This window comes from Paenibacillus sp. ALJ109b (assembly GCF_010747435.1).
Classification (GTDB): Bacteria; Bacillota; Bacilli; order Paenibacillales; family Paenibacillaceae; genus Paenibacillus; species Paenibacillus taichungensis.
The window spans coordinates 403,701-461,371 of sequence record NZ_JAAIFP010000007.1; the positions used below are offsets into that span (position 1 = coordinate 403,701).

At 46.0% G+C, this 57,671-nt stretch carries 53 protein-coding genes and 1 tRNA gene (1 of these 54 only partly in view); 6 read left to right on the forward strand and 48 right to left on the reverse strand.

Annotation, left to right across the window (positions count from 1 at the left end; genetic code table 11):
- The 5 genes from G3352_RS09435 to G3352_RS09455 all read right to left on the reverse strand — a co-directional run.
- Nucleotides 1-1,019, reverse strand: the 5' portion of a protein-coding gene (locus G3352_RS09435; RefSeq protein WP_163755957.1) for an ABC-three component system protein. It extends 271 nt beyond the left edge of the window; the window shows 1,019 of its 1,290 coding nt (coding positions 1-1,019); it begins with the start codon at nucleotides 1,017-1,019; its stop codon lies beyond the left edge, outside the window.
- A gap of 126 nt (nucleotides 1,020-1,145) precedes the next feature.
- Entirely contained in the window at nucleotides 1,146-1,625 is a 480-nt protein-coding gene (rlmH, locus tag G3352_RS09440) for a 23S rRNA (pseudouridine(1915)-N(3))-methyltransferase RlmH (protein ID WP_163755959.1), read from the reverse strand.
- Nucleotides 1,626-1,919: 294 nt separating this feature from the next.
- A complete protein-coding gene (locus G3352_RS09445) occupies nucleotides 1,920-2,087 on the reverse strand; it encodes a CxxH/CxxC protein (protein WP_063870633.1) in 168 nt (55 codons plus the stop codon).
- Between the two features lie 325 nt (nucleotides 2,088-2,412).
- The gene (locus tag G3352_RS31145; RefSeq protein ID WP_240342994.1) at nucleotides 2,413-2,934 is read right to left on the reverse strand and encodes a hypothetical protein; all 522 of its coding nucleotides are present in this window, start codon (nucleotides 2,932-2,934) and stop codon (nucleotides 2,413-2,415) included.
- A gap of 298 nt (nucleotides 2,935-3,232) precedes the next feature.
- Entirely contained in the window at nucleotides 3,233-4,510 is a 1,278-nt protein-coding gene (locus G3352_RS09455; RefSeq protein ID WP_163755960.1) for a S1C family serine protease, read from the reverse strand.
- 738 nt (nucleotides 4,511-5,248) lie between these two features.
- On the opposite strand from G3352_RS09455, the gene G3352_RS09460 reads away from it, so the two are divergent.
- On the forward strand, nucleotides 5,249-5,461 hold the full coding sequence (locus tag G3352_RS09460) for a hypothetical protein (RefSeq protein WP_053781978.1): 213 nt from the start codon (nucleotides 5,249-5,251) through the stop codon (nucleotides 5,459-5,461).
- Here G3352_RS09460 and G3352_RS09465 read toward each other — a convergent pair.
- From G3352_RS09465 to rpsF, 27 genes are all read right to left on the reverse strand, one after another.
- Nucleotides 5,430-6,236, reverse strand: coding sequence for an MBL fold metallo-hydrolase (locus G3352_RS09465; protein ID WP_062327768.1), 807 nt, complete (start codon nucleotides 6,234-6,236; stop codon nucleotides 5,430-5,432). The two genes, G3352_RS09460 and G3352_RS09465, sit on opposite strands and share 32 nt — an antisense overlap.
- 6 nt (nucleotides 6,237-6,242) lie before the next feature.
- The gene (gene yycI / locus G3352_RS09470; RefSeq protein ID WP_091001357.1) at nucleotides 6,243-6,986 is read right to left on the reverse strand and encodes a two-component system regulatory protein YycI; all 744 of its coding nucleotides are present in this window, start codon (nucleotides 6,984-6,986) and stop codon (nucleotides 6,243-6,245) included.
- A 274-nt stretch (nucleotides 6,987-7,260) separates the two neighbouring features.
- The gene (locus G3352_RS09475; RefSeq protein WP_090809392.1) at nucleotides 7,261-8,541 is read right to left on the reverse strand and encodes a YycH family regulatory protein; all 1,281 of its coding nucleotides are present in this window, start codon (nucleotides 8,539-8,541) and stop codon (nucleotides 7,261-7,263) included.
- A complete protein-coding gene (walK, locus tag G3352_RS09480) occupies nucleotides 8,525-10,375 on the reverse strand; it encodes a cell wall metabolism sensor histidine kinase WalK (protein WP_163755962.1) in 1,851 nt (616 codons plus the stop codon). Before walK ends, G3352_RS09475 begins: the two co-directional genes overlap by 17 nt.
- Nucleotides 10,375-11,097, reverse strand: coding sequence for a response regulator YycF (gene yycF / locus G3352_RS09485; RefSeq protein WP_062327757.1), 723 nt, complete (start codon nucleotides 11,095-11,097; stop codon nucleotides 10,375-10,377). The genes walK and yycF overlap by 1 nt, the downstream gene beginning before the upstream one ends.
- A 262-nt stretch (nucleotides 11,098-11,359) precedes the next feature.
- Nucleotides 11,360-12,892 carry a peptidoglycan DD-metalloendopeptidase family protein gene (locus G3352_RS09490; protein ID WP_163755964.1) on the reverse strand — a complete coding sequence of 511 codons (1,533 nt, stop codon included), beginning with the start codon at nucleotides 12,890-12,892 and terminating at the stop codon, nucleotides 11,360-11,362.
- A 611-nt stretch (nucleotides 12,893-13,503) separates the two neighbouring features.
- Nucleotides 13,504-14,289 carry a hypothetical protein gene (locus G3352_RS09495; protein ID WP_163755966.1) on the reverse strand — a complete coding sequence of 262 codons (786 nt, stop codon included), beginning with the start codon at nucleotides 14,287-14,289 and terminating at the stop codon, nucleotides 13,504-13,506.
- Nucleotides 14,290-14,514: 225 nt separating this feature from the next.
- A complete protein-coding gene (locus G3352_RS09500) occupies nucleotides 14,515-15,801 on the reverse strand; it encodes an adenylosuccinate synthase (RefSeq protein WP_076287194.1) in 1,287 nt (428 codons plus the stop codon).
- A gap of 444 nt (nucleotides 15,802-16,245) precedes the next feature.
- Nucleotides 16,246-17,607, reverse strand: a complete 1,362-nt coding sequence (gene dnaB / locus G3352_RS09505) for a replicative DNA helicase (protein ID WP_062327745.1) — start codon at nucleotides 17,605-17,607, stop codon at nucleotides 16,246-16,248.
- 1 nt (nucleotide 17,608) lies between these two features.
- On the reverse strand, nucleotides 17,609-18,052 hold the full coding sequence (rplI, locus tag G3352_RS09510) for a 50S ribosomal protein L9 (protein ID WP_163755968.1): 444 nt from the start codon (nucleotides 18,050-18,052) through the stop codon (nucleotides 17,609-17,611).
- Nucleotides 18,049-20,037, reverse strand: coding sequence for a DHH family phosphoesterase (locus G3352_RS09515; protein WP_163755971.1), 1,989 nt, complete (start codon nucleotides 20,035-20,037; stop codon nucleotides 18,049-18,051). The genes rplI and G3352_RS09515 overlap by 4 nt, the downstream gene beginning before the upstream one ends.
- An 11-nt stretch (nucleotides 20,038-20,048) precedes the next feature.
- The gene (locus G3352_RS09520) at nucleotides 20,049-20,960 is read right to left on the reverse strand and encodes a DUF2232 domain-containing protein (RefSeq protein WP_163755973.1); all 912 of its coding nucleotides are present in this window, start codon (nucleotides 20,958-20,960) and stop codon (nucleotides 20,049-20,051) included.
- A gap of 5 nt (nucleotides 20,961-20,965) precedes the next feature.
- Complete coding sequence (locus tag G3352_RS09525) at nucleotides 20,966-21,268, reverse strand: MazG-like family protein (RefSeq protein ID WP_076287192.1); 303 nt, start codon at nucleotides 21,266-21,268, stop codon at nucleotides 20,966-20,968.
- 264 nt (nucleotides 21,269-21,532) lie between these two features.
- The gene (locus G3352_RS09530; protein ID WP_063567369.1) at nucleotides 21,533-21,958 is read right to left on the reverse strand and encodes a CBS domain-containing protein; all 426 of its coding nucleotides are present in this window, start codon (nucleotides 21,956-21,958) and stop codon (nucleotides 21,533-21,535) included.
- Nucleotides 21,959-22,142: 184 nt separating this feature from the next.
- Nucleotides 22,143-23,177 (reverse strand): LCP family protein, encoded by a 1,035-nt coding sequence (locus G3352_RS09535; RefSeq protein WP_053781967.1) that lies wholly within the window; start codon nucleotides 23,175-23,177, stop codon nucleotides 22,143-22,145.
- A gap of 320 nt (nucleotides 23,178-23,497) precedes the next feature.
- Nucleotides 23,498-25,090: an MFS transporter gene (locus G3352_RS09540; protein ID WP_163755975.1), complete on the reverse strand. Its 1,593-nt coding sequence runs from the start codon at nucleotides 25,088-25,090 to the stop codon at nucleotides 23,498-23,500.
- 237 nt (nucleotides 25,091-25,327) lie between these two features.
- Nucleotides 25,328-27,748: a S9 family peptidase gene (locus G3352_RS09545; RefSeq protein WP_240343007.1), complete on the reverse strand. Its 2,421-nt coding sequence runs from the start codon at nucleotides 27,746-27,748 to the stop codon at nucleotides 25,328-25,330.
- 120 nt (nucleotides 27,749-27,868) lie between these two features.
- Entirely contained in the window at nucleotides 27,869-28,759 is an 891-nt protein-coding gene (locus tag G3352_RS09550) for a serine hydrolase (RefSeq protein WP_163755979.1), read from the reverse strand.
- 248 nt (nucleotides 28,760-29,007) lie between these two features.
- Nucleotides 29,008-30,834, reverse strand: a complete 1,827-nt coding sequence (locus tag G3352_RS09555) for an oligopeptide ABC transporter substrate-binding protein (protein WP_163755981.1) — start codon at nucleotides 30,832-30,834, stop codon at nucleotides 29,008-29,010.
- Nucleotides 30,835-30,853: 19 nt separating this feature from the next.
- Complete coding sequence (locus G3352_RS09560; RefSeq protein ID WP_163755983.1) at nucleotides 30,854-31,759, reverse strand: ABC transporter permease; 906 nt, start codon at nucleotides 31,757-31,759, stop codon at nucleotides 30,854-30,856.
- 29 nt (nucleotides 31,760-31,788) lie between these two features.
- On the reverse strand, nucleotides 31,789-32,751 hold the full coding sequence (opp4B, locus tag G3352_RS09565; RefSeq protein ID WP_163755985.1) for an oligopeptide ABC transporter permease: 963 nt from the start codon (nucleotides 32,749-32,751) through the stop codon (nucleotides 31,789-31,791).
- Between the two features lie 7 nt (nucleotides 32,752-32,758).
- Entirely contained in the window at nucleotides 32,759-33,691 is a 933-nt protein-coding gene (locus G3352_RS09570) for an ABC transporter ATP-binding protein (protein ID WP_163755987.1), read from the reverse strand.
- 4 nt (nucleotides 33,692-33,695) lie between these two features.
- The gene (locus G3352_RS09575; protein WP_163755988.1) at nucleotides 33,696-34,694 is read right to left on the reverse strand and encodes an ABC transporter ATP-binding protein; all 999 of its coding nucleotides are present in this window, start codon (nucleotides 34,692-34,694) and stop codon (nucleotides 33,696-33,698) included.
- A gap of 732 nt (nucleotides 34,695-35,426) precedes the next feature.
- Nucleotides 35,427-36,020, reverse strand: coding sequence for a M15 family metallopeptidase (locus G3352_RS09580; RefSeq protein ID WP_163755990.1), 594 nt, complete (start codon nucleotides 36,018-36,020; stop codon nucleotides 35,427-35,429).
- Nucleotides 36,021-36,237: 217 nt separating this feature from the next.
- Nucleotides 36,238-36,510, reverse strand: a complete 273-nt coding sequence (gene rpsR, locus G3352_RS09585) for a 30S ribosomal protein S18 (protein WP_062327715.1) — start codon at nucleotides 36,508-36,510, stop codon at nucleotides 36,238-36,240.
- Nucleotides 36,511-36,565: 55 nt separating this feature from the next.
- On the reverse strand, nucleotides 36,566-37,051 hold the full coding sequence (ssb, locus tag G3352_RS09590) for a single-stranded DNA-binding protein (RefSeq protein WP_163755993.1): 486 nt from the start codon (nucleotides 37,049-37,051) through the stop codon (nucleotides 36,566-36,568).
- 48 nt (nucleotides 37,052-37,099) lie between these two features.
- Entirely contained in the window at nucleotides 37,100-37,393 is a 294-nt protein-coding gene (gene rpsF / locus G3352_RS09595) for a 30S ribosomal protein S6 (RefSeq protein WP_024629534.1), read from the reverse strand.
- Nucleotides 37,394-37,594: 201 nt separating this feature from the next.
- Here rpsF and G3352_RS09600 point away from each other — a divergent pair, with 201 nt between their 5' ends.
- Nucleotides 37,595-37,789, forward strand: coding sequence for a YjzC family protein (locus G3352_RS09600; protein ID WP_053781958.1), 195 nt, complete (start codon nucleotides 37,595-37,597; stop codon nucleotides 37,787-37,789).
- 404 nt (nucleotides 37,790-38,193) lie between these two features.
- Here the strand turns inward: G3352_RS09600 and G3352_RS09605 are convergent.
- The 4 genes from G3352_RS09605 to G3352_RS09620 form a co-directional block, all read right to left on the reverse strand.
- Nucleotides 38,194-38,284, reverse strand: a tRNA-Ser gene (locus tag G3352_RS09605).
- A gap of 112 nt (nucleotides 38,285-38,396) precedes the next feature.
- Complete coding sequence (locus G3352_RS09610) at nucleotides 38,397-38,606, reverse strand: DUF951 family protein (protein WP_163755995.1); 210 nt, start codon at nucleotides 38,604-38,606, stop codon at nucleotides 38,397-38,399.
- Nucleotides 38,596-39,531 (reverse strand): mechanosensitive ion channel family protein, encoded by a 936-nt coding sequence (locus tag G3352_RS09615; protein ID WP_163755997.1) that lies wholly within the window; start codon nucleotides 39,529-39,531, stop codon nucleotides 38,596-38,598. The genes G3352_RS09610 and G3352_RS09615 overlap by 11 nt, the downstream gene beginning before the upstream one ends.
- 14 nt (nucleotides 39,532-39,545) lie before the next feature.
- Nucleotides 39,546-39,809: a putative Se/S carrier protein gene (locus tag G3352_RS09620; RefSeq protein ID WP_175380713.1), complete on the reverse strand. Its 264-nt coding sequence runs from the start codon at nucleotides 39,807-39,809 to the stop codon at nucleotides 39,546-39,548.
- A gap of 116 nt (nucleotides 39,810-39,925) precedes the next feature.
- Here G3352_RS09620 and yyaC point away from each other — a divergent pair, with 116 nt between their 5' ends.
- Complete coding sequence (gene yyaC, locus G3352_RS09625; protein ID WP_099857731.1) at nucleotides 39,926-40,531, forward strand: spore protease YyaC; 606 nt, start codon at nucleotides 39,926-39,928, stop codon at nucleotides 40,529-40,531.
- Here the strand turns inward: yyaC and G3352_RS09630 are convergent.
- The 12 genes from G3352_RS09630 to rpmH form a co-directional block, all read right to left on the reverse strand.
- The gene (locus G3352_RS09630; protein ID WP_076287182.1) at nucleotides 40,506-41,006 is read right to left on the reverse strand and encodes a DUF4446 family protein; all 501 of its coding nucleotides are present in this window, start codon (nucleotides 41,004-41,006) and stop codon (nucleotides 40,506-40,508) included. The genes yyaC and G3352_RS09630 overlap by 26 nt on opposite strands.
- 241 nt (nucleotides 41,007-41,247) lie before the next feature.
- On the reverse strand, nucleotides 41,248-42,408 hold the full coding sequence (locus tag G3352_RS09635) for an aminotransferase class V-fold PLP-dependent enzyme (RefSeq protein WP_163755999.1): 1,161 nt from the start codon (nucleotides 42,406-42,408) through the stop codon (nucleotides 41,248-41,250).
- 153 nt (nucleotides 42,409-42,561) lie between these two features.
- Entirely contained in the window at nucleotides 42,562-43,407 is an 846-nt protein-coding gene (locus G3352_RS09640; protein ID WP_024629526.1) for a ParB/RepB/Spo0J family partition protein, read from the reverse strand.
- Nucleotides 43,400-44,161, reverse strand: coding sequence for a ParA family protein (locus G3352_RS09645; protein WP_024629525.1), 762 nt, complete (start codon nucleotides 44,159-44,161; stop codon nucleotides 43,400-43,402). Before G3352_RS09645 ends, G3352_RS09640 begins: the two co-directional genes overlap by 8 nt.
- 185 nt (nucleotides 44,162-44,346) lie before the next feature.
- Nucleotides 44,347-45,165 carry a nucleoid occlusion protein gene (gene noc, locus G3352_RS09650; protein ID WP_076287180.1) on the reverse strand — a complete coding sequence of 273 codons (819 nt, stop codon included), beginning with the start codon at nucleotides 45,163-45,165 and terminating at the stop codon, nucleotides 44,347-44,349.
- A 761-nt stretch (nucleotides 45,166-45,926) separates the two neighbouring features.
- Nucleotides 45,927-46,649, reverse strand: a complete 723-nt coding sequence (rsmG, locus tag G3352_RS09655) for a 16S rRNA (guanine(527)-N(7))-methyltransferase RsmG (RefSeq protein WP_076287179.1) — start codon at nucleotides 46,647-46,649, stop codon at nucleotides 45,927-45,929.
- Complete coding sequence (gene mnmG / locus G3352_RS09660; protein WP_163756001.1) at nucleotides 46,649-48,538, reverse strand: tRNA uridine-5-carboxymethylaminomethyl(34) synthesis enzyme MnmG; 1,890 nt, start codon at nucleotides 48,536-48,538, stop codon at nucleotides 46,649-46,651. The genes rsmG and mnmG overlap by 1 nt, the downstream gene beginning before the upstream one ends.
- A 221-nt stretch (nucleotides 48,539-48,759) precedes the next feature.
- Entirely contained in the window at nucleotides 48,760-50,136 is a 1,377-nt protein-coding gene (mnmE, locus tag G3352_RS09665; RefSeq protein ID WP_076287177.1) for a tRNA uridine-5-carboxymethylaminomethyl(34) synthesis GTPase MnmE, read from the reverse strand.
- A 222-nt stretch (nucleotides 50,137-50,358) separates the two neighbouring features.
- Nucleotides 50,359-51,060 (reverse strand): RNA-binding cell elongation regulator Jag/EloR, encoded by a 702-nt coding sequence (gene jag / locus G3352_RS09670; protein WP_163756003.1) that lies wholly within the window; start codon nucleotides 51,058-51,060, stop codon nucleotides 50,359-50,361.
- A complete protein-coding gene (locus tag G3352_RS09675) occupies nucleotides 51,057-51,941 on the reverse strand; it encodes a YidC/Oxa1 family membrane protein insertase (RefSeq protein ID WP_079696980.1) in 885 nt (294 codons plus the stop codon). The genes jag and G3352_RS09675 overlap by 4 nt, the downstream gene beginning before the upstream one ends.
- 74 nt (nucleotides 51,942-52,015) lie before the next feature.
- Complete coding sequence (gene rnpA, locus G3352_RS09680; RefSeq protein ID WP_024629518.1) at nucleotides 52,016-52,366, reverse strand: ribonuclease P protein component; 351 nt, start codon at nucleotides 52,364-52,366, stop codon at nucleotides 52,016-52,018.
- Between the two features lie 316 nt (nucleotides 52,367-52,682).
- Nucleotides 52,683-52,817 carry a 50S ribosomal protein L34 gene (rpmH, locus tag G3352_RS09685; RefSeq protein ID WP_024629517.1) on the reverse strand — a complete coding sequence of 45 codons (135 nt, stop codon included), beginning with the start codon at nucleotides 52,815-52,817 and terminating at the stop codon, nucleotides 52,683-52,685.
- Nucleotides 52,818-53,600: 783 nt separating this feature from the next.
- Between rpmH and G3352_RS09690 the strand changes: the two genes are divergently transcribed.
- The 3 genes from G3352_RS09690 to gntK all read left to right on the forward strand — a co-directional run bounded on the left by G3352_RS09690 (nucleotide 53,601) and on the right by gntK (nucleotide 57,520).
- Nucleotides 53,601-54,275 (forward strand): GntR family transcriptional regulator, encoded by a 675-nt coding sequence (locus G3352_RS09690; RefSeq protein WP_163756005.1) that lies wholly within the window; start codon nucleotides 53,601-53,603, stop codon nucleotides 54,273-54,275.
- A 249-nt stretch (nucleotides 54,276-54,524) separates the two neighbouring features.
- Nucleotides 54,525-55,886, forward strand: a complete 1,362-nt coding sequence (locus tag G3352_RS09695) for a GntP family permease (protein WP_090902648.1) — start codon at nucleotides 54,525-54,527, stop codon at nucleotides 55,884-55,886.
- Between the two features lie 98 nt (nucleotides 55,887-55,984).
- Nucleotides 55,985-57,520, forward strand: a complete 1,536-nt coding sequence (gene gntK, locus G3352_RS09700; RefSeq protein ID WP_163756051.1) for a gluconokinase — start codon at nucleotides 55,985-55,987, stop codon at nucleotides 57,518-57,520.
- Nucleotides 57,521-57,671: the final 151 nt, after the last annotated feature.

The window sequence follows — 57,671 nt, forward strand, 5'->3', positions numbered from 1 at the left end:
TTTAATTCTCTGATGTATTCTTCAGAAGCAATATAAAACACAGAACTAAGTTCGATTAAAGATTGATCAATCTGTTCTATCTTTAATTTTTTATAAAAGAGATTATTAGCCGTATCTTTTTGAAGATCGTCAATACCCGCACCTACTACAATTGTGTGATTAAGAGTACTTGTATTTTCACCTTCGTTTTTCACCATTGAACTTAAACCACTCATTGCCTGTAGAATCGCTCTTATACCCTCTGCATGTGAAGATCCTTTTGTACTATAAGGTATAGCAAGCAACCCAAACTCCTCCCTAAGTTGTCTCACTTTTTCAGGAGTAGGGTCGGCTAATAAAATGTAATGCTTTGTCCTGAAGAACTCTTTATGTTCTTTTATAAGTGTTCGAATAAATTGGTCATCAAATGAGAAACCCATAAAAAGTAGTTTTTTAGTGCCTGTAACTAATTTTAAAATATTCTCATATTTCTTATCGTTATATAGATTTCTGTAACTTTCCTTACTGATAACAATTGTTCCGTAGTTAGAAGTTGTACCGTGTAGTTGGCAGACTCTTTTTTGATCAAACAAACCTTGAGTATTAAACTGTACATCTTTTAATAAAATTGGAGTTAAATCGCATTGCAAATAGTTGTGTAATAAGTTTTCATAATTTGTAGTTAAGAAAAGCTTAAAGTCCATTTCTTTTAAATCCGAGTAATTATGAAGCAAATCATTTTCAACTTTTTTAATTTTTTTCTGAATGGTTACTGCTATATATTCTTGTATGTCCTCTTCTTGGACTGTTGTATAATTTTTTAAAGCATCTATTGCCTGCCAGTAATTGTACCTCTGTAAATCTTGTTCCACAGCAGACTTTACAAAAGACATATCACCTACGGCATATTTTTCAGCTATCTCACTTATTAAATCACCCCAATCTGGCACATTAAAAGGTATAGATAACCCTGCACCAATAAAAGGAACAACTCTACCCTCATGGTAATCTTTACATAAATCATCTAAATGTACACTCATATATGCTCCTCTTTCAGTTGGAATGGTCTACCCTCATTGTTTAATAGTACCAAAATATACGGGTTCTTCATAGTTCAATTGAACTTCAAGCATTTTTCTAATCCTCAGAAAAATAGGTGTTTCGCCCTACTTATGATACGGTTCACCTCGATTAATCTTCACTGCGCGATAAATCTGCTCCACCAGCACCAGCCGCATCAACTGGTGCGGCAGAGTCATGCGCCCGAAGCTCAAGCGCTGCTTCGCGCGGCGCAGCACCTCATCAGAGAGCCCATGGCTTCCTCCGATGACAAACACGACATGGCTCGTCCCATACGTGCCGAGCTTGTCGATCTCCATAGCCAGCTCCTCGGAACTCCAGAGGTGGCCATCCAATGCGAGCGCAACGACATGCGCCTCGCTCTTCACGTGCGCGAGGATGCGTTCACCTTCGCGCTCCTTCACCGCCCGCACCTCAGCTTCGCTCAGGGTCTCGGGCGCCTTTTCGTCTGCGACCTCGATCATCTGAAACTTGATGTACGGGGCGAGCCGCTTGGCATATTCCTGAATGCCCAGCGTCAAATATTTTTCCTTCAGTTTGCCTACGCCAATAATCTGAATCAACATGAAGATTCATTCCTCCTAATTGTCCTGCAAGATAATCTATAAGTAAGATGCTTCAACACATCGTTTGTTCCAATAATTTAAGCTAACGAACTCCACACACCTTATCTGGCCCCATTTCGGCTCCTTTAAAATCTAAAGAACCCGAGACACGCTAACAGGCAAAACACGCCAAAAACACAAAAAGAGCGCTCCGACACGCTCTCTTTGCTCCTTACCTGTGATGTTCATACCGGATGGCAGGCGAGCGAGTGCATCCATGACAGACGCACCAACTGCGGATGCCTACACAGTACGCTAGACGACCAGATACTCGGCCTTTTGTTCGCACTCGGCGCACTTCGCAGGCGGGTCCCAATCGGCAAATTCCGTCTCCTTCAGATCAACGATATCCGGAGCGTCCTCATACTCATCAACAAACATGTCGATGGCGATGTCCACGTGTTCTTTGCATACAACGTACATCCGTTCAAGCATCCTTTCTGTATCCAGCTATGCTCCCGATTCACAACCGCTTATCCATACAGGATAGCCACTTCTCTGTTCTATCACACCTGCCGCGGAAAAGAAACCCCTAGCCCCCATTTATCGTGTCCAACTTCCGTCAATCCTCTCATTTCAGCACAAAAAAAACCAAAAAAGCGTCACTTCTCGACACCCCGTTGGCATCCCAAAGTAACACTTCTCCAAATTCCGAATCTATCCCACTCACTCGTTACTATTCATATTACCGTGCATATGAAAGCCATCGTCCTATTGTATTCGAATCCATACTCAATGGATATCGATCTTACTCCAGCCCCGACTGTGCCTTCGTCAGCAGCTTGCCGCCTTGGAATGCGATTACTGCATTGGCTCCCGAACCCCCGGTGCCCTTATAGTTATAAACCACCATATTCTCCGCTTCACTCAATGCCTCGCCTTCGCCTCCAAGGATATCGATAACTTCCTCTACCGCCATGCCGACCTCAAGCTTTTCATACTGGGCAAACGTAATCAGCACCCCATCGCCCTTTCCAGCCGAACCGTTATTTCCCGAGCCAACAGGTGCTTTACCGCCAGGCTCATTCACCGCAATCACGGTGGTGCTCAGCTCCTCCAGCTTTTTCTCCAGATCCGCAATCTTTTTGTTCTGCTCACTATTCTTCTCGCTCTGGTCCGCAAGCTTCTTCTCCAAACCTGTAATCTTCTCCTGTAAACCACTAACATCAGCAGTCCCTGACGGGGACACCTCAGAAGTACATGCGGACAAAACAAACAGCGCAGATACCAGGCCTGTTCCCCCCAACATGGTTTTCGTCAAACGTTTCATTGAATTAACCCCTTCCAATCCAGATTGAGAATACAGATCGACAAACAGATGTTACTCGCACAGCCGTCCATCACCAACACATTCCCAACAGTTTACCATAACTGAAACCCTCTATAACAGAGACTTTGGCTCTGGTCCTAACCTATTATTGGGAAACGACAAAATTCCCCCTGTAACCTCATGAATTTGGTTTATATATAAATCAAGATTAGTGCAATAAAAAAGAGCGGATCAACGAGTTGATCGACTCTCTTTTATTACCCTATTTCTGTGTGCCATGCACACGAGAGCAATTCTCTTACTCCGGTTTATCCGTGAGCTTCACCGACACCTTCTCAGCGTTGCCATCCCGGTAAAATGTGATTTCAATCGTATCGCCGATCTTCTTCTTATCGTACAGATATTTCCGCAAATCAAGCGTAGAGGTAATTTTTTGCCCATCAAATTCCGTAATGACATCATTCAGCTTCATGCCCGCTTCGGATGCCGGACCGGACGCCTCCAGCACAACCACACCGCTGTCCACGTGGGAGGGCAGCTTCAGGTCTTTACGCTGCTCGTCATCCAGTGGGGCGTACGGATTGCTCAGATCGACGGTATACACACCCAGATATGGACGAGATACTTTGCCATTTAGCAGCAAGGAATCGACTGTCTTCATCACTTCGTTCATCGGAATCGCAAAGCCGAGGCCTTCAACGCCTGTATCCGAGATCTTCATCGTGTTGATGCCGACCAATTTGCCGTTCAGATCGGCCAACGCTCCGCCACTGTTGCCTTCGTTAATCGCCGCATCCGTCTGGATCACGTTTTGTTCCCAGTCATACACACCGTCTTGATTAATGGATACCGGCAAGATCCGATCTGTGTAACTCACAATACCGGATGTCAGCGTACCGCCCAGACCGAGCGGATTACCGATCGCCAGCACCGTTTGACCGCGCTGAAGTTTGCTGGAATCACCAAGCTCTGCGGCTGGACCGATGCCCTTATCATCTTGCACAGACAATACCGCAATGTCACTCACCCGGTCTTTGCCCACCAGCTTCGCCTTATGCGTTTCCCCATCCACCGTTACAATCTCCAGATCACTCGCGCCTTCCACGACGTGATGGTTGGTCATGATGTAGGCTTTGCCATCTTCCTTCTTGAAAATGACCCCTGATCCCAACGCTGAATCTTCCATCGACAGGCTGCTGCCCGTCTTATGGTTCACGATGCTCACCACGGAAGGGCGAACCTTCGCTGCTGCCTGGATAATCCGGTCGTACGGATCAGCCGCCTGCGCTGTCTGTGTACCGCCTCCGCCGTTCCCTGCAGCGTTCGCCAGAGGTAATGATGCAGGCTGCATGATAAAGCTGAACAGCGTAACGGTCACGATGGAGCTGATTACCGAACTGATCACGGCTACCTTGACTGTGGAGCTAAAACCCGAGCGTGACTTGCGTGGATTCTGCCAGCGGTCCCGTCCCCTACCCTTGCCTCCAGGGCGAATGATCTGAAGTTTACCTTTCTGTTCAGGTTCGGCGCGTCTTGATACTTTGGTTGAATAAAAATCGTCTCCAAACAATCCCATCGTGATCCTCTCCCCTTCGTTGTCACGCATCAAGACCCTGACTGCCGCCCGATCGTTGTCGCATGGCCAACGACTGTGTCCTTACGTTACCCCACTCCGGCCACAGCCGAGCTTCCGATCGCTGTTACTCACAAATTTTATTGATTACCCTCTAAATAAGGTGAAAATTTGTTCATAAAGGCGACCGCTTCGCTTCTCCAGCTTCGTTCTGTGTCCTCCGTTACGCGGTTACCGTAAATACCAACTCATTCTTCCATGCGTTACTGCAATAAAAAATCGTTTTGCATATCGCTGCCATCCCCATTAACTCGAAATGAAGCGTCTATGTACAACAGAACGGACATCCCATTCTGCCTGTGACTCTATCAGAAATGCTCTCGCATTCTACGACATGCCTTTTTGCGCGCAAAACAGCCTCTACTATAAAAGCTCCTTATATACTAAACACGCCAAATCTTAAAAAGTTGCATAATTACGAAGATTAACGGAAATTTCCGCTATAACGCGCTTAACAATAAAGGTCCATAGTATCTATCACCACAAAATCCAGTTCGCTAAGCGCAATTTTGCCTATTCCCGTGAACTTTTTCATCTTCTTAAGCAAAATGCGGCCCCTGGTTCAGCATACACGTCCCTTACGTGTAATTATAGCGGCAAAAAGAGGAATGTTTTCCATCAAGCCTGACTACAATAATAGTAAAAGACAATTCGAAGCTTCATAGAAGGAGGATTCACATTATGGATCGCACGCGTACACTCACAGCCATGGATGAAGTTCATATGGCGGCCAAGCTGGCCGATCTCAAGGAAGAGCATTACCGCAATACCCTTGCCCTAAGCACAATTATTGAACTGCTCGTCGACAAAGGCATTCTGACCCGCGAGGAAGTGGAGCGCAAAGCTACCGAACTCGACAGCTTTATGGCTCACCCACCCTATCCCATGGCGTAGGCCGATCATAATACGTATCACAGAGCTTGAACTCATGATCCCGATAAAAGCAACCACGGCTCTCCATCGCATCACGCACGGTCATTTTCGCCAAGTCCATCATATTATGATCCCGGCTCAAATGTGCCAGATACGTACGCTTGATGCGTCCGTTCATCAGTTCACTAAGCGCAGCTCCCGCCGCTTCGTTCGACAAATGCCCAATGTCGCTCAGAATGCGGCGCTTGGTGTTCCATGGATACCGCCCCATGCGCAGCAATTCGACATCATGATTCGCCTCCAGCACAAGTACATCCGAATCCGAGATCGCATCGCGAACCTTGTCGCTCATATATCCGAGATCTGTCGCGACGGACAACTTCTCACTGCCATCATCGAATGTGTATCCTACCGGTTCCGCTGCATCATGGGAGATGCCGAAAGATTCCACACGCAGGGAGCCAAAATCATGCTTTTCACCGGTCTCAAACACCCTCCGGTTTTCCTCTGGAATCGCCCCCACGGACTTCTCCAGTGCCGCCCACGTATTCGTATTTGCATAGATTGGTAAATTATATTTCCGAGACATCGCGCCTAGTCCTTTAATGTGATCGGAATGTTCATGTGTAACCAGAATCCCGTCCAGCTCTGTTCCCGAAATCTCCCGTTCCAGAAACAATGCCTCCAGCCGCTTCGCACTAAGACCTGCATCAATCATGAGGGACGTGCCCCCATGCTGTATAACCGTGGCATTCCCTGTCGAACCGCTGGATAACACGGTAAAATAAATCCCCATAACGCATTACTCCCCTGGTTTGTCTGTCTTGGGACTGAATACATCCCCACTGATGCCCTGCACGTACAACACTTCGCCACTTTCCAGCACGAACCGCCATGCCGGCATCGCCACCTGCATATCTGAATTGAACAACTGGCCGTAATAGCCCAACTGAATATCTTTCACAATCGCATCATTTGGCAAAAAGTTCTCGATCAGCGTACCCAGCGCCTTCGACGCCGGAAGCACCTGCTGATCGCTTTCCTCCGCTGTCGTAATCCGCACCGGAGTCTGACGGTAACCCGTAATTTTCTGATCGCTGTAGAATAGCTCCAGACTTACATTGAAGAGCGGCCATTTGCCATCCACCAACGGATGAAGCACAAATGCCCCATCCTCCGCCATCAGCTGATCCCATCGATATGTACCGATCTGGGGAATTTCGTCCTGTAATGCATCCTCCAGCTCGCTTTGCGAGAAGATCAGCTTGCTGTCCACGGTATTTTCCAATTCAACATCAATGCCTGTCTTGTTATCTTCAATGAACTCATACGACAGCTTCGGCAGCTTCGGCGTCTCATTTGGAATAGGAGCCAGCACCTGAATGCCCTTCTCCTCCATCGCCTGCTGTGTATTATCCGCCAGTGAGGTGAAGTCCAGATTGGCTCCGGCCGTCTCCCGCGCATCCATCCAGATCTGGTATCCCAGCACCAGATTGAGCAGCAGGAAGGCATAGATCAACACATTTTTCGCCCGTCCCCAATCCAAAACATCCACCTCCTTCTTTAGACTTCTTGCAATACTTTTTTAAGTTGCCTACCCTGCCACCGCTACTTTAGTTTTTTATAGACTTTGAACATAAAGCTTCACGAGAACGAAGAGGGCAGAAAAAACCTGAAGAAACGTAGTGCTCGCCTTTATTCTCAGATTTCTCCCTTTACTAAAGGGAATCAATGAAATCTGGGAATAACAGCGATCGGAAGGTTGTTCTGACCGCGGAGTGGATAGTGCAGCCCACCTTATGTTTAATGACTATAACCCATCAAGAAACGGTGGTCTCCTCCCCGTTTCCGAAACGGATCACCCACACCGGGATCAGCTTCAGCCCGTCCTCAATGCTGGATGGACGGTACGCCGGATACACGTCTACAACCTTACGATTGGTTCCCGCCACCTTCTGGATGAGGGCCTTCAGCTTGTCCCCACCGGGCAGGGTGACCGATTTCTTCGTCTCCGCGCCTTCGTTCAGATATTCGAGCGAACGCTCATAGCTGGATACCGTCTCCTGCTGCATCTCCATGCTGATTGTGCCGAACCTGAACTGCATCGAGTCCATAATCGGGAAGCTGCTGTAATATTGCTGGAACTGAAGTTTCGTCTTCGTATCGGTTGTATCCAGCATCATGCGCGAACGACCTTTCCAGCCGCCATGCTGATTCACAAAATCAACCGCGGACAGCGCATCCTTCGCTGCATCAATCTGTCCCGCAGGCGGTGCCGCCGGATCGGTGTAGCTAATCCAGCGCTGTTCTTGCTTCACTTGCAGACTGCGCTTGCTGTCTGTATAGATCTCCGATCCATCCTTTTCCCGAATGTTTCGGGTCATACTTGGATCAAAAAATAAGCTGCGCTGCATTTGTTCGACAGTGAACTGGCCTGTAGGCACGTCAGCCTCAATCGTTTCCAGTGCTTCTGCCGGGATATAATACCCGCCGTCCATCAGCGTATAAGGTGTCCAGCTGCTGCCGAAGTCGACATGCTGCTGCACGTCTTGTACTGTAAGATCCGCCTGCGTCGCCTCGTAGACCACATCGCCTTTGGCGCTGAAGAACAGTGCGTGAGCCTTTGTTTCATTTTTGGCCGTATAGATCGAGATCCGGTTAATCGTTTCTCCCTGGAAGAGAGAGTCTGTCCCGAGCCGCATCACACGCTGTAACAACGCTACAGGGATGCCTTCCTTGAACGACAGCTCAAAGCCAGGATTCTCCTTACGAATCTGATCCCAATGGACAGATTGCACGCTCCGACGCTGAAAATCATCAAACGTTCGTCCCTGCAACCGTGAATAAATCAACTGATAGAACGTATTGCCCGGATAAAACACCGTATGTTTGTCCTCCCCCAGATGAATAACCATCTGATCAGGGAAAATTAAATCTTCAATATTGCGCTCCTGGCCCATATTCTCGGTTTTCACATAGTTCGTCTCTGATGTCACAATCGAATCGCCCCCACCGGGCAAACGATAGATCAAGAAGTAACTTTGTACCAAACTGGCAACGACGAGGGAAGCAAGCACCAGAGATTTAATCCGCTCTTTCAAGGTGCTCACCTCCTTCCTCACGCAGGGGCAGTGTGAACGTTACCGTTGTCCCCACGTCCACTTCGGACTCCAGTGAGATATTGCCATCATGGGCCTTCACAATTTCCCGGGCAATGGACAATCCAAGCCCTGTGCCGCCCATACTGCGGGAACGAGCCTTATCTACCCGGTAAAACCGTTCAAAAATGCGATCCAGATCCCGCTGTGGAATACCCATCCCCGTATCGGTCACCGATATGGCGAGAGTATGATCATCATTGCGTCTGGCAGCAATTGTAATCGTGCCACCTTCGAGCGTGTATTTCAGCGCGTTGGACACAACATTATCAAGCACCTGATCAATTTGGTCGCGATCCAGCGGAACCGCTGAAATCCCGTTCTCCACAGAAAGCACAGGTTGAATATCCTTCTGATGCATCTGGAACGAAAAACGATCCGACACTTCTTCCAACATCTCCATGATGTCGGTTGGCTGTTTGCGCAGCATCGCTTCCTTGGAATCGAGCCTGGACAGATGCAGCAAATCCGTAACCAAGCGAATCATACGCTCCGTCTCATTCTGGATTACCCCAACGAATCGTCCAGCGAGCTGCGGATCTTCCAGAGCTCCATCATCCAGCGCTTCTGCGTAGCTCTTAATGGTAGTCAGCGGTGTACGCAGCTCATGAGAGACATTCGCCACGAATTCACGTCGTGATGCTTCCAGTTCTTCCTGCTCCGTAACGTCCTGAAGCACAGCGATCGTACCTGTAATGCCTAGCTCACGACGATGGACCGGTGTAAACGTCATACGGATGACAACGGGATCTTCTTGTCCCGCAGGCGCAATCTGGAGCAGTGTCGAGCCTGTAAAACCGCTGGCTAGCGCTTCTGCATCTTCCGGATCAATGCCCAGCAATACGGCAAAGTGCCTTCCTTCAATGTCCGCCGGACGCATGCCCAGAATGCTGCTGGCACGGCGGTTCACCAGAATGACTTTGCCATATTCGTCCGTTGCGACCACGCCATCGCTCATATTGGTCAAAATGGACGTGAGCTTCTCCTTCTCCTCTTCGTTCTGGGAGAGTGCATCTCGCAATCTGCTAGTCATATAGTTAAACGCCCGACTGAGCTGGCCAATCTCATCCGTTCCGAATACAGGGGTCTGCTGATCAAAGTTGCCTTCCGCGACCGCCGTCGCCCTTCGGGTGACTTCCTTGATCGGCTGCGTAATCGTATGTGACAGAATGACACCGAGCACTGCGGTTAATACCAAGGCAATCAAAATACCGGAGATAAAAATCTTGTTAATGCCCTCCATTGTGGCATATAACTCATTCATCGAGGCGGCGATGTAGACCGCGCCGATAATCTTGCCGCCGGACAGCACCGGCTTGGCAACGACCTTTTTGCGAACATTATCCTCGTCCACGATATATTCCTCATTGTCCCGAATGCCTTGTAGCGCACGGCTGACAACAGTTTGGGTGTTTTTGCGTCCAACATAGTCCGAATGGGAACTTAGCGAGGTGGTCAGCACTTTGCCGCTGGCATCCAGCACTTGAATCTCGGCGCCGTTAATGTTGAACAGGTTGTTTACCAACACACGCAGGTTTTCCGTTTTGTCCTCTCCAGCCTCGGCTTCTCCACCAGCCATCGTCTCTCCCACAAGCACAGACAGCATCTCAGCCCGTGCCTGCAAATCCTCAGTGAAGTTGCTGGTTAACGAGTTCTTCATCGCACTAACAAAATAAACGCCGATCAATTGCATCGCAATCAGAATCAGCAGTACATAGATAATAATCAGTTTCGCCTGAATCGTTCGAAAGAACGAAAATCGCGAGAAACGTCCCATTATATCCCCACGCTTTTGGGACTGCGCACGAGATAACCCAGCCCGCGGCGAGTCAGAATCGTTTCCGGTTTGCTCGGGTTCTCCTCAATCTTCTCACGCAGACGACGAATCGTAACATCCACGGTACGCACATCCCCGAAATATTCATATCCCCATACCGCCTGCAGCAGATGTTCGCGTGTCATGACCTTGCCGGAATGCTTCGCCATATAATAGAGAAGTTCGTACTCACGGTGGGTCAGATCCAGCGGTTCGCCGCCTTTGTAAGCTGTATACATGTCCATATCAAACGCCAGATCAAATAAACGCATGACCTGTTTCTCTTCGTCTTCCGGCGCTTCAGCCGTGATGGCAGGCTTCTGCCGTCTGCGCATCTGTGCTTTCACCCGGGCGAGCAGCTCTCGCGTACTGAAAGGCTTCGTAACATAATCATCCGCACCTAGCTCCAAACCGAGCACCTTATCAATCTCGCCATCCTTTGCAGTCAACATAATGATCGGCATCTCCAGATGGGCACGCACCTCGCGGCACACATCCATACCGTCCTTACCTGGCAGCATCAGGTCCAGCAGCATCAGATCCGGCTTCTCGGATAACGCCAATTCAACCGCACGAATGCCATCAAAAGCGCAGATGACCTCGTACCCCTCTTTTTCCAAATTAAACTTCAGAATGTCCGCAATGGGCTGTTCATCGTCCACCACCAAAATCTTCCCCTGCATCGGCTGTCTTCACCCCTATATCCTGCTTGATCCGCCTGAGCGGTCTATCTCTCTTATTCAACTTATATAAATTGTGTTTCTACGATTTCATTGAATATAGTCTATATCATATGGCTTGTTGCCTATAGTCTATAGTTTAACATACCTGAAGCACCGTCACATCCCGATCAGGGCCAATGTGCAGCGCAAACTGAAAAATTTTTACAGCAGCAAAAAACAAGGCCAGCATCTTGTGCCAACCTTGCCCTGGATTGCGATATATCTAGTTCAAGTATGTCAACGGATTTTCCACCGTTCCGTTCTTGATAATCTCGAAATGCAGATGCGTCCCGGTCGAACGGCCCGTATTGCCCATGACGCCGATGCTCTCACCTTTTTCGACGACTTGACCAACCTTAACACCAATGCTGTTCAAGTGCCCATAAAGTGTTTCGTATCCATTACGATGGTTAATAATAATAACATTGCCATAACCACTCTTCTGTCCTGCAAAAGTAATCACGCCCTCATCAGACGCCTTCACGTCCCGGTTACCGACAAGATCGACACCTTTGTGCTGGCGACCCCAGCGTTGTCCAAAGCTGCTACTCATCGTAGCGTTCGATACCGGCCAAGCAAATTCACCTGTACCTTCACCGACCACTTTGGTTCCACTAAGGACCACTTCAGTAACTGCTGCCTTGATGACTTCCTGACCAAGCCATTCCTCCTGAACGACTTCACCATTTTCCTTCGTTATCCGATATTGCATGCTTTTCAGACCGCTTTGACCTGGACGCACCACTTTGGTTGTGCCTGCTTTGAGCTCAGCACTTTTGCGTACTTCCACCTGTGGCTTGATCTCAATCTGTTCAACCACCTGCTCTACCGATTTAACAGTAACGGCTGGTTTTGGCACTGTCAGTGTAAGCTCGTCCCCAATTTGTAGCGACGTTTCTTTGATGCCCGGGTTATGTTTGCGAATCTCGCTTTGCGTAATTTCGTATTTGGCAGCAATGGAAGAGATCGTATCTCCTTCACGCACGACATAAGTTACAGGCGCGTCTTTACCAACGGTTAAAGCTTCAATCGCCTCGGACACATCCCATATTTTGTTTGGGTCAGCCTTCACCACATCTGTCGCTACATCTTCCTTGATGCCCACCGACTTCAGCGTAGTACTTGGCCCCTCGGCTTTCTTCGATGAGTTTGCCGATACCGACTTCGTCTTGAGCGAACTGCGCACAGCCGATGCCGATATGTACTTGTTCTGCACTTGTTCCAGAATCGCATCTGCTGTAGCCTGATCCTTCACAATGCCGATTACTTCACCGTCTACCTTGAGCTCTACACCCTTGGCATAGGCTGTAAGCAAGTCGCCGAGCTTGTCCAGCGTCTCATCGCTGTTCACTACGGGTTTGTATGCTTTAATGGTTTCGGTCGTGATGCCGTCTGTGTTCAGCACCATTTCCGCTTCTGGATATTTATTTTGGAATTCCTCGGTTTTGTCTGCAAATAATTTCTGTAATTGCGTCTCATCCGTGATGGTGCCAATCTCATTTCCTTTTACCATCACTTTATAATATGGGACTGTGTTTGCAGCAACGTATTGTTTGCCTGCGAATCCGATCGATGCAGCGATGAATAAACCGCATGCTGCTGTTATGATCCATTTGCGCGAGGCCAGAACGCGCTTTTTGTTACTACTGAAGTTGGACATGCTCATGTTGTTTTTGTCTTCGGCCGTCCGGTGTTCCCCGGATTGTTCGTGTTCCCGGTTCTTGCCCGGTTGGCGTATGCCTCTGAAACCTTTCATGATTCTCTCCTTTTCAGCACTTCTCAGTTCGCATTTCTGTCAAGACATCACCCAATGTGTCTGTCCCATGCTTGTCGATATTTGTATTCGGGTGTCCGCAAATCAGGACTTTAGCTGCGCTCGTAAAAGTGTCAAAATTTTAACCTTTTATCACACCCGTATACTTTAACACAGGTTTTACACTCATTTCAACTGTACACGTCATAGCGCAAAGCCGCGCCACGCTTGGTTTTCCTGTATTATCCATAAGATGGCATGACGAAATTCTTCCCCATAACACCTCTTCTTCAGGTATACTATGTACTTTCGACCATTTTTTAAGACTAGGTTCTAAGACCCACTGAAATGTGTTTTCTTTTTCATAAAAATACAAACTGAAATCCCTCGCCAGATCAACTCTGGTGAGGGATTTCGTTAAACTCTTGCTATAGAGTGCCTCATATGGGCTGGATTATATGCTAACCAAATTCTGCTTTTATTTCATTTCCCGAATGGCTTGAATGAATAAATCGATTCTAAATTTAACTTTCAGAATTCGATCTCTCGATCCCCTTTTTGAATATTCAGCAAATGGTCGTAGATTTACGTATTCCCCTCTATATGAACTTGGTCTATTCCGCCTGAAGGACTTCCATCAGATTATCGTATTCTTCGCTCGTCAGATACTTGGAGATCACCTGCTCAATATCACGCAACTCCTGTTCCGTTAAGCCGCCTTCCATGGCGCCTGAGATTTGCTGCATCTCTTTCTGGGGCAGCTTATTCATCAGCAGGCTGAAAATCTTTTCTTTTTCCTCCAACGGCAGCTTGTCTTTCTTGCCTGTGATGTCATCCGGAGATACTACAATCTCATCATTCCCTGAAGAAGCCGTACCAGTGGAGTTCGTACCTGTTCCGTTGCCGGATGCTGTATTGTTGCCAGTTGTTGTCCCAGAATCGGTACCGGCATTTGTACCAGCATCTGCGTCTGTTCCCGCGGCTGAGCTGCCCCCTGGATTTGATCCCGTATCGGAGGAGTCCGTTCCTGAGCCTGCTCCTTGACCCTCGTCTGATCCCGTACCCTGTCCTGAGCTGTTGCCTGTATTCGCGCCTGTTTCTCCGCTTTCTGTTCCATTGCCCATGACAGATATCGCATCTTCTGGAACGTGTTCCTCCTCCGCACCTGCTGGCTGATCTGTCGTGCCCGTTCCCGGCTTCTTCTCTTCACCAGACTTACCACCTAATGCACCCTGAAACATGGCCGTTAACCCCATAGGCTGCCCTTCCCACTGAATATTGAAACTCGCCAGTAGCGATTTTACATATGACTGAACGATTAATCCGGTTGTCAGCAGGGTCAATGAACTGACCAGCATCACGGTGAGCAATATTTTAATGAACCATTGAAGCAACTTCATTCCCGTTCTCTCCCTCCGTTTTCCGACCCCATATCACATTCGATGTTTCAGGATCTATGAGTCTACTGTTAACCAGTATTGACGGAAATCCGGGGATTATATCAGGAAGGCGTGCGAAAAACCCCAGCTATCGCTATTTAAGCGATAACTGGGGCTCTATGATGCCTATATATGCATATCATTTGGATGAACGTTCAACTTCGTATAGCAAGTTAACCTAGCTACTTATTCGTAGATAGGAAGAACCTGATTCGTTTGCTCACGGTTACGACCTACAGAGAAGATGGCGATTGGAATGCCTGTCAGTTCGGACACACGCTTCACATAGTTCTGTGTGTTCACAGGTAGGTCTTCCAGCTTCTTCGCTGCTGTGATATCTTCGCTCCAGCCTGGAAGCTCTTCGTATACCGCTTCACATTCTGCCAGCATTTTCAGGCTTGCCGGATAGTGAGTGATAACCTCGCCGCGGAATTTGTATCCTGTGCAGATTTTCACCGTTTCCAGACCTGTCATTACATCCAGGGAATTCAGGGACAGACCCGTAATTCCGCTGACACGACGAGCGTGACGAACAACTACACTGTCGAACCAGCCGACACGACGCGGACGTCCAGTTACAGTACCGTACTCATGTCCAGTCTCACGAATTTGGTCACCAACTGCATCATGCAGCTCTGTCGGGAAAGGACCATCTCCTACACGTGTTGTATAGGCTTTAGCCACACCGATAACCTGTTGAATACGAGCTGGGCCTACGCCAGAACCGATACATACGCCGCCTGCAGACGGATTGGATGAAGTAACGAATGGATAAGTACCTTGGTCAAGATCCAACATAACGCCTTGTGCACCTTCGAACAATACTTTTTTATCCTCATCGATGTATTCGTTGAGCACCACTGATGTATCACGCACATAAGGACGCAGAATTTCTGCATATCCCAGATAATCTTTCAGAATTTCTTCTACATCTACAGGTTCGCCGCCATAGACCTGCTCGATTACACGGTTTTTTTCTTTTACCAAATGACGCAGCTTCAGTTCGAACTCTTCCGCATCCAGCAGATCAACCATACGAATACCGATACGGGCTGATTTGTCCATGTAACATGGGCCAATTCCCTTGCCTGTTGTACCGATTTTGTTCGGGCCTTTGCTCTCTTCTTCCAATGCATCCAATACCATGTGATATGGCAGGATGATGTGTGCGCGTTCGCTGATGGACAGGTTTTTGGTCGTAAAGTCATTGTCATGAATATAGTTAATTTCTTCGATGAGTGCCTTCGGGTTGATAACCATACCGTTACCAATTACACATGCTTTATCTGTGTAGAAGATACCCGATGGGATCATCGTCAATTTATATTTTTTGTTATCGATCAGTATCGTGTGTCCTGCATTGTTACCACCTTGGTAACGAGCAACCACATCTGCGGATTCCGCCAAATAATCCGTAATCTTGCCTTTACCTTCGTCTCCCCATTGCGTTCCCACTACAACTACCGTTGACATAGTACATACCTCCGTGGGTGCCTTGCGCACCTTTGTATTGGTCTGTCCGTCCTCTATCTCGGCAGGAATTTGAAGTGAAATTACCAGCGGAGAAGCGTGCTAACGGACAGTGAAAATCCCCCTCGGTTTACATCCAAGGGAAGGTTTTCGCTGCTTTAACGCAGCAGTACTAGTGTACCAGTCCCTTTTTTCAAAGTCAAATCAAATGGCGAACAATTAGATATAGTCCAACTCTAATGTTCGGAATTGACTCTATATTGCGACGCAAAAAACCGGCGTAGCCAGTCAAATCTTGCTTGACGGCTAACCCCGGTTATACGCTACGCGTTTAAATCCAACGCTATATGTCGTATTCACAACGTATTTATGAGTTCATATGATCTAATGATTGATGTCGGGGACAGACGATTTCACTTCCCTACCGAAGCAGTCTGTGCCTGTCCCCTACATGGCAAAGGCATCATTATGTGCCCGCTCGTAGTTAACGAATTTATTAAAGTTTTTCAGGAAGACCAGTTCCACCGTGCCTACCGGACCATTACGCTGTTTGGCGATAATAATCTCGATAATGTTTTTCTTCTCGGTCTCCTGGTTATAGTAATCATCCCGGTACAGGAACGCAACGATGTCGGCATCTTGCTCGATCGAACCCGATTCCCGCAAGTCACTCATCATCGGACGTTTATCCTGACGCTGCTCTACACCCCGGCTCAGCTGAGACAAGGCAATAACCGGAACTTCTAGTTCCCGGCCAATCTGTTTCAGGGTACGTGAGATCTCGGATACCTCTTGTTGACGGTTCTCGCCGGCTTTACCACGTCCACTAATCAGTTGAAGGTAGTCGATCAGAATCATGCCAAGGCCTTTCTCTTTCTTGAGACGACGGCATTTAGCACGAATATCAGCCACGGTGATCCCTGGTGTATCGTCAATGTAGATATTGGCTTCATTCAAGGCTGCAATACCCATCGTCAGCTTCTGCCAATCTTCGTCACCCTTGAAGTCACCCATACGCATGACACCCGCATCCAGATTGGCCTCTGCACAGATCATACGCTGTACGAGCTGTGCGGCTGACATCTCCAGACTGAATATCGCAACCGTCTCCTGCGCTCGAATGGCTACATTCTGAGCGATATTCAGGGCAAAGGCGGTCTTACCTACAGATGGACGTGCAGCTACAATAATCAAGTCACTACGCTGGAATCCGGCGGTCATCTTGTCCAGATCGATGAAACCTGACGGAATACCCGTCGTCGTTCCCCGGTTCTGATGCAGCGTCTCCACGCGGTCGAATACTTCCATCAGTACATCCTGAATGGCTATAAAACCGCTACTGGAACGTCGGTTGGAAATCTCCAGAATGCGCCGCTCTGCTTCTCCAAGCATAGCCGCGACATCCTCACCACCCGTGTATCCTTCACTCACGATCTGCGTAGCCGTACGAATCAGGCGACGCAGCATGGATTTCTCTTCGATAATCTGAGCGTAATAATCCACGTTCGCGGCAGTCGGAACACCATGAGCCAGCTTCGCCAGATAACTGACGCCGCCGATGTCCTCAAGCTCGCCTTTATCCTTCAGCAGCGAAGTCAGTGTCACGAGGTCAATCGGTTGGTTTCCCTCGCCAAGCTGGATCATCGCTTCAAAAATTAATTGATGGGGTTTATCATAGAAATCCTCGGTTTGCACCCGTTCCATCGCTGTAATCAGGGCTTCGCCCTGCAACAGGATTGCACCCAGCACGGCCTGTTCGGCTTCCAGGTTCTGTGGGGGAATCCGGTCGAATAACATTTCGCCGCCCATCTTACTCTTCCGTTACCTGTACCTTCAAGGTAGCCTTCACTTCAGGGTGAACCTTGACGGTGACTTGTGTTACGCCGAGTGTGCGAATAGGCTCGTCCAGCTCAATTTTGCGTTTGTCGACTTTCAGACCTTTCGCTGCCAGAGCTTCTGCGATTTGTTTGCTCGTGATTGCCCCGAACAGACGGCCGCCTTCGCCGGATTTTGCTTTCAGTTCAGTCACTTCAGCTTCAAGCTTTTTAGCCAGAGTTTCCGCTTCTGCTTTCTCTTCCTGCTTACGTCTGTCTTCCGCTGCCTTCTGGTTGTCCAATGTTTTCATGTTACCATCTGTTGCTGGACGTGCGATTCCCCGTGGGAGAAGGAAGTTCTGTGCGTATCCCTCGGACACTTCCTTCACTTGTCCTTTTTTGCCTTGACCCTTCATATCTTTTATAAAAATGACTTTCATTCGAACAAACCCTCTTCCTTTTCGATTTCAGCCAGTACGTTCGTCAGCCGTTTTTCCGCCTCTCCAAGCGTTCCTTCAAGCTGCACGGCAGCATTCGTCAAATGTCCGCCACCGCCCAGTCGTTCCATGACCACCTGAACATTCATGCGCCCCAGCGATCTCGCGCTGATGCCAATCAGTCCATCCGGACGTTCACTAATGACAAATGAAGCGACCACGTCGGTCATATTAAGCAATGTGTCCGCCACTTGGGCGATCATCATCTGTGGAATCTTGTTGCCAGGGTCCGTGACCGCCAGCGCAATGTTCCCGTATACCATTTTAGCATGCTTTATGATTTCTGCCTTAGCAATATATTCTGACAAATCTTCTTTCATCAGCCGCTGGATCATAATGGTGTCTGCACCACTACGACGCAGGAAGCCTGCCGCTTCAAACGTTCTCGATCCCGTGTGGAGAGCAAAATGCTTCGTATCCACCGTAATCCCGGCTAATAACGCCGTCGCTTCCAGTGGAGTGAATTGTACCTTGTCATGAATATATTGGAGAAGCTCAGTCACCAGTTCTGCTGCCGAGGAGGCATATGGTTCCAGATAGATCAACACTGCATCGTTAATGAATTCTTCACCCCGACGGTGGTGATCCACAACCACGACACGCGTAGCGGATTGAACCAGCTTCGGCTCCATTGTCATGGATGCCTTATGTGTATCGACAACAACGAGCAGCGTATGCTCCGTCATCATCTGGGTTGCCTGTTCCGGCGACACAAAGGCTTTGGACAGCTTTTCATCCTTATTCACCTGTTCCATCATGCGTTCAATGGAGGGATTAGGCCCATCCAGCACAATTCGTGCTTCCACATTGTACAGACTTGCCGCTTTCCATACCCCAATAGACGCGCCAATCGCATCCATATCAGGCATTTTGTGACCCATAATAATCACCCGGTCGCTCTCCTGCATCAGATCACGCAATGCATGCGCGATAACCCGGGCTCTTACCCGTGTACGTTTCTCAACCGCGTTGGACTTCCCACCGTAAAAGGACAACCGTTGTCCAGATTTGACTGCAGCCTGGTCACCACCACGGCCAAGTGCCATATCCAGACTGGACTGAGCCAGTTCTCCCATCTCACTGATGGAATCCGAACCAAATGCCAGTCCAACACTCAGTGTCATTGGCACCTTAAGATCAGCGGTCATCTCCCGCACTTCATCCAGAATGACAAACCGGCTCTGCTCCAGTTCCTGCAAAGACCTATAGTTCAGCATCATGAGATAACGATCAGAGGAGAGACGACGCAGATACACCTCATACCGTTTCGCCCAGGAAGTGATCTCACTTGTTACACGGGCAATCAGCGCAGTCCGCTGCTGATCGTCCATGCCTTGGGCTGCTTCGTCCAGATTATCGAGAACCAGAATGCCCAGTGCAATGCGTTCATTCTCATATTTATCACGAAGAATGGCTAGCTCCGTAATCTCGTAGACATATACATACCGTTCCTGCGGATTATGGATAACTCCATAATATCGATCATCCAGTTGGAATTCGTCATGAAGTTCCTTGGACGGCTCCTTGGTCCCATCCTTCTTCTCCTTAGGTTGAGGAAGTTTGGGAAATAAATTTTGCAGCGGATTGCCTACCATCGTCTTCTCTTGGAACATGTCCGCGACGAAGCGATTATGCCACTCTACCGTACGATCTTCGCTGTACAGCACAATACCAAATGGGAGCATGCTGACCGCTTCCCCCTCCATCCGCTTAATCCGAATGGACAGGCCATTAATGTAGTCGTTAAGCTCACGACGGAACGCGAGCTCCGCCTTAATCATGACGATTCCCAGCGCCGAAGCCAGTATCAGACTAATCAAACCAAGCGTCCAGTTGTAGATGGTCACGAACATAACAAGCAGAAGCAGCAGTATGAACGCCCATACGGTATAGTAGCCGTGCCAGCGTTTCTTCAGAAATTTAGGCATGACTCATCACCCTATCGTTTTGGTTTCGATATTGCCTCGCGAAGCGGGAACGCCAGATCGATAATCCCGATAATCCGCAGCGGTCCAATGAAGAAGACTGCCGCCGCCAGCAAATACGGTACAACCGGATTCCATTTCTTTGCATGTGAGAGAAAGAAGAAGAAGCCGATGGCTTGAATCATGAAGCCCAAATTGATTAGAGGCGACAAGTTCATGGCAATCATGGTCCAGTACGATCCGTCACTCTGTCTGGATATCACTTCGAACAACAATGCCAGGAAGTAATACCAGATCAGGGCACGCGGCATACGCCATTCACGCGCAGGTGGAAATTTCGGTACAACCACACCCATAACGTTCAGAATCGGACGTGCAATGAGATGTGTGATTAGAGCCATGACCAGAGACGTGACCACCAAGGCGAATGGAATCATAAGCTGCGTCTGTCTTGCGACATCTTGAGTCATTTCAGGTGTCCATACAAACCCATTTACCATCTGACTGGATGAATTCGTCAGGGGTTCAATCGTCAATCTGACTACATCATCAATATAACTCGACAAATCAAACTGGAAGATCACACTTCCAATCAACAGGAGCAACAGATATTCGGCCAACATGGCTCCACTTCCTGCCATAAGGGCGAACAGGGCCGACTTCTTTTTCTTGTAAGCATTGCCCATAACAATGGCGGGCAGGGTGAACAAAAGCAGTAATAACAAATAAATCGGACTAAAAATGACCAAAATAATCGCTACTGGGACGAGATGCCATATGAATGATTTTACCGGTAATGAAGCAAACAAAATAACTCCAGGTATCATCATGAAAAATATGGCCAAAACCGATAACGGAGTTAACAGCGAAAGTAGCAAGAGCAGATATACTGCGCTCCAGACAGCTGATTTAAAGCTAAATTTCAACAAATTCACCTCTTACGCATGTGATCTTCTAGTGCGGAAATATCCTGGTACCAATCTTCCAACTGGTGACCTTCCTGTTTATGCTTTTTCAATTTCTCAATAAGCAGTGCATCCAGATCCTTGAAAGGAATACCGAGCCTGCGGCCCAATATGTAACTACTCATCATCAAACTGGCGAGACTGTCCCCGATTCGGGTTGTACTGCCTTCCCATAACGCTTTGAATAATCGGGATACCTGATCAAGCACTTCGGTTTTAAGCCATTCAATCACTTTAGCGCGTTTGGCTACATCCAGTTCTTTAGGCATATTGGCGAAAGTCACTCTCCCCCGAAAAAGCTTTATTCTCCATTATAGCATAAAAAGGGGGGCCGCAAAATTACCCCAAAAAGCGGAGAAGTCCTCCGAAACTTATCTCAGGTACTTTGCGGGGACCCCGTACAACGAATTCGTATTTTATCTTGTGGAAAATTCATTTAAGTTCGCTCTTGTTCAGCTCTTCTTAAGTTTAACATGATACCGGACGGCTGTGATTATCCACGCTGCTGCAACAATATCGAAATTTGTTTCGAGTTACTTCACTTTCATGGATTCCTTGGCTACAATACCCTCGCAATACTCAATAATCTGGCTCCGTCTTACGATCCCAATGAAGCGCTCCATATCATCAACAACCGGCACAAAGTTCTGCACTTTGGCCAGATTGATCAAATCCTCCATGTTGGCTTCAATGGATACTGGTTTGATATCCAGCCGAAGTGGAACGTCCTTGAGCAGAAATTTTGAAGCGTTTTCAAATGTGATCTTTCCCTCGGCGTTCTTCATATACCACAACAGGTCACCTTCGGTAACCGTGCCGATATACTTGCCTTCCTTATTCAAAATGGGCACCGCCGTGAACCGATGATATTCCATCCGTTCCAACGTTTGCCGCAGAGTAGAATCCGACGTCACGCACGTAACTTCTTGTTTGGGCAGCAAAAAAAATGCGATGTTCATACCCTTAAGTATCCTCCTTATGAATTTCATCAGTCAGCTTATTACATTCAACTTACATAGTACGCATTAGAACGTAAGATGTTCCAAAAGGACATGATTCCTTCTACAAAGTAAAAAAAACAGCAGCCCGCCAATAAACGCACTGCTGATAGTTGTCAAAAACATAACGTCTGTATGGAATTGGTTACTCGATCTTCTGCCGGTCAGGAATCATCACTTCACCGGCTGGGGTCGACTCATCCATCCAGTTGTTAATCAGCTCTTTGGCATATTGGACGTCTTTCTCATCTGCCTTGCCATAATAAATTCCGTCTTTCCGCATCCCTTCGCCCAAAATAGTGAAGCTTGAGATTTGCGGTTTTTCCTGAGTCAGTACCTGCTTAGCCAGATCAATAATGAAGGAAGGCTGCATATCCGTCTGGAAGCTGTCTCCCATGATCTGAATCAATTCTGGAATTTTGCTGATGGCGTTCAGATTAAGCATCTCATTCGCCATGGCATTCAGGAAAATCTGCTGCCGCTTGGTGCGATTAAAATCACTATCCTCACGGTATCTTACATAGTAAAGTGCTTCCTGCCCGTCATAGATCGGCTTACCACCTTCTATTGTGAACTGCACATGTTCTGGGTTCTTGTTCACAATGTCCTCATCAATCGGCAGCTTCACACCACCAAGCGCATCAACGACTTTTTTGATCCCGTCAAAGTTAATCGTTGCATAGTAACCTACATCCGCATCGAGAAATTTCTCCACCGTATTGATAGACATATTCTCCCCACCGAAGGCGTAGGCATGCGCGAGTTTGTCATAATCATCCTCGCCATCTTTGTTGGCATCACGTCCAACAATCTGCACATAGGTGTCACGTGGAATGGATACCAGGAGTACGCGGGATTCTTTTGGACGAACAACGGCATAGATGACCGTGTCTGAGCGCCCACGTGTTTTCTCATAGGCACGTTTGTCTGAGCCTAGCAGCAACACCGAGAACGGTTCTTTGCGATATACTGTTGGGTCGGGCGTATTGTTGCCCTCCTGAGGAACATAGGACCGGGACAATTGGTCTTCAACTGAACCAGCAAGAAACAGATCGAAGGCTGCTACAGCAAGCTGCTGACGAAACAAATAGCCCCCGATTAACAAAACAACGAGCGATACGAGCGTTATATATAGACCTTTTCTTCTTTTCTTCTTCTTATCTTTAGTTCTGCTTGTCATCCATCGATTCCTTCTTCACTGTCAAAATGAAATTCGATACTACTACGATATAAGTTGAATTTAACTTATCCTGACCCCGCAACGGTACAGTGTTAATGATCCGTTCAACTTATATACTTACCATTAAACGTGCGCAATGGCTGGTGACACGGTGTTCTCTGAAGTTTTCTCTATCTGAAAAGAAAACGCCGCTCACGCTCGTTCTATTGTAATCATTGCTGGATGATGAAAAGTTACAATACGGTTAAATTGAAAAGAACAGCGCCCTTTTTTTACTGGCAAAAGGTGCACTGTTCTCTTGATGTGGGATGGCCATCCATTCAGTTTGTTGAGGCTGTCTCCACCCGATTCCTCTTCTCTTTATGACGCAGATGTCCTGTAATAAGCGCAGCGACCAGCGTGAGTACACTGAAAATAACCGCAGACCAGAACAGCCCACTATAACCCTCGCCGGTTGTCTGATGTAGAGCCTGCAGCAGCACATCTCGAATGCCCGGATCAGGAATTTGGGACAGTCCTTCTGTTAAGCTGGAAATATCGCTCCCTGAAGCCGAACCGCCGCCAGACGCATATTGTTGGAGCGCTTCGGGCGGCACCTGAATGCCCTGATCTGCGAGACCCTGCTGAATATTTGATCCCAGGTTGGAGAAGGAACGAGCCAGGAAACCGGCAAAAATGGTTGGCGCGATCGCCATTGCCATCTGGCGGAACAAGGAACTAGTCGCTACCGCAATGCCCTTGTTGTTCTCACCCGCTTGCTCAGTAACGAGTACGTTCACTGGAGCTCCCAGCATCATACCAAAGCCAATCCCCACAAGTACACTCGCAATCACGAATTGCCAGATATGCTCTACCCATAACGGGAAGAGTAGGAAGCCGATAGCTGACAGCAATCCGGCTACAGATAACGTCCAGATTGGTCCTTTCCGGTCAACCAGATAACCGCCACCACCCGCACCAATGCCTGAAGCCAGAGCAAGCGGTGTAAACCAGTAGCCGGAGGCTGTGTTGGATACCCCGAGGTATTGCTCAACAAAGCCTGGAATAAAGATCACAGATGCCAGAATGGCTCCTGAGAAAAAGGCAATCAGCAGCGTCCAACGAAAGGACGCAATGCCCAGAAGCTGTGTAGATACAACGGGTTCACGTTGTGATCCTTCCAGCCTTTTTTCAAGAAAGTAGAAGAGCACCAGAATGACCACACCTGCCAGGAAGAAACCATAGAACGTCGGTGAGCCAAGACTTTGCAGCATATTTACGCCATCCAGGTTGCTGAAGCTGTACATCAAACTAAGCACACCCAGCGTCAGGACCGCGATACCACTCCAGTCCACCGCCTTACGGCTCAGCTCCTGTTCTTCATGAATATAACGGATGCCTGCAATAAACAGCAAAATGGCGATCGGTACATTGATTAAGAACAACCAATGCCAATTCCCCGTAATGTCGAGGATAAAAGCACCGATATTCGGCCCAAGAATTGCCGCAACCCCGTTCATACCTCCCAGAAGACCCAAGGCTGTGCCCTGACGCTCCGCTGGGAACTTGCTTAATACGTAAGAGCTCGCAATGATAAAAATCCCGCCACCACCCAGCGCCTGGATAACACGAGCAATCAGGAAGAAGGTAAACGATGTGCTTAGTGCAACGAGTAAAGACCCAATTCCGAACAAAGCCACTTCAATCAGAAACAGCTTCTTGCGTCCATAACGGTCGGAGAGCTTACCCGCAATCGGCACACTCACCGCAAGTCCGAGCGTATAGAGCGTGATTGTCCATGCTCCCCACGTCGGCGACACGCCAAACGACGCATTTAAAGTCGTCAGGGACGACGTAATAATTCCGTTATCCAGCGCAGCCATAAACACCCCGATAGCAAATAGGATAAGCGGCCATTTCATTTGTTTTTGCATCCCATGTTTCCTCCCCAAATCAGATTGCAATCCAGTAGCGTAAGGCTGTAATGATACATATATATTAAACCGAATCGAATATTAATGACTCACTGGTCATTTTAAAACAGAATGATTGCATATGTCAATTTATTAATATGCTTGTATACCTCATTCATTCAATTCCCTGCTCCAAAATAAAACCGTCCCTCAGGTTGAATGGAACCCGTGGGACGGCCTTCTTGTTGAACTAAGCTACTATTGCTGCATCAGGTGACGATTCAGAAATTTTTCAATGGCACGATATAAATCAAGTTGATTTTCAACATTGCCGAAACCATGTCCTTCATTGGCTTTTAACATATAAGGCACATCAACTCCACGCTTGCGCAGAGCCTCAACGATCTGATCAGACTCGGCCTGTTTGACACGCGGATCATTTGCACCCTGAACCACGAACAATGGGGCCTTCATCTGATCGATATGGAACAGTGGTGAGACAGCTGTCAGCAGCTCCTTGTCTTTCTCCGGATCACCCATACGTTCATAGAACATGTTGCGCTCCGACTCCCAGTAAGGTGGCAGTGAATCCAGCAGCGTGAACAGATTGGATGGCCCAACATAGCTAATTCCTGCGGCATACACTTCTGGCGTGAATGCCAGTCCTGCCAGTGCAGCATAACCACCATAAGATCCACCATAGATGGCTACACGCTTCGTATCAACCGTTCCCTCTTTAACTAGCCAATTTACACCGTCTGTGAGATCGTCCTGCATCGCTTTACCCCACTCTTTGTTGCCGGCATCCAGGAATTCCTTTCCGTATCCAGTAGAACCACGGAAATTTACCTGTAGTACGGCATAACCACGGCTTTCGAGAAATTGAATTTCAGGATTGAAACCCCACGAGTCCCGGGCCCAAGGTCCACCATGCGGAACAACTACCAAAGGCAATTGGGAAGCCTCGGCTCCTTGTGGGAGGGTCAGATAACCATGAAGCGTTAAACCGTCACGTGACTTGTACGTAATGGGTTTTACATCCGACATTTTACTCTCATCGATCCAAGGTGCCGCATCAGCTAATTTATCCAGCTTACCTGTTTTGGAATCGTAAAAGTAATACGTACCCATCGATTTATCGCTATATGCAATGAACAGAACCTGACCTTCTTCACTTATGTTTGAAATGCTTACTTCTTTACCCGGAACTTTTGCCTGAATATCCTGCATCAATTTTTTGAAATCATTGTCGAAGTATTCATAGTTAACCTTGTCCGTCTCATAGACAGCTGCAAGGATTGTACCTTTTTCTTTAGAAGGAACGAAACTGGATACATCCACATCCTTGTTTTCATAGATGGTTTTCGTTACTTTTTTGCTGCTTGGGCTATATTCGACAATCGCTGTTTTATCCCGCTCCAGATTGGATACAGCATAGATGTTTTTGTTATCATACGTGAACATCACCGGCGCAAATGTTTCTCCCAGCTTGGTGGTCATCAAATTCTCAAATGGTTTATCTTCCGATTCACGATACATCAACGAAGAAACGTTACCATCACTCGATATGGCTACACGGATTTTACCCTCATGGTCCGTGAGCCATCCCGTAATATTACCCGGGTTCTCTGCAGCAAGCACAGCCTCACCAGTCTTGATGTTAATCCGGTACACGTCAAAGATCCGCGGATCACGTTTGTTCATACCTACTAGAATTTCATCCGGAATATTCTCCAGCGAGTCTACCAGGATCGCTCTTGTATTCGGATATGGTGTCAGATCCTTGCTGTTCTTCCCATCGATATCCGTTACATAAATATGATAGTTCTCGTCCCCTGCTTCATCCTTTACATATAACAGCTTATCCTTCGTCGCCCATACAAATCCCGCTATACTGCGTTCAGTCTCACTTGTGATACGTACCGACTTGTCCTGACCATTTTCTTTCACCACAATATTCATTCGGTTGTTCCACGGCTCCATGTAAGCCAGATGTTTACCATCCGGAGACATTTGGAATCCTGCTTGAGCCGGCTGTTTGAAGAAGTCTTCCAGAGGTGTGAGACCTTCTGACTGTACATCAAGTCCAAGAGCGAGGTACAACGCATCAGCAAACTCACCATGGGTCACTGAATTTTTGGCGTTAAACGCACTGCCTTCAATAATAAAATGCTGCTTCAGACGAATCGCATCCTCCGTATGTACCTTCGGAATCTGCGCCATATCAATGTATACAACCTGAATGCCATTATCCTTCAATTCAAATGCCCGAGTAAACAACGATGCCATCTGTGCTCTTGTGAGAGCTGCATCTGGTGCATACCCTTTGGCTTGTCCTTGAATAAGACCGCTTTGCTTCAGCGCGTAAATGGCAGGAGCAGCTTCATCCTTAGCCAATACATCTGCGAAACCTGTAAGAGACGCTGGAGCATCCAGTTTAAGTACACGCTGCAGGATGATTGCCGCCTGAGCACGAGTAATTGGCGTTTGTGTTTCTCTCATTCCATCTGTTGTGCCATCTATGTACCCCAGTTGCTGTAGTGTCTGTGTTGCCTTCGAAGCAATGGATTCAGCGACTGTCGCCGTAGGCTTCACCGCTTCTGCTGCCTGGACCACTGGTTGAATTAGAGCGATTGTCATCGCCATGCTAAGCGTGAGAGCATATACCTTTTTACTCATTGCGTTCAAGCTAGTTCCCCCTTTAAAGTGAATTACATCATAATTTGGAATTATACGTAAATCATTTTACCATGATCCACCATTGGTTAACAGCGTAGAGCCCCCACGTTCCATTACCCCTTACTTTGAACCAGAAAATCCATAATTGAATAGCTTTCGTGTCTCAATGAAACGTCCCTCACGACTATCCGAACCCAGTACAACGGAGATCAGTCGCTTGCCATTTCGCTCAGCCGTTCCAACGAAATGATAACCGGAATCCTCATCATATCCGGTCTTCAATCCATCGTTGCCATCGTAAGCATAAGGTCCGCCAATAGAGGACAGCATCCAGTTGGTGTTGCTCATGTACATTCCTTTTTGGTGCATCGAAACCTGCATTTGGCTGGAAACTCTCAATATTTCGGGGTAGTTATTCAGCAGATAACGAGCAAGCTTGCATGCATCTACAGCCGTCATTACAGTCTGGCCTTGTATTTCCTTGGGACGATTCGGACCAAGTCGTTTTTCGCTTAAACCTGTTGCATTGGTAAACACCGTCTTGTCAGACAGTCCGATCTCGGCAGCCTTCTGATTCATCTTTTGTGCAAAAGTCTGCTCTGTCCCACTAATATGTTCAGCCAGAGCAATAGCAGCGTCATTCGCGGAATAGACGGCTACAATCTGGAATAGCTCCTGCACAGTAAATTGCTCGCCTTGTTTCAAACCCAGATGGGTGCCACCTACTGAACTTGCATACAGGCTGATATTCACTGGGTCGTCCCAACGCAATTGTCCGTTGATCACGGCTTCCATTATCAGTAGTTCTGTCATCAATTTACTGATCCCTGCAGGTGCAATCTCTTCAGAACCGTTAAAGTTGATTAGAAACTGCTCAGAATTCATATCCATTAATACAGCCGACTCAGCTTTAATCCCCGGTTTGCCCACCAGCATGTCCGGTTTTACACCCAAATATATAATGACCAGTAGAGCCAGCAGCATTCCTGCCCGTATCCACCACTTTTTCATCAGAAAATCACCTCTTACAGATATAGACGAAGTGAAGAGGCATTTTGTCTGCACTTTTTTGAAAAAAAGTTAAATTTTTTTTATTTTTTTGTCACCAAAAAAACATGGACCCCATACCCCCATGCCAGAGTGTACGGAATCCATGTTTTTCAAGACTTTTTCTATTCATACCTAGAAGATTTTTTTCAATTAGATCTAGCAACCGAATTCTTAAAAGGACCCCAATCCTTATTGTTGCTAATGTTTTTTTACTCTGCTACAACAGCTTTTTCTGCATTAACTTGAATGTCATTCAAGTAGAGTCCTGTTCCGTCACCAATCGCGTAGTTCATTACACGTTTGTTCACTGGTGCTACAACAGCACGGTACAGTGTCGGGAATACAGGAACTTCATCAACCATGTACTGCTGCCATTGATTGTAGATCTCTTTACGCTTGTCTACGTCAAACGCTTCAGCAGATACACCTTGTGCCAGCAACTTGTCATTTTCTTCGCTCGAGAATCTCGAGAAGTTATACAGTGCATCACGGCCATACAGACCTGCTGGATCTACGTCAATACCAACGCCCCAAGCAGCTTGATACACGTCCACATTTGGATCATCTTTACCTGTGTTACCAACACGGTCATAGAAGTTGTTGAACTCAACCATTTCCAAGTTAACTTTCAGACCAATTGCTGCCCATGACTGAACATAGTAACGTGCCAGTGGTTCAGCTGTATCGCCACCCGTCATGGATACGAAGTTGATTTCAAGTGGAGAACCGTCTGGTTTTGTACGGAATTCTCCATCCAGTTTATAACCTGCTTCGTCTAGCAATTTTTTCGCTGCTTCTGGGTCATATGCAACACCTGGATTGTTAGAATCATGGAATTCTGGGTGAGAAGGCGGAATCAGTGTTGTCGCATTCCAACGCAGACCGTTATAGAAACGTTTACCCACTTGATCGTTATCTACAGCCATCCACATGGCTTTACGCAGATTCTTATCTCCCATTTTTGCTTCAGCATTTGTTACAACTTTTCCATTTGCTTCATCCCATGTACCCAGTTTGAAACCAATGTACGTATAAGCACGATCGATTGCACCCAGGAATTCAACGTTGGACATATTGGCATTGTCTTTATATTGATCTGTCGGGAACGCATCCACGAGGTCTACGCCGCCCGATTTCAGTTCTTGAACAACCGTTGTTGGGTTGATTACTTTCAGAGTCACTTTGTCCAGTTTTGGAGCTCCACGCCAGTAGTCATCGTTTTTAACGAAAGTTACAGACTCACCTGGAGTGATCGTTTCCACTTTAAATGCACCAAAACCGATTGGTTTCTCACGTACTTCTTTGGAAGAAGACATTTTCGCTACATCCATACCACCAAAGATATGTTTAGCCAGCGGATATGTCCATACGCCACCTGTCAGCAGGGAAGGTGTAGATTCCTTGTACGTGATGCTAATTTGTTTATCGCTAAGAACCTTGATCCCAGAGATCGTTTTTGCTTTTCCAGCGTGATATTCATCCATACCTACTACACTTGTAAAGTTGGAATCGTAACGTGGACCATCATAAGCCTTGTTACCAATAACTTCATAAGCAAACTGCAAGTCTTCAGCCGTTACAGGCTTGCCGTCATGCCAGTTTACATTATCACGAATGGTCAGTGTGAACGTTTTGCCATCTTCCGATGTTTCATACGTTGCTGCACCATCGTTGGTATACACATAGTCTTTGTCCCAAGTCAGCAAACCTTCATCAAACCATTGCAGAACCATTGCATCTGGATTACCGGAGTAGAAGTTAAAATTCAAAGTTCCTTCAAACGCAGTATCAGATACAAGTCCGTATGTTATGGATCCACCCTCAATTGCAGTGCCTTCATTCGTTTTAACGTTGTTGAAATCTTCGATCGAGTAAACTCCCTCTTCTTTAGCAGGTTTTTCCTCCGTCTTTGTTTCCCCTGTGTTCGTAGAAGGCGTTGGTGTTGCCGCCTCTTTCTCCGAGCACGCCGCAAGCGCAAGTACGAAGACCAACATCATCGTGAAAAATAGTCCCCTTGAAAATAATCCCTTTTTCATGAACCTTTCCTCCCTTTTTTTAACCTCTTCTTTGTCTTGCATCAGTCGCACGCTTCAGGGCCTGTCCGACATTATTTATACTCAACATCAATACCAGAATAAGTACCGATGCGGGTAGCCATATCCACCATCTGGATTCCAGTGTTTGCGGATTACGAGCATAGCTTACGAGTGTTCCAAGACTGGGTGTGCTTTCGGGAAAACCAAATCCCAGGAAAGACAACCCGGATTCGAGGCCAATGTTAGCAGCGAGATTCAACGTCATCGTTACGATGATAATTGAACTCAGGTTCGGAAGAACCTGTGAGACGATAATTTTAAAATGGGAAGAACCCAGTGTTTTGGATGCTTTGACATATTCTAGTTCACTCTCTTGCAATGCCTTGGAGCGAATCAACCTTGCGATCCCCATCCATAAGAAGGCAGTCATGATCAGTGAAAATGAAACGATATTATACTTTGGCACGGCTGTGACAAACGCGATAACCATCATCAGAAACGGAAGAATCATGAAAAAGTCCACAATACGCATGAACAGGTTATCAATCATTCCACCGAAATAACCGGACAGAACGCCAACTAGGATACCGATGATACCCGTCATAAGGGTAACCAGAATTCCAATGCTTAACGAGTTGCGTGTTCCGATGACAAGTTGACCAAATACATCTCGACCACCGTAGTCTGTCCCCAGCCAATATTGTGCGGAAGGGGGTTCATATAAGGCAAACAAATCTACCTTAACAATTTCTGCTTGATCCAGGATCAGAGAAGTACCGTAGACCAGCAATATGACCAGTCCCAAAAATATGAGCGAGATTAGTGCCACCTTATCTCTGACTAGTTCCCTCCACAGAATACTCAGGCTGGAGGGACTCTTATCAATCTTCTGTGAAGTTATAACGACATCATTGGCCTTGCTCATCTTATTTTCACCCCGAAATCTTCAAGTTCTTACTTGATCCGTATACGCGGATCGACTAATCCTAGAATAATATCAGACAGCAAAGATCCCAGGATTGTAGCTATGCCATATAGCAGTACGAGTGCAGTCACCACACTGAAATCCCGAAGGGATATCGAATTCAGGAATAATTGTCCCATACCTGGATAACTGAATATGCTCTCAATGAAAATGGTACCTCCAATAAGTCCCGTAATCTCATAACCGAAAAATGCGGCGATCGGCAACAGGGAGTTTCTTAAAATATGCCTGTTGTAAATTCGGGATTCTGAGGCTCCCTTGGCTCTCGCAGTAAGAACGAATTCCTTGTGTTTGATATCGATAATTTCACTTCGCAAATATTGCACCGTCGAAACAGTGGAAATCAATGCCATTGATAATGCTGGCAGTAGCAAGTGGTGGATCTTGCTTATGACGTAATCGAATCTTCCTGGTGTAAGTCCAGGTGCTACACTTCCCCCAGTCGGGAACCAGCCAAAATGAAATCCGAAGATCCATACCATCACTAGTGCGAAAATAAACAACGGTGCTGCAAAACCCAAGTACGTGTATCCTGTGATCAGACGGTCGGACCAAGTATCGTTATAACGTCCACTGATAATACCGAGTGGGATTGCAATGATATACGTTAAGATGAGTGTGGCTAAAGCGAGCCAAAATGTATTAGCAATCCGTTGACCAATCAAATCAGTAACTGGCATCTTGAAACGGAAGGATTGTCCGAAATCACCGACAGCGGCATTTTTGATCCAGTCCCAATACTGCACATACCATGGATTGTTCAACCCGAGTCGTTCACGTTGTTCTTCCAGCGCCTTTGGGTCAATGCTTGGATCAAGCAGTCCCGTAAGTGCATCCCCAGGCATTGCCTTGGCCATCAGAAAGACCAAAAGACTGAGCAAAAAAACCTGAGGGATCATAATGATAATTCTGCGTACTATCGTTTTCCACATATGGCCTTCAACCTTTCTGAGGTAGAGCTACTCGGTGAGTATCGGAAATGGATTGGAGCGAGTAAGCAAGCCCTTCCTCATCAAAGAAATTTCGGTATGAATGTTCATACTCGGACTTAATCTGCTGACGGAAGGCTATCATTTCCTCACGCTTGGTTGGGTCCATATCCGGAATGGCTGCAATTAAACGCTTGGTATAGATATGTTGTGGATTCTCAAAAATATCATCCGTTGTGCCCTGCTCCACATATCGGCCTTTATACATAATTCCGATATGATCACACATATGGCGGATAATGCCGAGATCGTGACTGATGAACAAGTAGGTTAGATTCAGCTCTTTTTGAATTTCCTGCATAAAATTAAGTACCTGAGCTTGTACAGATACATCGAGTGCAGATACTGGCTCATCTGCGATGATCAGCTTTGGCTTCAATGCAATCGCACGCGCGATCCCAATCCGTTGCCGCTGGCCCCCAGAAAACTCATGAGGATACTTATAGATCGCTTCGGGACTCAATCCGACCTTCTCCAGAAGATCACGGACCTGACGTTTCTCTTCTGTAGCCGTCAGTCGTTCATAATTGCGGAGTGGCTCAGCAATGATGTCGATAACACGCTTCTTGGGATTTAACGAAGAGTAAGGATCCTGAAAGATCATCTGCACATCACGCTGCAGTTGTCTATCTTTCCGCCTCTCTTTAGTCAGATTTCTTCCATTAAAAAGAATTTTCCCGGCTGTCACATGGTTTAAGCCAATAACGGCTCTACCCGTAGTCGTTTTGCCTGAGCCTGACTCACCTACAAGGCCGTATGTTTGCCCCTGCTCAATGGAGAAGCTCACATCATCAACGGCTTTGATGTTACCAATTTCACGCTTGATCAACCCTCCGCGAATCGGAAAGTGAATTTTTAGTCCTTCTACTTCGAGTAATGCCATTATGTTATTCCTCCTCAGCTTGATCAGGGAAATGAAAGTGCTGATAACAGGTACAGCGTACAAAATGACCTGACGCAATTTCATGCATCTGTGGGTTTTCTTCATGAGCCGAATCACTTATCCATGGAATTCGAGCCTTGAATCGGCACCCTTGGCGAGGAAGATTTTTCAGTGATGGAACAATGCCTTGAATGACATGAAGCTTCGATTTTTCTTCAGAAATAGTAGGAATAGAGTTTAGTAGAGACCGTGTATATGGATGCTTGGCATCCGTCATAAGAGTATAGATATCTGCAATCTCCACAATTTCTCCTGCATACATAACTGCTACGCGATCAGCCATCTCGGCAACGACTCCCAAATCATGCGTGATCAGGATGATTCCTGCGTTAATCTCGTTCTTCAATTCGCGGATAAGCTCCAGAATTTGTAGTTGGATTGTAACGTCAAGCGCTGTCGTTGGTTCATCGGCAATCAGCAATTCAGGTTTATTGGCAATCGCAATCGCGATAACAACTCTCTGTCTCATACCACCCGATAGTTCGTGAGGATATTGCTTGTATAATTGTTCGGGACGCGGAATCCCTACTTGGTTGAGTAAATCAATTACTTTGTCTTTCTTTTCTTTCGAAGATAGCTTGGGTTGATGCAGTGTCAGAATCTCTTCGATCTGTTCACCGATCACCATCAGAGGATTTAATGCGGAAAGTGGGTCCTGAAAGATCATTCCCATCTCTTTACCGCGGAGTTTGTTTAATTTGTTGGGAGATATACCAGCAATATTCTGCCCTTTGTACAGAATCTCCCCATCAATTTTGGCTTTGTTATGTAGACCCATTATCGAAAAAGCAAAAGCACTTTTGCCCGATCCTGATTCTCCCACAATAGCCAGTACTTCATTCTTTTTAACCGTAAGGTTAACGTGATCAACTGCTGCATAATAGTCATCTTCAATTCTGAATGATGTAGTTAGATTTCTGACTTCCAATAGCTCTGTATTCAAATCAATCACCCTAACCCCATAATTTCCGCAGACTGTATTCATGTGTAGAAGAATGCATCCACTGTATATTTCCATGTTCTTGAAGATAATGAACGAAAGTGTATACAAAATACCAAATCATTAGGAGAATCCATTTTTGACTACTGCTATTTAGACCGATGGTCAATTAATGCTGACAATTCCTAGCGGGATAATAATGCAAAATAATTAATGTAATCATACGTGTAAATTTAGATGACGTCAATGCTTAATTTGAGATTTATGGTATAAATGTTTTTTATAGCACAGTTTTGGGTATTAGTTATACTTTAAAGGGAATAAATCAAGGAATTTCAGAGTTAATTGGATGCTTTTCATGGTAGAGTCTAAATCTCAAAAATACTGATTATCTAAATATATGACATTATATTTACACGTAATGTGTAGTTAAATGTTATAAATGTAGATATAACAAATTATTATGTTAGGTATGAGGGAATTGTGGAGGACTTATTTCATTTGGAAGTGAAATTAATTTCTATCCAAATTTTGTACTTTTAGAGGTGTGATTTAGATACTACTAAAGGGTTGAAGTTAAATTTCTAGTTATTATAGTATAGTTTCATTTAATCGCTTATGTAAAGAACAAATTGTCATCTTTTATCAATTATTTTACAAAAGAAAGCAAAAAGCCCTGCAAAATGCAAGGCTTTTCTAATATTTATACATATAGATGTATATATAATAGCCTATTTACTGTGTGTCCGGAGGTCTTTTCCCACGCTTCAAATCGTTGATACTTAATCCAAAGTCCATCTGCAAATGAGGATAATCCGGGAAGTTAGCCCAATCTCCTCCCCATGTAAACCCTAGTTCTTTGGCAAGCTCCACAACTTCCAGCCAATCTGGCTTTCCATTGCCGTTATCATCACGTTCCATATCCCATACTACATCACCTTCAGGAGTCCGTAACGCAAAATCAATGGCCAAACCATAGTTGTGATACGACTCTCCCCCTTTGGCGTTGGTAACGATATTTCCGGAAAGGGAGCGTCCTTGCTTATAGAGGGCATTTTGTTCATCAATGCTGCGAAAATCATGTGTAATCACGACTTCAATTCCTCGTCTAGCTGCCTTTCGAACCAACAACTTTTCACTTTCCGCGACTACCGGGTGGAGTCTTGTGATCGGCACTGCTTCTTGTACGTTGGTTCGTGGCCATATATCGTAGGTATCTCCTTTTTGCTGTAACCACACATATATAATGGAAAGCAAAAATGTAGCTACGATCCAAAATCGCAGACTACTCTTGCGTCTCTGTTTTACTTTACGTTTGGATGTATTCATGCTCTCTCCTGATGGTGGAATCTATATTCGTTCATACTCACGCTACCTGATATCAGCAATATAATAGACTCTATTATAAATCATTTACGCCTTAATTGCTTCTATCGTCGCAGTTCTTACGAAATCCAATTACCAGGAGATAACCACCTTAATTATTTTCAGATGCAAAAAAGCAGCCGGCTATTAGCCGACTGCTTTGTATCCATGCTGAGTAAGACTACTCAGTTGTGTATGGCAGCAATGCGATTTGACGGGAGCGTTTGATGGCAATCGTCAGCATGCGTTGATATTTAGCGCTAGTACCTGTTACACGGCGTGGCAAAATTTTTCCGCGCTCGCTGATAAATTTACGAAGCAAGTCCGTATCTTTATAATCGATGTGAGTAATTTTGTTAGCTGTGAAGAAGCACACTTTACGACGTTTGTTACGGCCGCCACGGCGAGCCGGTCTTTTATCGTTGTCTCCGCCTTCTCTTTGCTTGAAGCTCATGCTTTTCAGTCCTTTCCTATCGTTTAGCCAATCACTCTAAGAGTGTCGGTTCACGTTAAAATGGCAAATCATCATCCGATATATCAATCGGTTTTCCGTCATCGGAAAAAGGATCCTCATTGTTGCTACGCGAATTATTGTTATTGTTCGCGCGCCCGCCGCCTCCGTAAGAAGGCTCTTCACGCATTGGTTGCCCACCGCCGCCACCGTTATTATCACGGTTAGCTGACTCCAAGAAACGGACGTTATCGGCAATGACTTCGGTCACGTATACACGTTTTCCTTCGTTATTCTCGTAATTCCGTACTTGAATGCGTCCTTCGACTGCAGCTAGGCGTCCTTTGCGCAAATAGTTTGCACAAGTCTCAGCAAGCTGTCTCCAGGTTACGACCGGAATGAAATCCGCTTCCCGTTCTCCCCCTTGGCTTGTAAACGGTCTGTCCACTGCCAAAGTAAATTGCGTAACTGCTACTCCAGCTGGAGTATAACGCAACTCAGGATCCCGGGTTAACCGGCCGATCAGAATGACACGGTTCAACAATGTAATCCCCTCCTTCAGAGCGTATTGGTGCGTTGATCACGAGTTGTCTTAAGCAGACTTAACGTCGTTTGTAATGAGATAACGAATTACTTCGTCAGAAATCTTCATGAGACGCTCAAGTTCAGTAACTACTGCTGGTTCAGCAGTGAAGTGTACCAAAACATAAACACCATCACGGAATTTCTTGATCTCATACGCAAGACGGCGTTTACCCATAACGTCGTGAGCTGTAACTTCACCACCGCCGTTGGAGATGATGCCTTGGAATTTATCGACTGTAGCTTGAACAACTTCTTGCTCAACATCAGGACGAATAATGTACATCACTTCATATTTGCGCATAATTTTCACCTCCTTATGGACTCTGGCCCTCAATCTAGGTTGAGAGCAAGGAACGAGCACAAACTCGAACTATATTAATATAACAAAAATGACGTCCCAATGCAAGCAAACGTTCCCTCTTCTTATTACACATGATCATAACTCCAATGGAGCACACTACAGAAGCAACATTGAAATCCATTTTGCCGAGGAGGTTTTATCATGGGTGAAAGAACCGAGTTTGAACCAGGAGACAAAGCTCCAAACGATGGTGAGTACACCGAGGTTGGTGAGAAGAGCTTTCATACGGAGATTAACAATCCGAAACGGGTAACCCTCCAAAAGGGCGAAGCTTTCCCTGAAACAAGCAATCAGAATCGCAAGTGGAAAAAGCTTACCAAAGCCCGCGTCCACTAGGCGTAAAGATTTTTTTCAGACTGCTGTATATAAAACGTACTAATGCACATAATACAATCAGGCGATGCACGAGAGAGGTGTGGTTCCGTTGGACAACGAAGCCGAACATTCACTGTTGGAGATTCATCACGTAATTTAAGAAGCAAGATGATTGTGTGTAAGGCCTTTGTCTGAAGCACGAGCAAGTTTCTGATCGTTACGACCGATTGTTTCCTAACAAACCGAATGCATCGCCGAATGAAGAGCCCTTAGGGGCTCTTTGTTTTTTTCAATTACAAATGATAATCAATCAACAAAATTAAAAATAAAAAAACCTTCCAGATGGAAGGCCTTTTTTGCATGTATAAAGCTCAACACACGTTGAGTAAGTTGTTCAATTACAATTACAAAGCAAGATCTATTAGTGGCGGAAAGGGTGGGATTCGAACCCACGCACGCTGTGACACGCCTAACTGATTTCGAGTCAGCCCCCTTGGGCCTCTTGGGTACCTTTCCGCAGCAATAATGATTATAGCATGATCATTTACAGAACGCAATACCTAAGCTGTGCCTGCATGTAAACGTTATTATGGAGTGCGAAAAGAGTAAACATTACCGCATTTTTTCATTAGGATTCATACGAATCCTCTGTTGAACGAAGTACCTTTTTCATGTTTTTCTCGAATTTCGCTCTGGGAATTAATACACTGTGTTTACATCCTACACATTTGATACGAATATCCATGCCCATCCGGATAATCTCCATCTCATTGCTGCCACATGGATGCTGCTTCTTCATCTGCACAATGTCACCAAGCTGGAAACTTTTACGCTCCACCAATGCCATCCCCCTCATCCTTCTCCTGAGCTGCTGCTTGCTCTAATGCTGCTTGATTGCTCATCTCATGATACTCCAGTGTTTTCTTCACATCACTCTGGATTTGGCGCTCTACAGATGCCCTGGAGTTAGGCAAGCATTCAGCAACAATGCGAACCACATATTCCGAGGTAGACATCGACTGGATACCAAGCACGTCAGGTACTTTAACGATGTTCAGATCTCGATCCTCAATCCCAGTCAACGCTCGTTTCACCAAGTGTACTGACTCGTCCAGGGTCTGTTCGCCCTTCATCGGAATGTCCACAACTGCAAGGGAATTAGACATCGAGTAATTAGTTACACTTGCAATCGTACCATTTGGAATAATGTGTACCTCACCCTGCCAGCTAACCAGCTTGGTTGTTCTCAGTCCAATGACCTCAACCGTTCCTTTATAGGTGCCTGTTTGAATAACATCGCCTACTGCGAATTGATCCTCCAATATAATGAAGAAACCCGTAATAACATCCTTCACTAATCCTTGGGCACCAAAACCGATAGCCAGTCCAAGTACTCCCGCACTCGCTAACAATGGTCCAACTTTCACGTTGATCTCAGATAACAGTAACAGAATCATAATGAAATTACATGTTATGGAGGTCGCATTTTTCATCAACTCTCCCACCGTTATAAATCTCCGCGGATTGACGCGAATCTTACCTTCCTGCTTTCGTGCCATCGTGCGATCTATAATACGTGATACAATCTTGATCACAATACGCGTAATAATGAAAATAATAATGATACGGATCGAACTGAACAGAATATTAAACCACATATCTGCATCGGTAACTTTAGCCCATAATTGGTCTGTCCAACGGATGGCTCCCTCTATAGTCTTGCTTGGATCACTCGGCTCCTCAGCAAACTTAAATGGCAACATAGATCAAACCTCCTCTACATGGGTATGTTATCATAGCTGTCAGCGGTTTTGAAATAGAGGCCACGGATCTCCACAAATTCGTTACGAATGATCTGTATCACTCTCTCCAGATCTTCTTTTGGAAACTGAATACATAGAGCACAGCCCGCTGTGATCTCTTTTGGGGTAGGAAATAAGTCGATCTCAATCTCGGCAAACTCCAGCAGCATTTCTGCCCGCAGCGCCTGCTGGGTGGAATCAAAAGCAATCAGCATCCAATCATCAATCCACTCGTCCATGTCCGTCTCCTTTCGCGATACATTCATCCCTTTGAAAAAGCTTGTCCCCACGAAGTATAAAACGTTCTATCCTTCCATATACTGTTACTACTATTCCAAGGGAAAGGATAGATCCTATGAATCCCATTTCGCATTCCTTCTCATCTCAAGACATGGCCAGCCTGAAAATCCCACATACAGATCCAGGCATTCACTCAGCCATCATTCATCGTTTAATGTTCCATCTCTATAAAGCCCATTCTTTGCAAAATGTAGTTGTCGTCTGTATCGGTACAGATCGCTCTACTGGGGACTGCCTTGGCCCGCTCGTCGGCTCATCGCTTGCCAAGTGGGACAGCCCTCTATTCCATCTCTATGGCACATTGGATGAACCCGTACATGCAATGAACCTACAGGACACCCTTCACAAAATACACAACACACATCACAACCCTTATGTAATCGGTATTGATGCCTGTCTCGGACAGTCCTCGAGTGTTGGATGTATCCAGGTCGTGAATGGACCGCTCAAACCAGGAGCGGGTGTAAATAAAGAATTACCGCCGGTCGGCGATATCCATCTTACAGGTATCGTTAACGTCGGCGGCTTTATGGAATACTTTGTTTTACAGAACACACGTCTCAGTCTCGTCATGCGCATGTCCGAAATTATATCCAGCAGTCTCTATTCCGCCATTCGCGAATGGCATACCCGTTCTACTCTGCTTGCTGTGCCAGAGTAATGGCTTCCTTTTCCTCAGGGGAAAGAGTATACGTGGACTCTCCCCCTTTAAGAGGTTTAGCATATACATAGGAGCCGTCTCGATTATAGATACCAGTGAGTACCATACCGTCCTGGCTATCGTTAACCATTGCCATGGAGAAACTCAGATCACTGCCAAGCTCCCCATAAGCGTTATACCGTTTCACGCCCACTTTACCCTGGATACGGGTCAGCTTCTGCATGACAGTCTGTAACTGATCCGTTTGCAGTGTATGCTCATCCTCAATGCTGTCCATCTGAATTTTCAGATTGATTAACAGAGACTCCAGATCTTCCACTCCACTACCAGCCATCATGGCCTCATATTTCCGTTTAAACTTCCGTAGCTTTGCGCCTTGAGCAATACTTATGATAAGCAAAATCACCAAAAGTAAAGCCATGCCGCCAATAATCCATATCAGCTGTTCCAGAATCAGCTCATTTAATTCAGCCATGTAGTGCAACTACCCCTCTGTTGGTTTGTTCAAGTTAACGTTTGTACCTTCAAACGTACTCCACATCATACATCATCGATCCATTCAGCTAAGAAAAGCATCCAACGCTCTAATGTAACCATCAAGCTTACCCTTATTATTCACCAGATAACCCATACAGCTAATCACTCGCTTTAGCCTCTTACCTCTTTTGCTTTTTGCTTATTCAAGCGATAGAAATTCATGTTTTATTAGGGCTGATTCATACCGGTTTTGATGCAGTTAATTCGATAACTGCTTCGATTAACGCATCGACATCTTCTTTTGACGTACTATACCCCACGCTCGCTCTGACAGCCCCACTTGCCGTTGTACCAGCTGACTCATGGGCAAGAGGTGTGCAATGAAAACCTGAGCGCACAGCGATGCCATAACTTCGGTCTAATTGAAAAGCGAGCTGAGCCGAATCATACCCTTCAACAGTAAAGGATAACAATCCCGTACGCGGCTGTCCAATTTCAGGGCCAAGCATTCGAATCCCCTGTACTGATGATAACCCATCCATCATATGCTGAGTCAAATACCACTCCTGTTTATATATGAATTCAGGTGTCAGTTCAAGCACATGCTGCACTCCGGCTGCCAGACCTGCTATACCCACGGTATTGGGCGTACCCGCCTCATAGCGATCAGGACGAACAAGTGGCTGCTCAATTGCCTCAGATTGGCTTCCTGTCCCGCCGTGAAGCAATGGTTGCACATCCAGCTCAGGAGCGATGTACAGTCCACCTGTTCCCTGCGGTCCCAACAGTCCTTTATGCCCTGGAAAGGCAAGCATATCGATGCCAAGCTGCTTTACATCCATAGGGATAATTCCAGCACTTTGAGCAGCATCAACAAGCAAAGTCACCTGGTGTTTTTGACACATCAGTGCAATTTCACCAATGGGCAGAATACTCCCCAGCAGGTTCGAACTATGCGTACAGACAACCAATCTTGTATTGGAACGAAACAAGCGTGCGAATTGGACCAGATCGATCTCCCCGGCTGCATTAACAGGTACATAATCAACCTCTACATTACGAGATCTGCGCATGTACTCCAGTGGTCGTCTTACTGAATTATGTTCAGCCATCGTAGCAATGACATGATCGCCTTCTCTTAGCCACCCTTGAATAGCTAGATTCAAAGCCTCTGTGGTATTAGAACCCAAAGCGATATCGTTGGCATTACGAACACCCAAAAGAGTGGATATCGCTTTTCTGGCACCAAATAAAACTCGGCTCGCCTGTACTGCCATCCGGTGACTTCCTCTGCCTGGGTTCGCCCCTGCCACATCCAGAGCCTTTATCATGGCTTCCCCGACAGCAGGTGGCTTAGGCCAAGATGTCGCTGCATGATCCAGATAGATAACTCCCTCCACCTCATGACCACCTCTGTCCTTAATTGATTGGTTATGGTTTGATATAATCCCTAGAAACAAACAATGACATATCGTTTCTCCATGGTACAGAGGCGATATGTCATCACATGAAAAAGCCCCGCATGTTGTTCATCGATCATGGAGTCATGACTATTATTGCAACAGTTCTAACAGTCGCTCCAGATCTTGTTTGCTGTAGTAGTTGAGCTCAATTTTGCCTTTATCTTTGTTATGCTTAATTTTCACCGTTGTTTTAAACCGTTCACGTAAAGACTCTTCCAATGTATCAATAAACGGATCTTTTTTCTTTAACTTGGATTTTGCTTTCGCTTCACCCGTTTTGGAACGATCCAATTGTTGAACAGCCTCTTCCAGTTCACGTACACTCCACTGTTGATCAATAGTTTGTTTTGCCAGCTGCTTCACAAGGCTTTCATCTTTAACGCCGACGATAGCACGTGCATGCCCCATTGACAATGTTCCACGTGAAACATGATCCTTCACTTCTTCCGGCAATGATAACAAACGCAGGAAGTTAGCGATGTGAGAACGTGATTTGCCCACTTTTACGGAGAGCTCTTCCTGGGTTAACCCAAACTGGTCCATCAGCCCCTGATAAGCAACTGCAACTTCCATCGCATTCAGATTCTCACGCTGCAGGTTCTCGATTAAAGCAATCTCCATAACCTGCTGATCACTGAAATTACGAACTACGGCAGGCACAGTGGCATTACCGCAATACTGGGAAGCTCTGAAACGCCGTTCACCAGCAATAATCTCATAACCTCTCAAAACAGGTCGTACAATAATAGGTTGTATAACACCATGTTGACGGATCGATTCAGCGAGTTCATGTATCGCATCCTCATCAAATACTTTACGAGGTTGGTAAGGGTTTGCCCGCAGTTGACTAATCGGGATTTCTACGACTTTATCGTCGTCATTAATTGAAAGCGAAGGAATGAGGGCATCAAGACCTTTTCCAAGCCGCTTACTCATAAGAAATCACTTCCTTTGCGAGCTCTAAATAAACTTCAGCCCCACGGGATCGAGGATCATACGTAATGATTGACTGCCCATGAGAAGGCGCCTCACTAAGCCGCACATTGCGCGGAATAATGGTCTGATACACCTTTTGTTGAAAATACTTCTTCACTTCTTCAATCACTTGAATGCCCAGATTCGTACGAGCATCAAACATCGTCAGCAATACTCCTTCAATCTGTAGGGACGTATTCAGATGTTTCTGCACCAAACGAACCGTGTTAAGCAATTGGCTCAACCCTTCGAGCGCATAATACTCACACTGAATCGGAATGATCACCGAATCGGAAGCTGTCAACGAGTTGATCGTTAACATGCCGAGGGAGGGTGGACAATCGATCAGTATGTAATCATAGTTTTTTTTCACCATGGCGAGTGATTTTTTCAGGCGGACTTCCCGTGATATCGTCGATACCAGTTCAATCTCGGCTCCGGCAAGCTGAATCGTTGCAGGTATGATATGAAGGCCTTCAATCTGAGTTTCCACAATCGCTTCTTGAGGGGGAACTTCATTAATGATGACATCATATATACAATTGGCCACATCTGCTTTGTTGATTCCGACTCCGCTGGTTGTATTCCCCTGGGGGTCAATATCGACAAGCAGCACCCTTTTCCCGAGCGAAGCCAGTCCTGCACCCAAGTTAACAGATGTCGTCGTTTTCCCCACACCGCCCTTTTGATTTGCTACGGCCATAATCTTAGACAATTACTTCACCTCAAATAAAATAGGAGTCTTTTCTTGTAGGTTGTGAGCTACAGTTAACAAAAAGCAGGTGGCTATCATCCACACAAACATCAACTACCGTTTCTTCATGGTGCTATTCTACGCTGTTCATGCCACTCTCAACTTTATAGACAGAAAAAGCGGCCCATTGCCGCCTTAAGCTTCAATTATTTGCGTTTAGGGATATGGATAACGATCTCGTAATGGTCCTCATGGTCCGCTTCCTTGGTTTTGATGTCTAGACCGGAGCCCGATACCATATCAATGGATTGACGAATCGTATTAAGTGCAAGTCTAACGTCCTTCGTGAAGGAGATACGTTTGGATTTTTTGATCTTCGAGGATTCCTTGTAAAAGGCTACTCGTGCTTCCGTTTGTTTTACATTCAACTCTTTATCAATAATTTCGCCGAGCAATTTCATTTGCAACTCTTCCGTATCCAATGAAAGCAAAGCTCTGGCATGACGCTCCGAAATCTTACGTTCCATCAGTGCTGTCTTAATGCCCTCCGGAAGCTGTAACAACCGGATTTTGTTGGCGATCGTCGACTGGCTTTTGCCTAATCGCTGCGCAAGACTTTCTTGTGTAAGTTGGTGCAGGTCAATCAATTTCTGATAAGCAACAGCCTCTTCAATTGAAGTGAGTCCCTCACGCTGCAGGTTTTCGATCAATGCGATGGAAGCTGCCTGAGAGTCGTTGAATTCACGCACAATGGCCGGAATATGATCCAAGCCCAGTTTTCGAACTGCACGCCAGCGACGTTCCCCGGCGATAATCTCATATGATCCATTTCGTACGCGGACGACAATCGGTTGTATAACTCCATGTGTCTTGATCGTCTGCAGCAACTCATCAATTTTATCATCATCAAAAATAGTACGGGGTTGATATGGGCTGCTCACAATTTCATTGACCGGAATTTGTTTAATCTCATCTCCGTTATTGCGCTCCGCCAAACCAAACAACTTCGAAAATTGTTCTTTCATTCCGTATATTACCACCTAGTTTCGTAATAGCTCCCGCAGAATAGCAGGTGCTTCTTATTCAATATGCGACCCTTCCAAATGCTGTCGTTCTTCGAATAAGTTTTACCTTCCATGACGCTTTCTGTAACCTATACAATAAAGCTCAAAAATCTATCTATACATATAATCTATGATCTCTGTAATCCAGGACCGGATACTTCTATTCTATCATCTTTTCTTCCATAATCCTATGTTTACCTATTCTTTAAACTCTTCTAATTTTCCTGCTTTTTCTTCATGAACATTAGCTATATGACCTGTTTGTACCCATTAAGATATGGAAGATCTATGTAAACAGGACCTGCTCCTAGTAGCTACGCTGTGTGCTCGTTTAATACCATGTAAAAATGAATTTTCATAAGATAGCCTCAGTGGCAGAATAAACCCTTTCTTATGTGTCTTTCTATTCTATAGCTACTACTATTGCCGATGCTCTTTCTCTATCCATAGGTCAATGACCTTCATTCAAGAATAGCTGTAACAAGAAAAATGATTTTCCATCAAGAAAAACTTCTATGCTAAATAAATTAAATTTCCGATTCCGTTTTTCTCTACTTTATGTAATTGTAATGTAGATGCTCTCTATACCTAGATAAAAAATCAAAAAACAAAAAGAGGATGTTTCACGTGAAACATCCTCTTTACTCTTATTCAAAGTTCTCCATTAAATAAACGAAAAATGATCATCTTACCTTTTAATACATACGATGTTGTGCCAAGAACTATACCAAAGGTGTTTTTAATGGTGTTCCTGGTTTACGTGGATATTTAAAAGGTGTCTTATCAAACTTCTGAATCAGAATGATATGCCGTGCCGACTCTTCAACAGGTAGCTGGAACGGATGAACTGCTTTTACCCGTCCTTTCAGCTGGTTAAAGCTGAATTCAGCCTCCTTCATTTCTTCGCGCGGGTCTCCGCCCTTCATTGCAGCGAATAATCCACTTTTGCGAACAAAAGGCAGACAGAACTCATTAAGCACCGCTAGCTTAGCAACTGCACGCGCAGTAACAAGGTCGTAGCTGTCACGATATCCTTCTTTGCGTCCAAGTTCCTCGGCACGACCATGAATCAATTCTACATCGGTCAAGCCGAGCGTATCTACAACATGCTGCAAAAAGCCAATACGTTTATTTAGCGAGTCAATGATCGTCAGCTTGATATGCGGAAAACAAATTTTAAGCGGTAGGCCTGGGAACCCGGCCCCTGAACCAATGTCTGCAAGTTTGTTTACCTTCGACATATCTGTATAAAATGCCAGCGATACCGAATCATAGAAATGCTTTGTATATACTTGTTCACGTTCAGTAATCCCGGTTAGATTCATCTTTTCATTCCAAGCTACCAGCTCCTGAAAATATAACTCGAATTGCTCCAACTGGCGTTCATCCAGCTCCAGCCCATGTTTCTTCAGGCGCCGTTGTAGCTGCTGTTGAATATCGTCCATTATTGTCCCCTTGCTGCGGTTACACGGTTATAATGCTCCAGGTAAACCAGCAGAATGGAGATATCCGCAGGAGTAACCCCAGCTATACGGGACGCCTGTCCTATCGAGATTGGACGAATCGTAGCGAGCTTCTGCTTTGCTTCCATAGCAAGGCCATGAATTTCGTCATATATAATCGTGTCCGGAATTTTCTTTTTCTCCATTTTTTGCAAACGTTCCACGTGGATCAATTGTTTCTCAATATAACCCGCATATTTGATTTGAATTTCCACTTGCTCTTTCATATCAGCGGTCAGTTCCACCTCGGAAGGTGAGATCTGCTCAATCCAGTCATACCCGATCTCTGGGCGGCGCATCAATGTCAGAAGTGTGCTGCCATCCTGAATCGGTGTAGAACCAATCTCTTCCAGCTTCGGATTCACTTCGACAGGGCGAACTTTGGCTGCCTTCAGACGATTCACTTCCTGTTCTACTTTTGCCTTTTTGTCCAGGAATTTAGCGTAACGCTCATCAGGAATCAAACCAATATCATGACCAATTTCCGTCAAACGCATATCGGCATTATCATGACGAAGCAATAAACGGTATTCTGCACGAGAAGTCAGCAGACGATAAGGTTCATTCGTACCTTTGGTAACGAGATCGTCAATCAGAACACCAATGTACCCTTGGGAGCGATCAAGTACGACAGGCTCTTTTTCCTGTACTTTACGTGCAGCATTGATGCCTGCCATTACGCCTTGTCCTGCCGCTTCTTCGTACCCGGAGGTACCATTAATCTGCCCTGCTGTGAACAGACCTGGCAGACGTTTCGTTTCCAGTGAAGGCCACAACTGTGTAGGCACCATTGCATCATATTCAATAGCGTAGCCATTACGCATCATTTCTACTTTTTCCATACCCGGGATGGAACGAAGGACCGCCAATTGAACATCCTCTGGCAGACTTGTAGACAGACCTTGTACATAGTATTCCGATGTGTTTTTGCCTTCTGGCTCCAGGAAAATCTGATGCTTCGGCTTGTCGCTGAAACGCACAATTTTATCCTCGATCGATGGGCAATAACGCGGTCCGGTACCTTCAATAACTCCTGAGAACATTGGAGCACGGTGGAGGTTATCATTAATAATCTGGTGTGTCTCCACAGACGTATACGTCAACCAGCAAGGCAGCTGCTCATTATCGGAAGATTCCGTTTCATAAGAAAAGAACTTCGGCTTGTCATCACCTGGCTGAATTTCCGTTTTGCTAAAATCAATCGTATCCTTATGCACGCGCGGTGGTGTACCTGTTTTAAAACGAACCAGGTCGAAACCAAGCTCACGCAGATGTTCGGATAACTTAAGGGAAGGCTGTTGATTATTTGGACCACTCTCGTACATCAACTCACCCATAATTACTTTACCGCGCAGATACGTACCTGTTGTCAAAACAACGGCTTTGGCCCGATACTCGGTACCCGTCTGAGTAACCACACCTACGCACTGTCCGTCTTCAACGATCAGGCGATCAACCATGCCCTGACGCATCGTCAGGTTGCGTTCATTCTCCATCGTTTCTTTCATCGTATGCTGGTAAGAGAATTTATCCGCCTGAGCACGAAGTGCATGCACAGCAGGTCCTTTACCTGTGTTAAGCATTCGCATCTGAATAAAGGTCTTATCGATGTTCCGTCCCATTTCTCCACCAAGTGCATCAATCTCACGTACTACATGTCCTTTTGCCGGTCCCCCAATAGATGGGTTACAAGGCATGAAGGCCACCATATCCAGATTGATGGTAATCATCAGTGTTTTCGATCCCATACGGGCTGCAGCCAATGCCGATTCCACACCAGCATGTCCTGCCCCAACGACGATTACATCATAACTTCCGCCATCAAAAGCCATTCCAGTTTACCTCCTTTTTGCCGCCGCACGCCTAAATTCATGCAAACGATCAATTTTTTGTAAAAATGACGAAACACGCTCCGCACTCCACGGAATGCATTTCGATCTATATTAAGCCATCAAGTCTATAGGTACTTCAGACATATTCGCGGATTCTTTGACCACCCACAGATGGACTTTATTATCATACTACTTTTCAGAGCCGGTATGTTTGTCAGGTGTTATTTTCCGAGGCAGAATTGAGAGAAAATTTGATCAATCAACGCATCATGTGCTGTATCGCCCACGATCTCACCCAGCTGCTCCCATGCCAGACGAACATCAATCTGGATCATATCAATAGGAATCAGCTGCTCTGCCGCTTCATAGGCATCAATGAGCGACTGTTTCGCTTTTTTGAGTAAAGCAATATGACGCACATTGCTGACATACGTCAGGTCGGCCGACTCCAGCTTGCCACTGAAGAACAACGTCGAGATGGCATCTTCCAAACGGTCCACGCCCAGATCATCTTTCACCGACATCGGAACAAGCCGTTCCTCAGGGATGTAACGAAGCAGCACTTCGCGGTCCGCCTGCGGCGCTAAGTCCATTTTATTCATAATAATAATTGATTGTCTACCGCGGATTTGTTCCAATAATTCAATCTCGTCCTCATGCAGCGGCTCGGCAGCATTGATAACCATCAATAACAGATCAGCCTCATTGACAGCAGAGCGCGAACGCTCCACCCCGATTCTTTCCACGACATCCATCGTTTCCCGGATACCTGCTGTATCGAGCAGCTTGAGCGGTATGTTGTTAATCGTAACAAATTCCTCAATGACGTCACGCGTTGTACCCGGAATGTCCGTTACAATTGCGCGGTTATCCTGGGCCAACGTATTGAGTAATGAAGATTTCCCTACGTTTGGCCGCCCTACGATTGCTGTAGTGATTCCTTCACGCAGTATCTTTCCCTGCTCTGCTGTTACCAGCAATTTATCAATTTCCGTCATCACTTGACTGGATTTTTCTTTAATAAATTCAGAGGTTAGTGACTCTACATCATGCTCAGGGTAATCGATATTCACTTCGATGTGAGCAAGAGTCTCCACCAACGTGTATCTGAGATCACGCAGCTTGGACGATAATTTGCCCTCCACTTGCTTGAGTGCAACGGAGAACGCCCGATCAGATTTGGAACGAATGAGATCCATGACCCCTTCCGCCTGGGACAGATCAATTCGTCCATTGAGAAAGGCACGCTTTGTGAACTCGCCGGGTTCAGCGAGACGAATATCGAGCTGCAACAACAGATCCATTACTCGCTTAACCGACACCACTCCGCCATGGGCGCTAATCTCCACGACATCCTCTGTTGTGAAGGAACGTGGCGCACGCATCACTGTAACCAATACTTCCTCAATCTTCTCGCCAGTCCCCGGATCTACAATATGACCGTAATGAACCGTGTGGGATGCTGCCTGCGTTAGTGGGGTTTTGCTGCGAAAAATCTTCTCCGTCTCCGACACCGCATCCGGGCCGCTCACCCGGATTACAGCGATACCCGCTTCTCCGACCGCTGTTGATATCGCTGTAATCGTATCACTAATCATCGTTATCTCTCCTTGCTCTATTTTAAAATTGCGCCCCTCGGGACGCTATATTAATTTCTATATATAGTTCAGTTGTTTAGTTACACAAAACTTCTTACCGCATCATTCATATCTTGATATAGCATTTTTGTAGTCGCTCTTCCGTTTTTGAAAAGTACTTCTGTACGAAAAAAGCAATGGCTTCTGCACCGGGCAGGAAGCCATTGCGTCTTCAATTTCGTGTTATTTCGTCGTAATGACCACGCGTCGATTGGGCTCCTCGCCCTTGCTGTATGTCTTAATCTGCGAGTGATTTTGCAATTTCGCATGAATGACTTTGCGTTCGAGTGGCGGCATTGGCTCCAGCACAACTTCCTTACCAGTGCGAATAGCCTGTCCAGCCAAACGTTCAGCCAGATCCTCCAACGTCTTGCGTCGACGTTGACGGAAATTCTCTGCATCAAGTACGATGCGAACGAAGCTTTCCGAATAACGATTTGCTACAATGTTCGTTAAATATTGAAGGGCATCCAGCGTCTGACCACGTCTACCAATAATCATGCCTAGGTCTTCACCGGCAATATTGAAGATATGTCCATCACGCTGTTTTTTGATATGCACTTCAACATCCAGTCCCATACCTGCTGCCACTTCTTTTAAGAAAGCAGCCGCTTCCTCATAGGGATTTTTAGCAGCCACACCCTCAAGTGTTGCTTCAACCTGAGGTATATGTGCAGCCGGCTTGATCGGCTGTGAAACAGTTTCTTGCACAGGCAGAAGTTTCACTTCCACTTTAGCGGCCTTAACCCCGATCAAACCCAGGAATCCTTTTGACGGCTGCTCTAACACTTGTATCTCGACCTTGTCCCGGCTCACGCCAAGCTCAGCCAATCCTTGGTTTACAGCATCTTCAACGGTTTTTCCTGACGCAATGACTTTGGTCATTTCGATTTTTTGGCCCCTTTCGAACCTTTTCCAGAGACAGTTGCCTTGCCACCGTTTTTGCGTTTAGCTCCATTTCCATTTTTGGAAGAGCTGTTCTGCTTCACGTTGACCTCAGCCACGATTTTATCATTATTCCGGTAAAGGAAATAGTTTTGCACGATCGTGTAGATGTTACTGTAGAACCAGTAAAGCGGCAATGCAGCCGGGAACTGATAAGACATAACAAAGATCAATATCGGATACACCCACAGCATAAACTGCATCGGTCCGACTTGCTGTGCAGGATTCATACGCATCATCATCCACGTTTGGACAAATGTTGTGATGGCTGCCAGCACTGGCAAAATAAACAGGTGATCGGGTGATCCGAGTTGTAGCCACAAGAAATCATGTGTTCTCAGACTGGAGTTTCCGTAAATTGAGTTATAAAGTGCGATGTAAATCGGCATCTGAATGATAAGTGGCAGACAACCGGCCATCGGATTAACTTTGTTCTCCTGAAACAACTTCATTGTTTCTTGCTGAACTTTCTCAGGTGTATCTTTATACTTGGCTTGAATTTCTTTCAACTGCGGCTGAATAGCTTGCATCGCCTTGGAGCTGCGAACTTGCTTCATTGTCAGCGGCAAGATTAACGTCCGTACAATTAACACCATCACAAGGACGGCCAGTCCATATTCACCGTTAAACCAGTTGGCAAATGTATCGAGCGCCAGTGAGAACCAATAAATAACATTGGCTTGCCAAAAAGAATCACTATTCCTCAGATCTTCCGTAGTAACCCCGGCCCCTTGTGGAGTACATCCGGCGAGTACAGTGACCATTGCAATGACTGCAATGAGGAGAATCCACTTCCCCTTTGATGTCTTCAATCGCGACACTTCATAACCCCTCTCTTAACCATTCCATTCCACCGTAAATCATACCATAATTAGGAGGACAAATAAACCGAAGCTTACCGCTTGCCCGACTTCAAAAGAGAGCCCTTGCGCATCGCATGCAGCAGGCTTTTTTCCATATCCTTATAGGACATGTCCAAAGCACCTTTTCTGACGATAAAGATCAGATCCATCTGCGTGACAATCTCTTTCTCATGATGACGTACAATTTCCTTAATCATGCGTCTCATCCGGTTGCGTACGACAGCGTTTCCGATTTTCTTGCTGCAGGATACACCCACTCGGAATTGTTCTGTATCTTTACGACGACAGCCATACACCACAAACTGATGATTGGCAAATGATTTCCCATACCGGTATACGCGGCTAAAGTCCGCCCGGTTTCGTAAACGCAGTCTTTTATACACGGCGCTTCTCCTTGCTGTTTTCCACCAACATTATTGACGAATGCCTAATTACTGATTTAGTATAGGCTTTCTTGAATAACGATAAACCGTCTTGGCGGCAACTTCATTTGGGATGATTGTTGATCAGTCATTTCAACTGAGCAAACATTCATCCTTATATAAGGAACGTTTTCGAAAAAACGGACATCTCATTCATTGAACATAAATGTGTACTTATGCTTTTGCGCAGCCAATTCAGACCTGACCTTTACCAGCATCCAGTCTGAAATGACCTATTTAAGAAAAAAAAGACCACCTCGGTGGTCTTCACATGCATTTAAGCACTCAGGACTTTACGGCCTTTAAGGCGACGTGCAGCCAGAACTTTACGTCCGTTGCTCGTGCTCATTCTTTTCCGGAAACCATGAACTTTTTTACGTTTGCTAACGTTCGGTTTGAATGTAGGTCTCAATGTATTGCACCTCCTCACAAGGAAATACTTATGTGATGAATCACTTTCATCTTCACAGAAAACACCTTTATACATTTAACCACGAACACCTGGAAAAGTCAACTGGGAGCCACTTTCCTCCTTTCTCCTTTTTATGTCTAATCCACCCCACCTAAACGACCATTGATGCGTTCTCCTGTTTATACCCTTCATAAAGTATCAATCAGAAGCTCCAAAAGTTATCCCCAAGTCCCGATTCATTCACCAAAAATCAACTTTTACGGTTATCCACACCCCTCAAACCCCTTAATCTTATTTTTTAATATCATTTCAAGTTATTCACATGTGGATAAAGAATATTTATCGATGATAGACTGTTTCACTGGCTCCGCTTTCGGTTAATATTCATACGTTTCTGAAGAACTTCAATGGTGTAGCTATCCATTAGATGAGCAATATATTTTGGCTTTTGAATTGATATACTTTAAATTTAATGTATCCGCTTTATTCTTATGGTTTACAAGTTTTCGAGAAAGGTGTAGGATAAAAAAATCACATCTTGTATACAAGTATACTTATGGGAAGTGCAGCATAGATCCTGACTCATTTAAAGGAAGACAATTATTCCTCTAGCTCTTTGATAAATCCATTTGAAGCAGTATGACGTTCCTAAATTCATCAGGCGCACAGAGCATAGAACCACTTATTCTCATCATAAGGATTGATGTAAATCGCTCAATCTGCAAAATAGTTGTGCTATGATCAGTATTGAACTGATTACTTATAATAGGAGCGTTAGCCATTATGCTGTTTCCTTCATCCTGGCTTCAGGGAGCTTCCCGCGGGGAAGCCATTGCCTGCGAACTAAGACTGCGGATCATTAGCGGAAGCCTTCGTCCTGGCGAAATTTTGTCAGAAAATCGGATTGCCGCTGATTTTGACAGCAGTCGCTCACCTGTACGTGAAGCGTTAAGAACATTGTCGAATGAAGGGCTCATTCGGCTGGAGCGTATGGGTGTCGTTGTCATTGGATTGAAAATTAAAGATGTCGAGGAATTGTACGATGTACGTTTCCTGATTGAAAGTTTTGTGCAGCAGCGGCTTGCGGGGGATGTGCCAGATCAATTAATTACCCAGCTACGTAATGTGATAGACAAGATGGACTTGGCTGGACGCCACCAAGATGCGGTTGAATTTGCATATCAGGATCTCGTTTTTCACGAGACTATTATTGAAGCTGCCCAGCATTCCCGTATTTTACATCTATGGAAAAGCATTCGTTATGTTGTCATGACGGTTATGCTGCTTACCACCCGTAGGGTCTTTGTTCAAGGCGAGCAGAAAGTAAGCGCTGTAATTGGCAAACATCGTTTGCTGATTGAGGCTCTTGAATCGGGTGATAAAACACGCATTCAAGCTGGAGTTCGCACGTATTTTCAGGATTCAGGCAAGACGCTGCACGAAAGCTTTGATTCTTAATGACTTGTAATGAAATTCCATTCGTCACTTCATGGAATATCTGTGCAGAGAGTTCGCAATCATATCCGTTGTGAATGATTGCGCTCCAACTTGTCGACAAGTATACAAAATGCGATTTGTTTCAATTTTTTGGGGCACATTAAGAGGGATTTAAGCTACCCGTACTACACGAGTCGTTATGTGTCTTCCCTCACCAGATCATGGATCTGTTGTAAGCGTTATATATCAAAAAAAAAAGGAGCATACCTCATGAGCACTCTTTTTGGGTTATCCCATAATGCAACATTATTGGTTTGGACATTAATTGCGATTGTCTTCCTGATCGTGTTGATCTCCAAATATAAATGGAATCCTTTCATTACCCTTTTGATATCCGCACTAATGCTTGGTTTGCTTACAGGTATGAAGCCTGCGGATGTCATTTCCTCCATTACGGGAGGACTTGGTGGAACACTTGGAACAATCGCCATCGTTATCGGTCTGGGGACCATGCTTGGTAAGATGATGGCTGAATCTGGTGGAGCCGAGCGTATTGCTACCACACTGGTGGATCGTTTCGGTGTAAAACGTGTGCACTGGGCGATGATGATTGTTGGTTTTATCGTCGGTATTCCTGTATTCTTCGAAGTCGGCGTCATTCTGCTGATTCCGATCATTTTCACCGTTGCACGCAAAACCAATATGTCGCTGCTGCAGATCGGTATTCCGATTTTGGCAGGTCTCTCTACTGTACATGGTCTCGTTCCACCTCACCCGGCTCCCATGATTGCCATCGAAGCGTTCAGCGCCGATTTGGGTAAAACGATCTTGTACTCCCTTATTGTAGGTATCCCGACTGCTATTATCGCTGGACCTCTGTTTGGTAAATTTATCGGTAAAAGAATACATACCGAACCGCCTGCAGAGCTGGCTGAACAATTCGCTACGAAAAAAAGTAACAACTTGCCCGGTTTCGGCATAACCCTGTTTACCATCTTGCTGCCGGTCATTTTGATGCTTATTGGCTCCATCGCCAATATCGTAGACCCAGACGCTACAAGCGGATTTACCGTTTTCTGTGAATTTATTGGCCATGAAATCATAGCCCTGCTGATCTCCGTCGTGTTCGCCCTCTTTTCGCTCGGTTTCTCACGCGGGTTCAACAAACATGACATCTCCCGCTTCACCAGTGAATGTCTGGCGCCTACGGCGACCATCATTCTCATCATTGGCGGTGGCGGTGCGTTCAAACAGGTGTTGATCAATAGTGGTGTAGGTAATGCCATTGCTGAGGTCGCCACACATGCCAATATTAATGTGATCCTGTTCGCCTGGCTTGTAGCCGCACTCATTCGGGTTGCTACCGGTTCTGCAACTGTGGCCATGACGACAGCAGCTGGTATTGTAGCTCCGGTCCTTGCACTAACGCCTGGTGCCAATATTGAACTTGTCGTACTCGCTACCGGTGCAGGTTCACTTGTACTATCTCATGTGAACGACGCAGGCTTCTGGATGATCAAAGAATTCTTCAACATGAGTGTCTCTCAGACGCTGAAGACGTGGACCGTTATGGAAACACTATTATCTGTTGTTGGACTGATCTTTATTTTGCTGCTGAGTACAGTCGTATAAATTGACTACCTATATAGAAGAAGAAAATAAATCCACACCATTAGAGTTTTATTTTATGGGTTCAAAAGAAAGAAGGTTTATGTAAAGTGAACAACTATATGATTGGTATGGATATCGGTACAACCAGTACCAAATCCGTACTCTTTACGGAACAGGGTGAAGTTGTAAGCACGTCGACTCAGGAATATCCTTTATACACCCCTGCTCCCGATGTCGCTGAGCAGGATCCTGAACAAATTGTGCAAGCCGCCCTTCGCTCCGTACGCGGCGTGATGGATCAAAGCGGCGTAGCTGCGGAACAAATTATGTTCGTGTCCTGCAGCTCTGCCATGCACAGTGTTATTGCGATGGGACAAGATGGTGTGCCCCTCACTCGCTGTATCACTTGGGCTGACAACCGGAGTGCTGTCTGGGCCGCCAAACTGCAAGAGAACGGAATCGGGCATTCTATCTATTTGCGAACAGGTACACCGATCCACCCCATGTCGCCACTGACCAAATTAATGTGGCTACGTCATGATGAGCCTGAACTTTTTCAACGTACCGCCAAATTTATCTCTATTAAAGAATATTTGTTCTTCCGTCTGTTCGGTCAATATGTCGTGGATCACTCCATCGCTTCCTGTACCGGCCTGCTCAATCTGGAACAACTGGATTGGGATGCAGAAGCACTTGAGGTTGCAGGCATTACACCTGACCATCTATCGCAGCTCGTCCCGACCACACATATTATAGAGGGAATGGATCGCACATGGGCTGAAAAAATGGCTCTCTCCCCCTCTACTCCCTTCGTCATCGGTGCAAGTGACGGGGTATTGTCCAATCTGGGCGTAAACGCCATTGAACCTGGCGTTGTTGCAGCAACGATCGGCACTAGCGGCGCGATTCGCACCGTCGTTGACCGTCCTGTTACCGATCCAAAAGGTAGAACGTTCTGTTATGCCCTCACCGAGAATCTTTGGGTTATCGGCGGACCTGTGAATAACGGTGGCATGCTTTTCCGTTGGGTACGGGACGAATTCGCTGCCTCGGAAGTCGAAACAGCCAAACGGCTCGGCATCAATTCCTATGATGTACTCACTAAGATTGCGGAACGCGTCAGCCCCGGTTCGGAAGGACTTCTATTCCATCCGTACCTTTCAGGGGAACGCGCCCCTTTATGGAATCCGGACGCCCGGGGTTCCTTCTTTGGTTTGACCCTTCACCACCAGAAAGAGCATATGATTCGTTCCGTTTTGGAAGGGGTTATTTTCAACCTTTATACGGTACTGCTGGCCATGGAAGAACAGATCGGACAACCTACCTCCATTCAGGCAACGGGTGGTTTCGCTCGTTCCCCACTCTGGCGTCAGATGATGTCCGATATATTCAACCAGGAAGTCATTGTGCCCGAGAGCTTCGAAAGTTCCTGTCTGGGGGCCGTCGTGCTCGGTCTATATGCTACAGGGCGAATTAAGTCGCTTCATGCCGTTTCATCTATGGTTGGTACAACACACAAGCATACCCCTATTAAAGAACATGCAACGATCTACCAGGAGCTGCTCCCCATCTTTATTCGCATTTCGCGAAAATTGGAAGAAGAATATGCAGATATCGCGGATTTCCAACGTAAATTTTCCGCTCATATCGAGTAAATCATGCTTTTATAACCACCAAAAAGAGGTTGTTCTCTTAGACCACCATTCCGGTCTTCAAGAACAACCTCTTTTTGGCATACGCAAAACTGCTGCAATGGGGACACATCCATCTCCAAGGTTTGCACGCTTATCCATCCTACCTCTTTTA

Coding starts and splice junctions, on each gene's coding strand:
- noc (WP_076287180.1), bottom strand. CDS start 45,165: ATGAAAGAACAATTTTCGAAGTTGTTTGGTTTGGCGGAGCGCAATAAC.
- mnmG (WP_163756001.1), bottom strand. CDS start 48,538: ATGGCTTTTGATGGCGGAAGTTATGATGTAATCGTCGTTGGGGCAGGA.
- G3352_RS09630 (WP_076287182.1), bottom strand. CDS start 41,006: ATGGCTGAATTAAATGAGCTGATTCTGGAACAGCTGATATGGATTATT.
- yyaC (WP_099857731.1), top strand. CDS start 39,926: ATGAATCCCATTTCGCATTCCTTCTCATCTCAAGACATGGCCAGCCTG.
- gntK (WP_163756051.1), top strand. CDS start 55,985: ATGATTGGTATGGATATCGGTACAACCAGTACCAAATCCGTACTCTTT.
- G3352_RS09455 (WP_163755960.1), bottom strand. CDS start 4,510: ATGGGATTGTTTGGAGACGATTTTTATTCAACCAAAGTATCAAGACGC.
- G3352_RS09570 (WP_163755987.1), bottom strand. CDS start 33,691: ATGGCATTACTCGAAGTAGAAGGACTAAAAATTCACTTTCCGATTCGC.
- G3352_RS09525 (WP_076287192.1), bottom strand. CDS start 21,268: ATGCCTAAAGAACTGGATGTAGCCAAACGCGCTAAAGTGATTGAATGG.
- dnaB (WP_062327745.1), bottom strand. CDS start 17,607: ATGGGCGGCGAAATGTTATTCGACCGGATTCCCCCACAGAACCTGGAA.
- G3352_RS09540 (WP_163755975.1), bottom strand. CDS start 25,090: ATGCAAAAACAAATGAAATGGCCGCTTATCCTATTTGCTATCGGGGTG.
- G3352_RS09530 (WP_063567369.1), bottom strand. CDS start 21,958: ATGAACATCGCATTTTTTTTGCTGCCCAAACAAGAAGTTACGTGCGTG.
- G3352_RS09465 (WP_062327768.1), bottom strand. CDS start 6,236: ATGGGGATTTATTTTACCGTGTTATCCAGCGGTTCGACAGGGAATGCC.
- G3352_RS09500 (WP_076287194.1), bottom strand. CDS start 15,801: ATGTCAACGGTAGTTGTAGTGGGAACGCAATGGGGAGACGAAGGTAAA.
- G3352_RS09615 (WP_163755997.1), bottom strand. CDS start 39,531: ATGTTGCCATTTAAGTTTGCTGAGGAGCCGAGTGATCCAAGCAAGACT.
- G3352_RS09460 (WP_053781978.1), top strand. CDS start 5,249: ATGGATCGCACGCGTACACTCACAGCCATGGATGAAGTTCATATGGCG.
- jag (WP_163756003.1), bottom strand. CDS start 51,060: ATGACCAAAGTCATTGCGTCAGGAAAAACCGTTGAAGATGCTGTAAAC.
- opp4B (WP_163755985.1), bottom strand. CDS start 32,751: ATGTGGAAAACGATAGTACGCAGAATTATCATTATGATCCCTCAGGTT.
- G3352_RS09690 (WP_163756005.1), top strand. CDS start 53,601: ATGCTGTTTCCTTCATCCTGGCTTCAGGGAGCTTCCCGCGGGGAAGCC.
- G3352_RS09545 (WP_240343007.1), bottom strand. CDS start 27,748: ATGAGTAAAAAGGTATATGCTCTCACGCTTAGCATGGCGATGACAATC.
- G3352_RS09560 (WP_163755983.1), bottom strand. CDS start 31,759: ATGAGCAAGGCCAATGATGTCGTTATAACTTCACAGAAGATTGATAAG.
- mnmE (WP_076287177.1), bottom strand. CDS start 50,136: ATGATTAGTGATACGATTACAGCGATATCAACAGCGGTCGGAGAAGCG.
- G3352_RS09600 (WP_053781958.1), top strand. CDS start 37,595: ATGGGTGAAAGAACCGAGTTTGAACCAGGAGACAAAGCTCCAAACGAT.
- rlmH (WP_163755959.1), bottom strand. CDS start 1,625: ATGTTGATTCAGATTATTGGCGTAGGCAAACTGAAGGAAAAATATTTG.
- G3352_RS09550 (WP_163755979.1), bottom strand. CDS start 28,759: ATGAAAAAGTGGTGGATACGGGCAGGAATGCTGCTGGCTCTACTGGTC.
- G3352_RS09535 (WP_053781967.1), bottom strand. CDS start 23,177: ATGACAAGCAGAACTAAAGATAAGAAGAAGAAAAGAAGAAAAGGTCTA.
- G3352_RS09445 (WP_063870633.1), bottom strand. CDS start 2,087: ATGTACGTTGTATGCAAAGAACACGTGGACATCGCCATCGACATGTTT.
- G3352_RS09620 (WP_175380713.1), bottom strand. CDS start 39,809: ATGGACGAGTGGATTGATGATTGGATGCTGATTGCTTTTGATTCCACC.
- G3352_RS09640 (WP_024629526.1), bottom strand. CDS start 43,407: ATGAGTAAGCGGCTTGGAAAAGGTCTTGATGCCCTCATTCCTTCGCTT.
- G3352_RS09515 (WP_163755971.1), bottom strand. CDS start 20,037: ATGCCTAAATTTCTGAAGAAACGCTGGCACGGCTACTATACCGTATGG.
- walK (WP_163755962.1), bottom strand. CDS start 10,375: ATGGGACGTTTCTCGCGATTTTCGTTCTTTCGAACGATTCAGGCGAAA.
- G3352_RS09555 (WP_163755981.1), bottom strand. CDS start 30,834: ATGAAAAAGGGATTATTTTCAAGGGGACTATTTTTCACGATGATGTTG.
- G3352_RS09495 (WP_163755966.1), bottom strand. CDS start 14,289: ATGAAGTTGCTTCAATGGTTCATTAAAATATTGCTCACCGTGATGCTG.
- rsmG (WP_076287179.1), bottom strand. CDS start 46,649: ATGGACGATATTCAACAGCAGCTACAACGGCGCCTGAAGAAACATGGG.
- rpsF (WP_024629534.1), bottom strand. CDS start 37,393: ATGCGCAAATATGAAGTGATGTACATTATTCGTCCTGATGTTGAGCAA.
- yycF (WP_062327757.1), bottom strand. CDS start 11,097: ATGCAGGGGAAGATTTTGGTGGTGGACGATGAACAGCCCATTGCGGAC.
- G3352_RS09695 (WP_090902648.1), top strand. CDS start 54,525: ATGAGCACTCTTTTTGGGTTATCCCATAATGCAACATTATTGGTTTGG.
- G3352_RS31145 (WP_240342994.1), bottom strand. CDS start 2,934: ATGAAACGTTTGACGAAAACCATGTTGGGGGGAACAGGCCTGGTATCT.
- G3352_RS09580 (WP_163755990.1), bottom strand. CDS start 36,020: ATGAATACATCCAAACGTAAAGTAAAACAGAGACGCAAGAGTAGTCTG.
- rpsR (WP_062327715.1), bottom strand. CDS start 36,510: ATGAGCTTCAAGCAAAGAGAAGGCGGAGACAACGATAAAAGACCGGCT.
- G3352_RS09490 (WP_163755964.1), bottom strand. CDS start 12,892: ATGAAAGGTTTCAGAGGCATACGCCAACCGGGCAAGAACCGGGAACAC.
- rplI (WP_163755968.1), bottom strand. CDS start 18,052: ATGAAAGTCATTTTTATAAAAGATATGAAGGGTCAAGGCAAAAAAGGA.